At 72.4% G+C, this 49338-nt stretch carries 39 protein-coding genes; 21 read left to right on the plus strand and 18 right to left on the minus strand.

The annotated features are described in order from the left end of the window. From E1300_RS19315 to E1300_RS19325, 3 genes are all read right to left on the minus strand, one after another. On the minus strand, positions 1–969 hold a 969-nt coding region (locus E1300_RS19315; RefSeq protein ID WP_131758421.1), incomplete at its 3' end, for a glycosyltransferase. A 528-nt stretch (positions 970–1497) separates the two neighbouring features. Next, positions 1498–1761: a WhiB family transcriptional regulator gene (locus E1300_RS19320; RefSeq protein WP_021594342.1), complete on the minus strand. Its 264-nt coding sequence runs from the start codon at positions 1759–1761 to the stop codon at positions 1498–1500. A 202-nt stretch (positions 1762–1963) separates the two neighbouring features. After that, a complete protein-coding gene (locus E1300_RS19325) occupies positions 1964–2869 on the minus strand; it encodes a hypothetical protein (RefSeq protein ID WP_131758422.1) in 906 nt (301 codons plus the stop codon). A gap of 189 nt (positions 2870–3058) precedes the next feature. Between E1300_RS19325 and cofD the strand changes: the two genes are divergently transcribed. Next, positions 3059–4015: a 2-phospho-L-lactate transferase gene (gene cofD / locus E1300_RS19330; RefSeq protein ID WP_131758423.1), complete on the plus strand. Its 957-nt coding sequence runs from the start codon at positions 3059–3061 to the stop codon at positions 4013–4015. Then, a complete protein-coding gene (locus E1300_RS19335) occupies positions 4012–5316 on the plus strand; it encodes a coenzyme F420-0:L-glutamate ligase (RefSeq protein ID WP_131758424.1) in 1305 nt (434 codons plus the stop codon). The genes cofD and E1300_RS19335 overlap by 4 nt, the downstream gene beginning before the upstream one ends. A gap of 6 nt (positions 5317–5322) precedes the next feature. Here E1300_RS19335 and E1300_RS19340 read toward each other — a convergent pair whose 3' ends face one another. Continuing rightward, positions 5323–6357 (minus strand): substrate-binding domain-containing protein, encoded by a 1035-nt coding sequence (locus E1300_RS19340; RefSeq protein ID WP_165502907.1) that lies wholly within the window; start codon positions 6355–6357, stop codon positions 5323–5325. A 151-nt stretch (positions 6358–6508) separates the two neighbouring features. On the opposite strand from E1300_RS19340, the gene E1300_RS19345 reads away from it, so the two are divergent. Continuing rightward, on the plus strand, positions 6509–9067 hold the full coding sequence (locus E1300_RS19345) for a bifunctional FO biosynthesis protein CofGH (protein ID WP_131758426.1): 2559 nt from the start codon (positions 6509–6511) through the stop codon (positions 9065–9067). Between the two features lie 30 nt (positions 9068–9097). Here the strand turns inward: E1300_RS19345 and E1300_RS19350 are convergent, their stop codons facing one another. From E1300_RS19350 to E1300_RS19370, 5 genes are all read right to left on the minus strand, one after another. Beyond that, positions 9098–10087: a LysR family transcriptional regulator gene (locus E1300_RS19350; RefSeq protein ID WP_131758427.1), complete on the minus strand. Its 990-nt coding sequence runs from the start codon at positions 10085–10087 to the stop codon at positions 9098–9100. A 339-nt stretch (positions 10088–10426) separates the two neighbouring features. Continuing rightward, complete coding sequence (locus E1300_RS19355) at positions 10427–11392, minus strand: DNA-3-methyladenine glycosylase family protein (protein WP_242619241.1); 966 nt, start codon at positions 11390–11392, stop codon at positions 10427–10429. 43 nt (positions 11393–11435) lie between these two features. After that, positions 11436–12503, minus strand: a complete 1068-nt coding sequence (manB, locus tag E1300_RS19360; RefSeq protein WP_131758428.1) for a mannose-1-phosphate guanylyltransferase — start codon at positions 12501–12503, stop codon at positions 11436–11438. Positions 12504–12551: 48 nt separating this feature from the next. Next, positions 12552–13709 carry a glycosyltransferase family 4 protein gene (locus E1300_RS19365; protein ID WP_131758429.1) on the minus strand — a complete coding sequence of 386 codons (1158 nt, stop codon included), beginning with the start codon at positions 13707–13709 and terminating at the stop codon, positions 12552–12554. A gap of 151 nt (positions 13710–13860) precedes the next feature. Beyond that, a complete protein-coding gene (locus E1300_RS19370) occupies positions 13861–14565 on the minus strand; it encodes a class I SAM-dependent methyltransferase (protein ID WP_131758430.1) in 705 nt (234 codons plus the stop codon). An 85-nt stretch (positions 14566–14650) separates the two neighbouring features. Between E1300_RS19370 and E1300_RS19375 the strand changes: the two genes are divergently transcribed. Both E1300_RS19375 and trxA read left to right on the plus strand, forming a co-directional pair. Further along, a complete protein-coding gene (locus E1300_RS19375) occupies positions 14651–15685 on the plus strand; it encodes a lysylphosphatidylglycerol synthase transmembrane domain-containing protein (protein WP_242619246.1) in 1035 nt (344 codons plus the stop codon). Further along, complete coding sequence (trxA, locus tag E1300_RS19380) at positions 15682–16005, plus strand: thioredoxin (RefSeq protein WP_131758431.1); 324 nt, start codon at positions 15682–15684, stop codon at positions 16003–16005. The genes E1300_RS19375 and trxA overlap by 4 nt, the downstream gene beginning before the upstream one ends. On the opposite strand, the gene E1300_RS19385 is transcribed toward trxA, so the two are convergent. From E1300_RS19385 to E1300_RS19395, 3 genes are all read right to left on the minus strand, one after another. Beyond that, positions 15986–17098 carry a glycosyltransferase family 4 protein gene (locus E1300_RS19385; RefSeq protein ID WP_131758432.1) on the minus strand — a complete coding sequence of 371 codons (1113 nt, stop codon included), beginning with the start codon at positions 17096–17098 and terminating at the stop codon, positions 15986–15988. The genes trxA and E1300_RS19385 overlap by 20 nt on opposite strands. Positions 17099–17111: 13 nt before the next feature. Continuing rightward, positions 17112–18044 carry a glycosyltransferase family 2 protein gene (locus tag E1300_RS19390; RefSeq protein WP_131758453.1) on the minus strand — a complete coding sequence of 311 codons (933 nt, stop codon included), beginning with the start codon at positions 18042–18044 and terminating at the stop codon, positions 17112–17114. A 266-nt stretch (positions 18045–18310) separates the two neighbouring features. Next, a complete protein-coding gene (locus tag E1300_RS19395; RefSeq protein WP_131758433.1) occupies positions 18311–20368 on the minus strand; it encodes a hypothetical protein in 2058 nt (685 codons plus the stop codon). Between the two features lie 70 nt (positions 20369–20438). Here E1300_RS19395 and E1300_RS19400 point away from each other — a divergent pair, with 70 nt between their 5' ends. From E1300_RS19400 to E1300_RS50135, 10 genes are all read left to right on the plus strand, one after another. Beyond that, positions 20439–21290 (plus strand): TIGR03089 family protein, encoded by an 852-nt coding sequence (locus E1300_RS19400; protein ID WP_131758434.1) that lies wholly within the window; start codon positions 20439–20441, stop codon positions 21288–21290. 83 nt (positions 21291–21373) lie between these two features. Further along, positions 21374–22795, plus strand: a complete 1422-nt coding sequence (locus tag E1300_RS19405; protein WP_131758435.1) for an LCP family protein — start codon at positions 21374–21376, stop codon at positions 22793–22795. 11 nt (positions 22796–22806) lie between these two features. Then, positions 22807–23997, plus strand: coding sequence for an acyltransferase family protein (locus tag E1300_RS19410; protein ID WP_131758436.1), 1191 nt, complete (start codon positions 22807–22809; stop codon positions 23995–23997). A 162-nt stretch (positions 23998–24159) separates the two neighbouring features. Beyond that, positions 24160–25263, plus strand: coding sequence for an acyltransferase family protein (locus tag E1300_RS19415; RefSeq protein ID WP_131758437.1), 1104 nt, complete (start codon positions 24160–24162; stop codon positions 25261–25263). A 96-nt stretch (positions 25264–25359) separates the two neighbouring features. Next, positions 25360–27537, plus strand: coding sequence for a bifunctional glycosyltransferase/CDP-glycerol:glycerophosphate glycerophosphotransferase (locus tag E1300_RS19420; RefSeq protein WP_278045368.1), 2178 nt, complete (start codon positions 25360–25362; stop codon positions 27535–27537). A 163-nt stretch (positions 27538–27700) separates the two neighbouring features. Further along, on the plus strand, positions 27701–31096 hold the full coding sequence (locus tag E1300_RS19425; protein WP_165502908.1) for a bifunctional glycosyltransferase family 2 protein/CDP-glycerol:glycerophosphate glycerophosphotransferase: 3396 nt from the start codon (positions 27701–27703) through the stop codon (positions 31094–31096). A 12-nt stretch (positions 31097–31108) separates the two neighbouring features. Then, positions 31109–33079 carry a glycosyltransferase gene (locus E1300_RS19430; RefSeq protein ID WP_131758439.1) on the plus strand — a complete coding sequence of 657 codons (1971 nt, stop codon included), beginning with the start codon at positions 31109–31111 and terminating at the stop codon, positions 33077–33079. Positions 33080–33161: 82 nt separating this feature from the next. Next, on the plus strand, positions 33162–33917 hold the full coding sequence (locus E1300_RS19435; RefSeq protein ID WP_131758440.1) for a hypothetical protein: 756 nt from the start codon (positions 33162–33164) through the stop codon (positions 33915–33917). Then, positions 33914–35062 (plus strand): glycosyltransferase family 4 protein, encoded by a 1149-nt coding sequence (locus tag E1300_RS19440; protein ID WP_131758441.1) that lies wholly within the window; start codon positions 33914–33916, stop codon positions 35060–35062. Before E1300_RS19435 ends, E1300_RS19440 begins: the two co-directional genes overlap by 4 nt. Before the next feature lie 253 nt (positions 35063–35315). Beyond that, positions 35316–35477, plus strand: coding sequence for a hypothetical protein (locus tag E1300_RS50135; RefSeq protein ID WP_165502909.1), 162 nt, complete (start codon positions 35316–35318; stop codon positions 35475–35477). A 59-nt stretch (positions 35478–35536) separates the two neighbouring features. Here the strand turns inward: E1300_RS50135 and E1300_RS19445 are convergent, their stop codons facing one another. Further along, a complete protein-coding gene (locus tag E1300_RS19445; RefSeq protein WP_131758442.1) occupies positions 35537–36355 on the minus strand; it encodes a phosphotransferase family protein in 819 nt (272 codons plus the stop codon). Positions 36356–36375: 20 nt separating this feature from the next. Then, positions 36376–36849 (minus strand): UCP032817 domain-containing protein, encoded by a 474-nt coding sequence (locus E1300_RS19450; RefSeq protein WP_131758443.1) that lies wholly within the window; start codon positions 36847–36849, stop codon positions 36376–36378. A gap of 197 nt (positions 36850–37046) precedes the next feature. Between E1300_RS19450 and E1300_RS19455 the strand changes: the two genes are divergently transcribed. The 3 genes from E1300_RS19455 to E1300_RS19465 are packed head-to-tail and all read left to right on the plus strand — an operon-like array spanning position 37047 to position 40092. Then, a complete protein-coding gene (locus tag E1300_RS19455) occupies positions 37047–38375 on the plus strand; it encodes an NsdA family TPR-like regulatory protein (RefSeq protein ID WP_242619242.1) in 1329 nt (442 codons plus the stop codon). A gap of 41 nt (positions 38376–38416) precedes the next feature. Next, the gene (locus E1300_RS19460; protein ID WP_131758444.1) at positions 38417–38944 is read left to right on the plus strand and encodes an NUDIX hydrolase; all 528 of its coding nucleotides are present in this window, start codon (positions 38417–38419) and stop codon (positions 38942–38944) included. Positions 38945–38958: 14 nt separating this feature from the next. Beyond that, positions 38959–40092 (plus strand): methyltransferase domain-containing protein, encoded by a 1134-nt coding sequence (locus tag E1300_RS19465; protein ID WP_242619243.1) that lies wholly within the window; start codon positions 38959–38961, stop codon positions 40090–40092. Here E1300_RS19465 and E1300_RS19470 read toward each other — a convergent pair. Further along, complete coding sequence (locus E1300_RS19470) at positions 40089–41756, minus strand: hypothetical protein (RefSeq protein ID WP_131758445.1); 1668 nt, start codon at positions 41754–41756, stop codon at positions 40089–40091. The two genes, E1300_RS19465 and E1300_RS19470, sit on opposite strands and share 4 nt — an antisense overlap. Before the next feature lie 195 nt (positions 41757–41951). Here E1300_RS19470 and E1300_RS19475 point away from each other — a divergent pair, with 195 nt between their 5' ends. After that, positions 41952–42977: a CDP-alcohol phosphatidyltransferase family protein gene (locus E1300_RS19475; RefSeq protein WP_131758446.1), complete on the plus strand. Its 1026-nt coding sequence runs from the start codon at positions 41952–41954 to the stop codon at positions 42975–42977. Positions 42978–43032: 55 nt separating this feature from the next. Here the strand turns inward: E1300_RS19475 and E1300_RS19480 are convergent, their stop codons facing one another. The 3 genes from E1300_RS19480 to wecB form a co-directional block, all read right to left on the minus strand. Next, positions 43033–45288, minus strand: a complete 2256-nt coding sequence (locus E1300_RS19480; RefSeq protein ID WP_370785028.1) for a glycosyltransferase — start codon at positions 45286–45288, stop codon at positions 43033–43035. 86 nt (positions 45289–45374) lie between these two features. Further along, positions 45375–46049, minus strand: coding sequence for a hypothetical protein (locus E1300_RS19485; RefSeq protein WP_131758448.1), 675 nt, complete (start codon positions 46047–46049; stop codon positions 45375–45377). Beyond that, positions 46042–47142 (minus strand): non-hydrolyzing UDP-N-acetylglucosamine 2-epimerase, encoded by a 1101-nt coding sequence (gene wecB / locus E1300_RS19490; protein WP_131758449.1) that lies wholly within the window; start codon positions 47140–47142, stop codon positions 46042–46044. The genes E1300_RS19485 and wecB overlap by 8 nt, the downstream gene beginning before the upstream one ends. A gap of 24 nt (positions 47143–47166) precedes the next feature. On the opposite strand from wecB, the gene E1300_RS19495 reads away from it, so the two are divergent. Further along, on the plus strand, positions 47167–48648 hold the full coding sequence (locus E1300_RS19495) for a glycosyltransferase family 4 protein (protein WP_242619245.1): 1482 nt from the start codon (positions 47167–47169) through the stop codon (positions 48646–48648). 24 nt (positions 48649–48672) lie between these two features. Continuing rightward, positions 48673–49338, plus strand: a 666-nt coding sequence (locus tag E1300_RS19500; protein ID WP_131758450.1) for a nucleotide sugar dehydrogenase, incomplete at its 3' end; no start/stop codon positions are given.

Genomic DNA, 49338 nt, shown 5'->3' on the forward strand with positions numbered 1-49338 from the left:
CGCGGCGCGGGCCCGCCGCAGCCGCCCGGGCGCGCGCAGCACGTCGCCGAGCGCGCCCAGCTCGTGGCGGGCCGCGTCGGGCCGCTTGACGATCAGCAGGTAGAGCGCGTGGACCAGCGACGCCCACACGTTCCGGACGAGCGAGCGCAGCATCGGGCCGAGCGGCTGGTTCGCGAGCAGCGTGAGGATCGCGTTGCGGCGGTCGACGCGGCTCGGGTGCTCGGCGGTCATCCCGACCTCCCGGGCGCCGCGGCGGGCCGCCTCCGCGTGGTAGACGACGGCGTCGGTCGCGACGACGACGCGGTGCCCCGCGGCGTGCGCCCGCCAGCAGAAGTCGAGGTCGTCGCGGAACATCCCGAACTCGACGTCGAAGCCGCCGAGCCTGTTCCACACGTCGCGGCGCACCAGCATCCCGGCGCTGCCGACCGCGAGGACGTCCCGGACCCCGTCGTGCTGGCCCTGGTCGAACTCGCGCCGGTCGATGCCGGTCTCGCGGCGTCCGGCGCCGTCGATCGCGACGCCCGCCTCGCGGAGGACGCGCCGGTCGCCCCAGTCGCGGACCTTCGGGCCGAGCACCGCCACGTTCGGGTCGGCGTCGGCGGTCCGCAGCAGGTGGGCAAGCGCGTCGTGCGCGGGGACGGAGTCGTCGTGCAGCAGCCAGACCCACTCGGTGCGGGGGTTGCCCGGATCGTCGTCGGGGACGGGCGCGGACGCGGCGTCCTGGCGGAGCGCCTCGGCGACGGCCTCCCCGTACCCGGTGGTCCGGGGCAGTGTCAGGACGCCGTCGGCGCCCATCACCTCGGCGAGCACGGCGGGCCCGCGGTCGCGGCTCCCGGTGTCGACGGCCACGAGGCGTTGCACCGGCCGCGCCTGTGTCAGCAGCGCCTTGAGCGTCTCGGGCAGCCAGCGCGCGCCGTCATGGGCGACGAGGACGGCCGTGACGACATGGCGATCGAGAGTGGGCGACAAGGGTCCGCTCGATCTGTGGGACGACAATCAGCAGCCGTGCCGGCCCGGGGGCCGACACGGCTGACAACTGTACGCGTGGCCGCGCGGGCACGCTGCGGATCCCCCGAGATCCGGCACGCACCCGCAAACCGGACGACCCCCCAGCCATCCGCCACGGCCCTGCACCGCAGTCCACACCGCGGCCCTCCACCACGGCTCATCACCGCGATCCTTCGCCGCGGTTGATCACCGCGATCCTTCACTGCGGCTCATCGCCGCGTTGCTTCGCACGGCTCGTCGCCGCGGTCCCTCACCACGGCTCAACACCGCGGTCCTGACCGCAGCTCGTCGCCGCGATCCTTCGCCGCGGCTCGTCACCCCGGCTGGTCGCCGTGATCCCGTGCCGCGGCCCTTCGCCGCGGCTTGTCGGCCGCGGCCCTTTCCTGGTTCTCTCCCGCGGCGCCGCTCCCCTTCGGCGCCGGCGGGTCCGGCGGTCTTTCCGTGCGCGCTGCCGCCCCCGGCCGCGCGTCCGGTACCGCCCGGACCGCGCTAGACGGCCTGGCGCTTCAGCTTGCGGCGCTCCCGCTCGGAGAGCCCGCCCCAGATGCCGAAGCGCTCATCGTGCTGGAGCGCGTACTCCAGGCACTCCGTCCGTACCTCGCATGCCCGGCACACCTTCTTGGCCTCGCGAGTCGAGCCGCCCTTCTCCGGAAAGAACGCCTCCGGGTCCGTCTGCGCGCACAGGGCGCGCTCCTGCCAGCCCAACTCTTCACCGTCTGTGCCGTGCGCCAGCGGGATGACTACCTCGCTCACAGCGCACCTCCCTGCCCGTGGAGCCCCCTGGTCAATGCCTTCCCTCGAGCTCCTTCCCCCGAGAAGGCATAGAAATCACACCCACGAAATTACACGCGTGTAGCGCCCGCTCCGTCAAGCGGAACGGGTTTCCGGGGTGGACATACGGGGTTATGTGACGATGCGCTCGATCGCCTTTGACTGAAGATCAGTTAAACGGATCTCACTGCGGGGGTCGGTTGTCCCGGTACCAGTCGCCGGACTCGTCGGGGCGCCGCTCGCCCTGCTGGGCCTGTCCCGGCTGGGCGCCGTGCTCGCCGCCGCCGGTCCCGCCGTACTGGCGGGTCCACTCGCCCATCTCCTCCTCGGAGGAGGGCTGGCCCTGCGCCTGGCCCTGCTGCTCGTACCCCGGCTGGGACGCCTGCTGGCCTTCGGCGCCCTGCTGGTACTGCTGGTACGCCTGCTGCCCGTAGCCCGGCTGGCCGTACTGCTGCCCGTACGGCTGCTGGCCCTGCTGCTCGTACCCAGGCTGCGGGACCTGCTGGCCCTCGGCGCCCTGCTGGTACTGCTGGTAGGCCTGCTGCCCATAACCGGGCTGCTGGCCGAACTGCTGCTGACCGAACTGCTGCTGGCCCTGCTGGTATCCGTAGTCGGGGTAACCCTGCGGCGTCTGCTGGCCCTGCGGGCGCGGCGGCTGCATTCCCTGGAAAACGGTGAACACGAACCATCCGCCGACACCGATGACGGCGAGCTTGCCGGCGCCGATGAGGAAGTAGGCGAGCTTGGTGACGGCGGCCGCCGCCTCCGACGCGGTGAGCATCCCGGCGAGCCACGAGATGACGCCGAACAACGCGATTCCGCCGAGGACGCCGAGCGCTCCCATCGTGATGGTGCGGGCCTGCGGAGTCGGGGCATCGCCCCAGGTCACGAGCAGTACGGCGAGGACGAGCATGGCCACGACGGCGAACGAGGTGAACACGCCGTCGCCGGTCTCGCTCAGCGCGCGGAAGGTGAAACTCCCGGACCCGCCGAGGAGCAGGATGATGCCTGCCAGCAAATGCACACCCGCCGCGGCGAGCAATACCCAGGCGGCCGGTTCGCGCAGGCGCTGGACGGCTTCCTTGTTCACGGGGACATCTCCAGACCGAGGCAATCGGATGACACGCAAAGCTTTGCACATCCGGCCCGCCGACGTCTCCGTACCCCGCGCGCGTCCAAACGGCCATAAGGAGAAGGCACCGCCTTCCCAATGCGCGCGGCCCCGCGGCGGCCCGCATCGGATCGCGGGCAGGGGCCCGGCACGCTCTAGGCTGATCGCATGAAGATCGTGGCGCTGGCGGGCGGCATCGGCGGGGCCCGCTTCCTGCGGGGGCTGCTGGCCGCGGCCCCCGAGGCGGAGATCACCGTCATCGGCAACACCGGGGACGACATCTCCCTGTTCGGGCTACGGATCTGTCCCGACCTGGACACCGTGATGTACACGCTCGGCGGGGGGATCAACGAGGAGCAGGGCTGGGGCCGCGCGGCCGAGACCTTCACCGTCAAGGAGGAGCTCGCCGCCTACGGCGTCGGGCCGGGCTGGTTCGGACTGGGCGACCGCGACTTCGCGACCCATATCGTCCGGACGCAGATGCTGGAGGCCGGGTACAAGTTGTCGACGGTGACGGAGGCGCTGTGCGACCGGTGGAAGCCGGGCGTGCGGCTGATCCCGATGACCGACGACCAGGTCGAGACGCACGTGGTGATCGACGATCCGGAGCACGGGCGGCGGGCCGTCCACTTCCAGGAGTGGTGGGTGCGGATGCGGGCGTCCGTCCCGGCGCTGTCGATCGCGGCGGTCGGCGCGGACGACGCCAAGCCCGCGCCGGGGGTGCTCGCGGCGATCGAGGCCGCCGACGCGGTGCTGTTCCCGCCGTCCAACCCGGTGGTGAGCGTCGGGACGATCCTGGCGGTGCCCGGGATCCGCGAGGCGGTCGCGCGCAAGACCGTGGTCGGCGTCTCGCCGATCATCGGCGGCGCGCCGGTGCGGGGCATGGCGGACGCGTGCCTGACCGCGATCGGCGTCGAGACGTCGGCGCGGGCGGTGGCCGAGCACTACGGTCCCGGGCTGCTGGACGGGTGGCTCGTGGACGGCGAGGACGGCGACGTGCGGGTGGAGGGCATCGAGGTGCGGTCCCGGCCGCTGCTGATGAGCGACCCGGAGGCAACGAAGGCGATCGCCCGCGCGGCCCTCGACCTCGCGCTGGAGCTGAAGCGGGCGGAGGGCACGGCGTGAGCGGCGCGGACGGCTCGGGCCTGCGGGTCTTCGGCGTCCCGGGCCTGCCCGAGGTCGCGGAGGGCGACGACATCGCCGCGCTCATCCCGCCCGGGACGGTGGAGGACGGCGACATCCTCGTGGTGACGTCGAAGATCGTGAGCAAGGCGGAGGGGCGGGTCCTGGTCGCCGACGACCGGGAGAAGGCCATCGACGCCGAGACGGTGCGGGTGGTGGCGCGCCGGACGCACGCGCGCGGCGAGACGCGGATCGTGGAGACGCGGCACGGGCTCGTCCTCGCCGCGGCCGGGGTGGACGCGTCCAACACCGCGCCGGGCACGGTGCTGCTGCTGCCCGAGGACCCCGACGCCTCGGCCCGCCGGATCCGCGCGGGGGTGCGCGAGCGCGCCGGGGCGGACGTCGCCGTGGTCGTGTCCGACACGCTGGGGCGGCCGTGGCGCAACGGGATGACCGACGCGGCGATCGGCGTCGCCGGGCTCGCGCCGCTGAACGACCTGCGCGGCCGCGACGACGCCTACGGCAACCGGCTCGACGCCACGATCACCGCGGTCGCCGACGAGGTCGCCGCCGCGGCGGAGCTGGTCAAGGGCAAGCTCGACGGGGTGCCGATCGCCGTCGTCCGGGGCCTGGCCGGGCTGGTCACGCCGGAGGACGGGCCGGGTGCGCGGGAGCTCGTCCGGCCGCCCGACGAGGACATGTTCCGGTACGGGTCGGCCGAGGTGCTGCACGCGCGGCGGACGATCCGCGAGTTCACCGCCGAGCCGGTCGACCCGGCGGCGGTGCGGCGGGCGGTCGCCGCGGCGATCACCGCGCCCGCGCCGCACCACACGACGCCGTGGCGGTTCGTGCTGCTGGAGTCGGCGGAGTCCCGCACGCGGCTGCTGGACGCGATGCGCGACGCCTGGGAGGCCGACCTCCGCCGCGACGGCTTCCCGGAGGAGTCGGTCGCGAAGCGGCTGCGGCGCGGCGACGTGCTGCGCCGCGCGCCGTACCTGGTCGTCCCGTGCCTGGTCATGGACGGGTCGCACGCCTACCCGGACGAGCGCCGGGCCGCCGCGGAGCGGGAGATGTTCGTGGTCGCCGCGGGGGCGGGCGTGGAGAACCTGCTGGTGGCGCTCGCGGTGGAGGGGCTCGGTTCCTGCTGGGTGTCGAGCACGATGTTCTGCCGCGACGTCGTCCGCGACGTCCTCGGCCTGCCGGACGAGTGGGACCCGATGGGCGCGGTCGGTGTCGGCCACGCGGCCGCCCCGCCGCGCGAGCGCCCGCCGCGCTCGCCGGACGCCTTCATCGAGGTCCGGTAGCGCCCGTCACGCCTTCCACGAGGACAGCGCCTCGGCGATCTCCTTTCGCGTCGGGAAGCGCAGGGAGCGCGGCGCCGTCTCGGCCAGGCCGTGCTGCCGGGCGTAGGCGGCGTCCAGCGTGCCGTCGGTCGCGCGGAAGCCCGCTCGTCCCAGGGCGTCGCGGGACGAGCGCGTGCCGAGCGCGTCGCGGAACGCCTCCGCCGCCTCCCGCTTGTGCTGGTCGCGGCTGGTCACGACGTAGGGGTAGTCGAGCGAGAGCGTGCCCTCGTCGGGCATGAGCACCGCGAGGGGGTTGGGCCGGTGCGCGCCGTTGTAGGCGACGACGGCCTGCTCGGTCGTCACGGCCAGCGGCCGGTCGAAGCGCTCGGCCCCGACGATGCCGGCCAGGACGCCCGACGCGCCGCCCGCACCGCCCTGCGCGGGCGAGGCGTCGCGGCGGAGCGCCCCGGCGACGTCGTCCGCCTTCTTCGCGTCGACCTGCCCGACGGCGATCATCGCGATCGTCCCGGTCATGCCGGCGGCGGGGTCGGCGGCGCGGCGGGCGAGGCCGATCCCGCCCGCCTTGCGGTCGAGGAGCAGTTTCCAGCTCGGCTTGACGTCCGCGTCGCGGAACTCGTCCTCCACGGGACGGGTCGTCGCGAGCACGACGGGCGAGGACGCCAGCGACGCTCCCGCGGCCGGGACGGACGTGTCGCCGGCGTCGCGGGCGACACCGAGCCAGAGCGACGACTCCGGCGCCCAGGCGTCCGCTCGCGCGCGCGTCGCCGGGTCGCGCACGTAGGCGGCGGGCGCGACGGCGGTCACCCGGGCGCGGACGCAGCGTCCGGCCACCCGGTGCTTCTCCACGTTGAAGCGGGACGCGGCGTCGCGCAGGGCGGGCGCGATCTCCGGCTGGGCCGCGACGGACAGCTCCAGCGTCGATCCGGCGCACGCCGACGGGCCCGAGAACAGGCCGAGCGCCCACGCGCCGCCGCCGAGCCCGGTCACCAGCAGCGCCCCGGCCGCCGCCCAGACGGCGGACCGCCGCACACCCACGTCCACGGGGGCAAGTAAAGCGGACCGGGACGGAACGGGCGACACGCCGCGGCCCGCCGTCCGGGAATAGATCTCCGGACGGTTCCGCTGCCCCTGGGGAGCGGATTTGGGCACCCCGGCGCGGCAGAAATTATGACGATTGGCATAGAGTGCCCGCATGGAGGCCACCGAGAACGCTCTCCGCAGGGCCCTGGCCCGCGCGCGCGACGGCAAGACACTGGACCGGTCCGAGGCCACGACACTGCTGCGGGCCCGCGGTGCGCAGCTCGACGATCTGCTCACCTACGCCGCCCGTACCCGGGACGCCGGCCTGGAGGCCGCGGGCCGTCCCGGCGTCATCACCTACAGCCGCAAGGTCTTCATCCCGCTGACCCGCCTGTGCCGCGACCGCTGCGGCTATTGCACGTTCGCGACCGTCCCGCACAAACTCGACGCGCCTTACCTGAGCCCCGACGAGGTACTCGACATCGCGCGGCAGGGCGCCGCGCTGGGCTGCAAGGAGGCGCTGTTCACGCTCGGGGACCGTCCCGAGGACCGCTGGAAGCCGGCCCGCGAGTGGCTCGACGCGCACGGCTACGACGACACGCTCTCGTACGTGCGCGCGATGGCGATCCGGGTGCTGGAGGAGACCGGGCTGCTGCCGCACCTCAACCCCGGCGTGCTGACCTGGCGCGACTTCCAGCGGCTCAAGCCGGTCGCGCCGTCGATGGGGATGATGCTGGAGACGACCGCGACGCGGCTGTTCAGCGAGCGGGGCGGCCCGCACTTCGGCTCCCCCGACAAGGACCCGGCCGTCCGGCTGCGGGTGCTGGAGGACGCGGGGCGCACGAACGTGCCGTTCACCACCGGGATCCTCATCGGCATCGGCGAGACCGTCGAGGAGCGCGCCGACGCGATCTTCGAGATCCGGCGGACGATGCGCGAGTACGGGGCGATCCAGGAGGTGATCGTCCAGAACTTCCGCGCCAAGCCGGACACGAAGATGCGCGACACCCCGGACGCCGAGCTGGCGGAGCTGGCCGCGACGATCGCGGTGGCGCGGCTCGTCCTCGGGCCGAAGGCGCGGATCCAGGCGCCGCCGAACCTCGTCGCGGACCAGTACGCGCTGATGCTGCGCGCGGGGATCGACGACTGGGGCGGCGTGTCCCCGCTGACGCCCGATCACGTCAACCCCGAGCGGCCGTGGCCGCAGATCGACGAGCTGGCGGAGCGGACGGCGGAGTCCGGGTTCGCGCTGCGCGAGCGGCTCACGATCTACCCCGAGTACGTCCGGCGCGGCGAGCCGTGGCTCGACCCGCGGCTGACCGGGCACGTCGCCGCCCTCGCCGACCCCGCGACGGGGCTGGCGCGCGAGGACGCCGTCCCCGAGGGGCGCCCGTGGCAGGAGCCGGACGGCGGCTTCGGCGCGTCGGGGCGCACCGACCTGCACACCGAGATCGACACGACGGGCCGCACGTCGGACCGGCGCGAGGACTTCGACGAGGTCTACGGCGACTGGGACGCGCTCAAGGCGCGGATGGCGACCGGCCCGGCGCGCATGGACCACGACGTCAAGGCGGCGCTGGCGAGCGCCGAGCGGAACCCCGCCGGGCTCTCGGACGCCGAGGCGCTGGCCCTGCTGCACGCCGACGGCCCGGAGCTGGACGCCCTCGCCGGGCTGGCCGACGGGCTGCGCCGCGACGCGGTCGGCGACGACGTGACCTACGTCGTCACGCGGAACATCAACTTCACGAACGTCTGCTACACCGGCTGCCGGTTCTGCGCGTTCGCGCAGCGCCGCACCGACGCGGACGCGTACACGCTGTCGCTCCGGCAGGTCGGCGACCGGGTGGACGAGGCGTGGGCGGCGGGCGCCACCGAGATCTGCATGCAGGGCGGCATCCATCCCGACCTGCCCGGCACCGCCTACTTCGACCTCGCCCGCGAGGTGAAGCGCCGCGCGCCGGACATCCACCTGCACTCCTACAGCCCGATGGAGGTCGTGAACGGCGCGTCCCGGACCGACCTGTCGATCCGGGAGTGGCTGGAGGCCGCGAAGGAGGCCGGGGTCGACTCGCTGCCGGGGACGGCCGCCGAGATCCTCGACGACGACGTCCGGTGGGTGCTGACCAAGGGCAAGCTGCCGACCGAGCAGTGGGTCGAGGTCGTCACCACCGCGCACGAGCTCGGCATCCCGACGACCTCGACGATGATGTACGGGCACGTGGACACCCCGGCGCACTGGGTGGCGCACATCCGGCTGCTGCGGTCCCTCCAGGAGCGGACGGGCGGCTTCAGCGAGTTCGTGCTGCTCCCGTTCGTCCACCACAACTCGCCGATCTACCTGGCGGGGCTGGCGCGGCCCGGGCCGACCGTCCGGGAGAACATCGCCGTGCACGCGCTCGCCCGGATCATGCTGCACGGGGCGATCCCGAACATCCAGACGTCCTGGGTGAAGCTGGGCGACGAGCTGTGCACGCGGGTCCTGCGCGGCGGCGTCAACGACCTCGGCGGGACGCTGATGGAGGAGACCATCAGCCGGATGGCGGGCTCGGAGAACGGCTCGTTCAAGCCGATCAGCGAGCTGGAGGCGATCGCGGCCCGCGCGGGCCGTCCGGCGCGGCAGCGCACGACCCTGTACGGCGAGGTGCCCGCGGAGCGCCTGGAGGCCGGGCGGCGCACCGACGGGATCGGCGACTTCGGCGCCCGCCGGGCGCTGCCCCTCACCCCGGCCTGATCGTCGGCCGCGCGCGGGCCGCGCGCCCCGTCACGGCGGGGCGGGCGGCTCGCCGAGGCCGTCCGGCACCGGCCGGGACGGGGCGCCGCGAATCAGGCTCGGGCGGCGGTCCACGAGGTCGTCGGCGGAGCACCGCACGGCGTCGAGGACGGCGCGGACCGATGGGCGCACATCCGCGCCGACGCGCGTCCACAGGACCATCCGGCGGTCCACCCGCGCGTCGGCGACGTCGCGGACGACGATGCCCTCCTCCAGCTCGGCCAGGGCCAGGTCCGGGATGAGGCACGCCGCGCCGCCCCGCGCGACCATCGCGAGGATGACCAGCAGGTCGTTCGAGCGGTACCGGACGTCGGGACGGTAGCCGCCCAGCCCGACGCAGGTGCGTTCCAGCAGGTCGGCGTGGTTCGTGCCGACGTGGCCGGTCACCCAGGGGGCGCCGGCGAGGTCGGCCATCCGGACCGGGCCGCCGCTCCGCGCGAGCGGGTGCGCCTCCGGCAGCGCGATCCGCATCGGCTCGGTGATCAGCACCTCGGACGTGAGCTCGGGCCGGCGCGGGCGCGGCAGGTGCGAGTACTCGTCGGTGATCACGACGTCGATCTCCCGCAGCACGAGCGCCTGGAGGACGCGGACGAACTCCTCGTCCAGCACGTCCACGACGAGGTCCGGGTAGTCGGCGGCGAGCCGCGGCAGCGCGGGCGCGAGGACGTGCAGGAGCGCGGTCTGGAACCCGACGACGCGGACCGTGCCCGCGACGCGGCCGCTCGCGGCGAGCGCGGCCTCCTCCGCGCGCTGCGCCCCGGCGAGCAGGGTCTCGGCGTGCCCGGCGAGCACCTCGCCCGCCTCCGTGAGCCGCAGCCGCCGCCCGGCGCGCTCGACGAGCGGGACGCCCACCTCCCGCTGCAACTGGGCGAGCTGCTGCGAGACGGCGGAGGGGCTGTAGCCGAGCGCCTCGGCGACCGCCCCGACGGTGCCGCGCAGCTTGAGCTCGCGGAGCACCCGCAGCCTGCCGAGATCCAACATAGTGAAGAGATCCTTACACATTCCCTGCAGAAACAGTCGCTGGACCTGAAGGATGCGCGGAGTCAGACTGGAGGTGCGACGGAGAGCGGTACCACGGCGGAGACCCCGCCGGACCGCCTCCACCGCCCCGCGCGGGAACGTCCCGGGTCCGTTCGGACCCACCGCATCCGCACCGGCGCGCCCGGTGCCACGCAAAGGACCGACCCATGTTGATCATGCTTGCCCTGCTCGTCGCCCTCGCCGTCCTCGCCCCCGTCCTCGGCTCCGACAGCCGCGACGGCCTCGACTGGGCCCCGGACAACTTCTGGATGCGCCGCCGGCGCTCCGGCACACCCCGGTCTAGAAGGAGCGATAGTCCCGGACGGCCAGGCGGGGGCCGCGGCGCGGCGGACGGGCACCGGACGATTCCAGCAGCCGGATGACGCGGTGCCGGTGCCCGGCGTACGGCTCCAGCAGCTCCAGCATCCCGTCGTCGTCGACCTTCCGGCCGATGAGCGCCCAGCCCACGATCCCGGGCAGGTGGTAGTCGCCGACGGAGACGGCGTCGGCGTCGCCGGCCGCGCGCTGCCGGACCTCGGCGGCCGTCCAGACCCCGATGCCCGGCAGCGACCGCAGCCGCCGCTCGGACGGGTCCTCCTCCAGCCGCCCGGCCGCCCGGGCCGCGCCGATGATGGTGCGGGCCCGGACGGCCTCCAGGCCCGACCGGTGCCACTCCCACGACGGGATCCGGATCCACACCGCCGGCGGGGGCGGCACCCGCATCTCCGGGGCGCCCGGGGCGGGCTCGCCGAACCGGCGCAGCAGGTAGCCCCAGGCGCGCCACGCCTCCTCGCTGAGGACCTTCTGCTCCATCACCGCGGGCACCAGCGCCTCGAAGACGCGGTTCGTCCGCCCGATCCGCAGGCCCGGCCGGCGCCGCACCTGCTCCCGGACGATGTCGTGCCGCGCCTCGAACCCCTCCGGGGCGTCTCCCGCCCCCAGCAGGTCGGGGACCCCGTCGAGGAGCCACTCGGCGCCCGGCCCCCAGGCATGGGCGTCGACGGCGCCCGCGGCGGCCCGTAGCCGGATCGTCCCGGGGCCGCAGGGGGTGTGGGACGTCCGCCAGATCGCGCCGTCCCGGTCGATCCGGAAGGCGGGGTCGTGCGGCCCGCGCCGGTGCGGGACGAGGACGTCCCGCAGGCTCAGCGGCCACGGCGGACGCCATTCGCGGCGCAGCACCGGAGCGTGCCCGGGGAGCCGCCCAGCGGTCGGCTCCCCGGGTCGTATTTCAGGACTCCGGCCCACGGCACTCGCCTGGCGGCTCATGCCGTGACCGTATCGGGGCGAACGCGGCATCGGCGGAGAGAACTTAGGCATCGGTGGAGAAGCGGACGGCCGTCGCGGGTAGTTCGATGCCCGGCCATACGCGCAGGCCGTCGCGGAGTTCGTTGCCCGGGCCGACCACGGCGGCGTCGCCCAGGATGACCCCGTCCAGGATCGCTCCGGGGCCGACGCGCGCGCCCCGGCTCAGCACCGAGTCGCGGACCGTGGCGCCCTCGGCGACGAACGCCTCGTCCAGCAGGACGCTGCCGAGGACGGTGGCGCCCGCCTCCACGACCGCGTTGCGGCCCACCGTCGTGCCGCCGCGCACCACCGCGCCGGGCGACACGTTCGCGCCGGGGAGGGTCAGCCGCTCGCCCGGGTCGCCGGGCATCGCCGGGGACGCCAGCTTCCCGAGCACCAGGTCGCAGGAGCCCCGGACGAACGCCTCCGGCGTCCCGACGTCCAGCCAGTAGCCCGCCTCGACGTACCCCATGACGACCGCGCCGGACGCGATCAGCGAGGGGAACGTCTCGCGCTCGACGGAGACGACCTCGTCCTCGGGGATCGTGTCGATCGCCGACCGGCGGAACACGTAGCAGCCCGCGTTGATCTGGTTCGTCACCGGATGCGACGTCTTCTCCAGGAACGCGGTGACCCGCCCGTCCTCGCCGGTCGGGACGCAGCCGAAGCGCGACGGGTCGTCGGCGACGGTCAGGTGCAGCGTCACCTCCGCGGCGGCCTTCTCGTGCAGCTCCACCTGCGCCTGGACGTCGTGGCCCGACAGGATGTCGCCGTTGAGGATCAGGACCGGGTCGTCAGCCCCGCAGGTCAGCGCACGGGAGGCGTTGCGGATCGCGCCGCCGGTGCCGAGCGGCTCGTCCTCGCTGACGTAGACGAGGTCCACCCCGTACGCGCGGTCGCCGAACGCGGCCTCGAACATCTCCGCCCGGTAGGACGTGGCGAAGACGATGCGGTCGACGCCCGCCGCGCGGGCGCGGGCGAGCTGGTGGGCGAGGAACGCGACGCCCGCCGTGGGGAGCAGCGGCTTCGGCGTGGAGATCGTCAACGGGCGGAGGCGGGTGCCCTGCCCTCCGACCAGCAGAATCGCTTCCACGGGGTTCCTTCCGTCGCCGGGTCTCCTCCGGACCGTCCGCGACAGACCTTAGTGGGTGCGCGATCCCCGGGAGCCCTCGCGCTGCTCGACCGCGCGCTGGTAGGACGCCATGTGCGCCTCGGCCGACGCCGTCCAGCTGAACTCCTGGGAGCGGGCGTGCGCGGCCTCGGCGAGCTTCGCGCGGCCCTCCGGGTCGAGGATGAGCGAGGTCAGCGCGGCGCCGATCGCGGCGGGGTGAGGCTCGGTGTAGGCGACGGCCTCGCCGCCGACCTCCGGCAGCGACCCGCGCCGCGTGGTGAGCACCGGGGCGCCGCACGCCATCGCCTCCAGGACGGGCAGCCCGAACCCCTCGCCGCGGCTCGGCAGCGCCACCACCAGCGCGCCGCCGAAGAAGCCGGGCAGCGACGGCCACGGCAGGTAACCGGGGCGCAGCACCCGCAGGTGCATCGGCACCGTCGCGAGCGCGGCGTCGACCTCGTCGTCCCAGCCGCCGCCCCCCGCGAGGACGAGCGCCGGAGGGTCGGGCAGGTCGGCGCAGGCGCGGACCCAGCCGCGGATCAGGTTCGGGACGTTCTTGCGGGGCTCCAGGGCCCCGAGGTAGGCGACGTAGGGGTGGCCGTGCAGGCCCAGCCGGTCCGACACCCGCCGGATCTCGATCTCGTCCGGGCGGTGGAACACGGTGTGGTCGACGCCGTGGTAGGCGACGTCGATGTGCGTGGGGTCGGCGCCGAGCATCCGGACGAGGTCGTCCCGCGTCGCCCGGGACGGCACGATCACGCGGCTCGCCCGCCGCACCGCCGTCCGCGTCGCCGACTTGACGTAGCTGGTCCGGACGGGGTCGTGCACCTCGGGCTCGGCGAACAGCGCCACGTCGTGGATCGTGACGACCGCCGGGAGGCTGCAACTGACCGGCATCGCGTACGTCGGCAGGTGGATGACGTCGGCCTCGACGCTCTCGGCGACGTACGGCAGGCTGGACTGCTCCCAGGCCAGCCGGGTCGCGCGGTGCGCCAGCGCGGCCGGGCCCGCGACGATCCGCGCGCCGGGCGCGAGCGCGCCGTACCGCTGCTCGTCGACGCGCTGGCAGGCGACGGCGAGGTCGGCGCCGAGCGCGTGCAGGGCCGTCAGCAGGCCGTCGACGTACCGCCCGAGCCCGCCGCGGTCGGCGGGCACGGCGGTGGCGTCGAGCAGGATCCGAGGCGCCACGGTCCACTCCCCCATCCCGGCCCGGCCTGGCGACGCGCGGCCGTAGTGGCGTAGATCACTCTTTACGCTTCGAGCCTACGCCCGTCGGCCGCCGATCCGTGCGACCTCCGCGCGTCTTCTCGGTTCCGCACCGGAGACACCCCGGTGGCCGTCAGCGCTTGCGGGCGCGCACCAGGACGATGCTGCCGCGCTCGTTCGGCGCGGAGCGGTCGGCGAGCGCGACCAGCGGCGTCAGCGGGGCGGCCGCGTTGAAGCCGACCTTGCCGCCGTAGGTCGAGAGCGACAGGTAGAGGCGCTCGGTGGCCGCCGTCCGGAACTGGTAGGAGTGCTCGACCAGGTCGAGGCCGCGCTCGTCCATCAGCTTGGCGAGGCTGTCGTGGGTGTAGGTGTGCTGCACGTGGTACTTGGCCTTGTGCGCGTCGCGCAGCTTCGGCCAGGCGTCGGCGCGGCTGAGCACGTCGGCGGACATGAAGATCTCGCCGCCGGGCTTCAGCACGCGCGCCATCTCGTCCAGCGACCTGCCGCCGTCGTCGAAGTGCTCGATCGCGCACACCGACAGGATCGCGTCGAACGACCCGTCGCCGAACGGCAGCCGGAGCGCGTCGCACTCGATCAGGGCGGGCGCGTGGGCGAGCGTCCGGCCGTACACCATCTTGCCGCGGGCGAGGTCGATCGACACCGCCTCGGCGCCGCGCCGGCGCGCCCGCCCGGCCCAGTACCCGTCGCCGCCCGCGACGTCCAGGACCCGCTTGCCGCGGAGGTCCCGGCCCATCCAGTCCAGCAGGGTCCCCGCCTCGCGGTACCTGCACACGTGCACCTGGTGCCCGACGAAGGCGACCACATCCGAGAGTCTCATCGCCCCCAACTGTATTGCGCCCGGCGGGACCGCGAGCGCGAAGCCGCGCGGCGATCGCCGGTCGCCTACCCTTGGGCGCGTGAAGATGAAGGCCGTCGCCGTGCGGATCCTGCGCGTCCTGCTGGTGCTGCTCGCGCTGGCGTTCTGCGCCTACAGCGTGGCCTCCCAGTGGGACGAGACGACCCGGGCGTTCCGGGAGATGTCCTGGCCCACGCTGGCCGGGTCCCTCGCCGCGGGCCTCGCCGGGCTGTTCGTGTGGATGCTCGGCTGGCGGACCTTCCTCTCCGGGCTCGGCTCGCCGCTGCCGCTGCGGGCCGCGTTCCGCATCTCGTCGATCTCCCAGCTCGGCAAGTACGTGCCGGGCAAGGTGTGGGCGCTCGTCACCCAGATCGAGATGGCCCGCGAGCACAAGGTGCCGGCCGAGCGCAGCTTCGGCTCGACGCTGCTGGCCGTCGCGACGTCCACCGCCTGCGGGCTCGCGGTCGCCTCGGTGACGCTGCCGCTGACGTCCGCCGCGGCCCGCGAGAAGTACTGGTGGCTGTTCCTGCTCGCGCCCGTGATGCTCGCCGCGCTGCACCCGAGGATCGTCACCTGGTGCCTGGACACGCTGCTGCGGCTCGTCCGGCGGCCGCCGCTGGAGCATCCGGCCGGGCTCGGCGTGACGCTCCGCGCGATCGGCTGGACGGTCCTCGGCTGGGCACTGTTCGGCGTCCACACCTGGCTGCTGTGCCTGGCCGTGGACGGCGACGGCGCGGGCCTGCCCTTCCTCGCCACTGGCGCCTACGCGCTCGCGTTCGTCGCGGGCTTCCTCGTCTTCATCGCGCCGGGCGGCATCGGGGCGCGCGAAGCCGCGCTGACCGTGGTCCTCACGCCGGTGCTGCCCGCGGGCGCGCCGGTCGTCGTCGCGATCGCCTCCCGGGTGCTGCTGACCGCCGCCGACTTGCTCAACGCGGGCGCCGCGCTGCTGCTCGGACGGGGCGCGCGGCCCGCTGAAGCCGGGGCGGGCACGACCGGAGACGGAGCGGGCCTGAACGGCGCGGACGTGGACGGGGCGGCCGGGAATGAACCGGCCGCCGCCGAGCTTGTGAGGGGTACGCAGCCGACGAAGGAGCGACCGTGACGTCTCCCATCACCGTGACCGACGCGACGTTCAACGAGGAGGTCCTCAAGAGCGACACTCCGGTTCTCGTCGACTTCTGGGCCGACTGGTGCGGTCCGTGCCGGATGATCGCGCCCGTCCTGGAGCAGATCGCCGCCGAGCAGGACGGCAAGATCAAGATCGCGAAGCTGGACTACGACGCGAATCCGAAGACGCCGCAGGAGTACGGCGTGATGGGGCTGCCGACGCTGCTGCTCTACAAGGGCGGCGAGGTCGTCGAGCAGATCGTCGGCGCCAAGCCGAAGCGCGCCCTGCTCAAGGTCATCGAGCCGCACCTCTGACCGCCGCGCCCTTTACTGGCAGGGTCGTGAGCGCCTCCAGGTAGGCGTCCCAGACCGGCCCGTGGTCGACCGGGCGGACGCCGGAGCGCAACCGCTCCGGCTCCCCCGGCGCGTAGAACCGCTTCAGCGCGTCCGTGAGCGCCCCGACGTCGTCCGGGGCGCAGACGATGCCGTCCTCGCCGTCCCGGACTTGGTCGCCGAACCCGCCCACGTCGGTGGCGATCACCGGGACGCCGTGCTCGTAGGCCATCCACACGTTCTGCGACGCGGTGGCCGACCGGTACGGCAGGACGAGCGCGTCGGCGGCGGCGAACAGGCCGGGCACGTCCGACGCGGGCACGTAGCCGGGACGGAGTGCGACCCGCCCGTCCAGGCCCAGCTTCTCGATCAGCGCCCGGGTCTCGTCCAGGCCGCCCCAGAACTCGCCCGCCACCGTCAGCGACACGTCGCCGGGGCCCGCGGCGAGCGCGCGGAGCAGCACGTCCAGCCCCTTGTACGGGCGGACGATCCCGAAGAACAGCAGGTTGCGGCGCACTTTCCCGTCGTCCTGCGCGGCCGCGGCGGGTGTCGGCAGGTGCGCGGGCATCTCCGCCACGCGGACGGGCCGCCCGGTGAGCTCCCGCGCCAGATCGGCCTGCGCCTCCGAATGGACCAGGACACCGTTCACACGCCGGAGCAGCCGCCTCATCAGCGGGGCGTCATAGGGCTTCCGCTCGTGCGGCAGGACGTTGTGGCACAGCGCCACGACCGGCGTCCCGCGTCCCAGGCCCGCGAGGATCCCCAGGTAGGACGGGACCTGCACCGGGGTCAGCACCGCCAGGACGACCAGGTCGTACCCGCGCAGGGAGCGGCCGGTGCGCCACCAGCCGTCCGGCCGCCGCCAGTCGAGCCGGCGCCGCGTCCCGGGGAACGGCTCGCCCTCCGGCTCGGAGATCGTCTGCTGCCCGGGGTAGAGGAAACCCGGGTACTGGGCGCGCCACGACTCGATGACGGGCTCGTGGCCCGCGGCGGCGAGCCGGTGCGCCAGCTCGGTGGTGTGGTGCGCGCCGCCCCCCTTGTAGGGGAACGCGGGCCCGACGATCGCGATCCGCATCCCGCGCCTCGCGCTAGACGTCGCCGCGCGAGCGGACGATGAGGTCGGCCAGCAGCGCCAGCGACGCGATGATCAACCCCGTCACGAAGATCATGATGGTGTTGTTGGCGAAGTAGCCGAAGTGGACGACCATGTCGAACACGCCCTTGAGCAGCCCGATCACGATCAGCCACAGCGCCGGCGGCATGAGCACCTTGAGCGGGTTGAAGTACATCACCATCCGCAGCACCTGGAGGATGTACCGGTAGGCGTCCTTGGTGAAGTGGAACTTCGACTTCCCGGCCCGCTTCGCGTAGTCGATCGGCACGTAGCGCACCGGGTGCTGGTTCGACAGGAACGCGATCGTGATCGTCGTCACGCAGGAGAAGCCGGGGGGCAGCAGCCGCAGGTAGGGCAGCGACACCTCGCGGCGGAACGCCCGCAGCCCCGAGTTCAGGTCCGGGATCTTCGTGTTGGTGAGCCGCTCGGCGACCTTGCGGATGAACCACTTGGCGGGGACGCGCAGCGCCTTGTGCGTGCCCTCCTCCGTGGTGCGCGCCCCGACGACCTGGTCAATGGACGGGTCGGTGTCGAGGGCGTCCACCAGCTCGGGGATCCGCTCGTTCGGGTAGGACATGTCGGCGTCGGTCCACACGACGATGTCGCCCCGGGCCTGCTGGGACCCGATGCGCCGGACCGTGCCCGACCCGCTGTTGTGCTGGAACGCCATGATCCGCATGTTCGGGAAGCGGGGCGCCGCCTCCTCCAGCCGCGCGAGGGTCTCGTCGGTCGAGCGGTCGTCCACGGCGAGGAGCTCGTAGGTCTTGCCGCTGGCGTCCATCGCCGCGCAGATCCGCTCGACCTCGGCGATGACGTGGTCCTGCTCGTTGTAGCAGGGCAGCACGATCGTGACGTGGACGGGCCCGGGGACCTGCTGGGCGACGGGTTCGGCCGCCGGCTCGGGCACCCGGCCCGCGGGCGACTCGACGACGGGTTCGGGGGCCGGCGGCTCGGCCGTCCGTACCGCCGCCTGCACGGCGGGCTCGGACGCGGGCGCGGCGGGCTGGGGTGCTGACGTGGCAGGCTGGGTACTCACGCAGGGCGAGAATACTCGCACCCGCGCGCCCGGGCGGCCTTACGGCCGCGACGCGGGCGCCCGTACGGGCTGGTCACCACGGCTTCACGACCAGGCCATCCGGGCTTCACCGCAGGAACACCCTCACCCCCGGCGGTTCAGGGGCGGGGCGGCTCGGCGATCCACACGTCGACGCTGAGCCCCCAGGTGCCGCCGGGCGGCTCGTCCAGCGTGCGCCCGTCCTGCCGGGTCCGCAGCCGCACGACCTGCGACGCCGGTCCGTACGGCGCGACCTGGGCGCGCTCCGCACCCATGATCACCGGACGGCGGCCCGCCGCGTAGATCTCGCCGGCCAGCCGCCGCACGTCCGCGGGCCGCGCGGTCGCCGTCGTCCGCGCCGCGGGCAGCCCGCACATGCCGCGGACGACCTGGAGGAACCGGTCCGCGGTGGCGCGCTCGATCACCACGACCGAGCGACCCGGCCCGAGCTCGTCGCACAGGCCCCGCACGGCGGCCACCTCGTGCTGGTCCGTCCGCGCCACCATGTACGGGCCCGACGACAGGACGATCGGCACGCCCAGGACCGCGACGCCGGCGACCGCGACCGTCCGGACGACCCGCGGCCCGTATCCGAGCCGCCGGATCCGCCGCGTCGCCCAGGCCGCCGCGAACATCGTGAACAGCAGCAGTCCCGGGATGATGAGCCCGATCAGGCGGCGGGACGCCCAGGGGTGGTCGGGCGTGATGCCGGGCCGCAGCAGCACCTGGACGGTCGTCCAGACGATCACCGCGTAGGGCAGGAGCCACTCCGGCGACCGGCCGCGCAGCAGCCGCCGGACGAGCAGCGCCGCGCCGAACGTCGCGAGCAGCAGCGCGGGCACCCCGATGTACCAGCCGACCCAGTGCAGCGACAGCTCCGAGTACTGCCGGGTGCCGTCCAGCGGCATGTGGTCGATCCGCTGGACCTGCTCGATGAAGTGCGCGTTCAGCGCGTCGTCGGGATTGTCCGGGACGCGGCGGACGGTCTGGAACAGCGGGCGCAGCGCGAACGCCGCCATCACGAGGACGGTGAGGACGGCGGCGGCCCCGGGCAGGCGTCCCCGCGCGACGGCCGCCGCGGCGCCGCGCAGCCGGGAGCCCGTCGGCCCGAACCGCAGCAGCACGACCAGGACCGCGGTCGCCGCCACGATCGCGACACTGAGCAGCAGCAGCGGGCGGAGCGAATCGCGCAGGTAGTCCAGGTAGGGGCGGGACAGCATGAAGCCCTCGACCAGCCCGGCGCCCGCCCCGAGCGCGAGCCCGGCGGCCAGCGGCCACCCCGCCCGGCGGCGGCGCGCGATCAGCAGCCCCGCGAACGCCACCACGGGCAGGACGTCGCGGAGCCCGTCGATGCGGCAGAGCACGATCAGCCCGAGCGCCGCCCCGGCCAGGAACGCCTTCCCCCGCACCGGCCCTGATCCTTCCGCGGCCTTCGCGCGGACGTCGTGCAGCAGGCTCAGCCCGCCGAGCAGCAGGACGAGCGCGGGCAGCTCGCTGAAGGTCGAGCGCGACACCCACAGCATGGGCAGCGTCAACGCCAGCAGCAGCGCGCCCGCGGGCGCCCACCGCGGCCCGACCAGCCGGGCCACCAGCCCGGCGAACGCGAGGACGGCGCAGGCGCCGAGGAGGGGCGCCATGAGCAGCATCCCGTGCGTCCCGCCGAGCCAGCCGCCGAGGGCGAGGACCAGCGGGAGCCCCGCCATGAACTGCGGGACGATCGACCCGCCGTCCTCGTAGAAGGCGGGGCTCGCGTACGCGAGGGCCTTGTCGTCCCCGCCGAACGCCCACCGCGACTCCGGGATCGGCAGCGAGCCGTGGTCGGTCAGCCACGTCGCGAACTGCACGTACGAGGCCGGGTCGCGGCGCACGATGATCTGCTCCGAGACCATGACCGCCTGGAGCGCGAGGAACGCGGCGGCCACGGCGAGGACCGCGCCGGTCGTCCACCAGGGCACCGCGCCCGGGCCCCCGGCGCCGCGGAGGCCCCGCCACAGCGCGAGCCCGGCGACCGGGAGGAAGAGCACGATCGCGGGGCCCGGCCGGAACACCCCGGCGAGCAGCAGCGGGAGCGCGACCGCCAGCCACGCCACGAGGAGCAGCGCCGGGGCCACGGTGATCCGGGCGAGCAGCCGGCCGGCGGTCGTGCTCGGGGCGTGGGCGTTCAACGGAGCGGACATCGGAGCGGAGCGTAGCGGTCCCGGCCTGCCGGTGACTCACGGCAGGCCGCCGGGGATCTACGCTCGCTCCATGACCACACGCGCCCACGACGAGACCGGTCCGGCCGGGCTGCTCCGGCGGCGGCTGGCGGACGACCCGTCCCGCCCCCTCGTCACCTACTACGACGACGCGGCCGGCGAGCGGGTGGAGCTGTCGGCGCGGACGTTCGACAACTGGGTGGCCAAGACGGCGAACTTCCTGGTGGACGGCCTGGGCGCCGAGCCGGGCACCCGGGTGGTGCTGGCGGCGCCGCCGCACTGGCAGAGCGCGGTGTGGCTGATGGCCTGCTGGTCGGCCGGGCTGGTCGCCGAGCCGGTCGACCCGGACGCGGTCCGCGCCCGCGGCGGCCTGGAGGCGGGCGAACCGTCCGGCCCGTCCGCGCCGTACATCCTGGCGGCGGCCGAGGAGGTGCTGGACCTGGTGGCGGCGGACGCGGGCGCGGAGGAGATCGTCGGGCTGTCGCTGCACGCGCTGGGCGGCCCCCTGGCGCACTGCCCGCCCGGCGTGATCGACTACGCGGTGGAGGTCCGCGGTCACGGGGACCGCTTCGTCGCGGGCCCGGAGGCGGCTCCGGACGCCCCCGCGCTCACTGTGACAAAGACCACATTGACCGGAGCGTCCCTGGTGGAGGAGGCGCGCGCCACCGCCGCGAAATGGGGTCTGGACGCGCGCGACCGCGTGCTGGTTGACATGTCCTTCGCCACACTCGACGGCCTTCTGGCGAGCCTCCTTGCACCACTAGCCTCAGGAGCTTCCGTCATAATTCAACGAAACTTCGACAAAGCCGCCCTAGACCGACGAGTCACCGTGGAACATGTGACAGCGGTGGCGGGCCTGCCCGGCTGGATCGACGAATCCGGGTCCCTCCACCGTCTCGTCTGACCTACGCTTCCCTTGCCTCGCCCTGACCCGCGACCGTCACCCGACCCCCTGAAAGCGGGCCGCACCCCCGGACCTCGGAGCCGATGAACAGCAACCCGATGTACATGGAGTACGTCGACGACGCCGACCCGCACCCGGCGCCGCCTCGACGTGGATGGCGCATCCTCGGCTGGGTGTGCATCGGCCTGTCCGCTGTCATGGTGGTGGGATCGCTCACCGCCTACGGCCTCTACCGCAAGGCGTTCGGGAACATCGCCCACGAGGACGTCAACGCCCAGCTCGGCCCCAACCGGCCCAAGAAGCTGAACAGCGCGATGAACATCCTCCTCCTCGGGTCCGACACCCGCGCGGGCTCCAACGCCAAGTACGGCCGCAGCATGAAGAACGAGCCGCCGCGCTCGGACACGATGATCCTGCTGCACCTGTCCCCCGGCGGCGGGCAGGCGATGGGCATCAGCTTCCCCCGCGACCTGATGGTCGCGATGCCGTCCTGCAAGACCAAGACCGGCGGCAGCACCCCGGCCTCCTCCCGGGCGCAGATCAACTCGGCGTTCACCAACGGCGGCGCCGCCTGCGTGATGAAGACGATCGAGAGCATCTCCAGCATCCGCATCGACCACTTCATGCAGGTCGACTTCAACGGCTTCAAGGCCATCACCAACGCCGTCGGCGGCGTCCCGGTGTGCCTGCCGAAGGACGTGGACGACAAGCAGTCCAAGCTCAAGCTCAGCCGCGGCAAGCACGTGATCAAGGGCGAGACCGCGCTCGCCTACGTGCGCAACCGGCACGGCCTCGGCGACGGCTCCGACACCGACCGCATCAAGCGGCAGCAGAAGTTCATGGGCGCCCTCGCCAACAAGGCGATGAGCGCGGGCGTGCTCAGCAACCCGGCGAAGCTGCTCCAGCTGATGAACGCCACGACCAAGTCGCTGACCACCGACAAGGAACTGACGCCGCAGGTCATGATGAAGATCGCCCAGGGCATGCAGGGCATGACCTCGGGCAAGCTCCGCTTCGTCACCGTGCCGTCCGGCCCCGACCCGATCGACCCGAACCGCGTGGCGCTCACCTCCGCCGCGCAGCCGTTCTTCGCCTCGATCCGCAACGACAAGACGGTCCCGTCCGAGCCCAAGGCGGGCGGCCCCAAGATCCCGCCGAGCCAGATCCGCGTGCGGGTCTACAACGGCAGCGGCATCTCCGGCAAGGCGCAGCGCGTCGCCGAGGACCTGGAGTCCCAGGGCTTCCAGGTCTCGGTCGGCGGCAACGCCTCCGCCACCCGGGTCAGCCGGGTCATGTACGGCTCCGGCGCCGTCCAGCAGGCCCAGTCGCTGAGCGCGCTGATCCCGACCAAGCCGCAGCCCGCCGCCCGCACCAGCGGCGGCTCGCCCGGCGTCGTCGACCTCGTCGTCGGCAACGACTGGACGACCCTGAAGAGCGCCAAGGGGGGAATCCCCAAGCAGGCCGGCGAGATCAAGGCCAACGACGACATCTGCAAGGGGGTCTGAGCCGCGCGGCCATGACGTACACCACCAGCGCGCCCGCCGAGGGCCAGGCCCCCGCCGACCCTCCTGCCGGGACGCCCGCCGGAACCCCTGCCGAGACCTCCGCCGAGGCGCCCGCCGGGACCTCCGCCGAGGCGTCCGCGGGGACCTCCGCCGAGGCGCCGGCGGAGGCGCCGGCTGAGGCGCCCGCGCCGCGCAAACAGCGCGACCCGTTCTTCGACAACGCCAAGTACTTCGCGATCCTGCTGGTCGTCGCCGGGCACTCGCTCGCCAACCTGCAGAACGTCCCGCTGGCCAAGGGCCTGTACATCTTCATCTACATGTTCCACATGCCGCTGTTCATCGTGATCACCGGCTACCTCTCGCGGAACTGGACGTTCTCCGGCGGCAAGGCCCGCAAGCTCATCACCAACGTCGGCGTCCCGTACGTCGTGTTCGAGTTCGCCTACTCCGTCTACGACTGGCTGGCCGGGCGCCACGAGCTGGAGATCAGCCTCTTCAACCCGTACTACCTCACCTGGTTCCTCTGCGCGCTGTTCTTCTGGCGGCTGTCCACCCCGGTCTGGCAGCAGATCCGGTGGCCGCTGGCCGTGGCGCTGCTGCTGTCGCTGCTGTCGTACATGAGCAACCTCGGCAGCACCTTCGACATCCACCGGGTGATCGGGCTGCTGCCGTTCTACGTCCTCGGGCTGAACCTGAAGCCCGAGCACTTCGCGCTGCTCAAGCGCCCGATCGCGCGGCCGATCGGCTGGTGCGTGCTCGCCGCCGGGCTCGGCTGCTCCTTCCTCGTCATGAACCACATGTCGCGGAGCTGGATCTTCTGGAAGCACGCGCACTACCAGCTGCACGTCGGCAACTTCAACGGCACCGTGATGCGGCTCGGCATGTTCGTCTGCTCGACGATCCTCGTCGCCGCGTTCCTGAGCGTCATCCCGCGCGGCCGGTACTGGTTCACCGGGCTCGGCGCGTACACCCTGTACGCCTACCTGCTGCACGGCTTCGTCACCCGGCTGCTGAACTTCACCGGCTGGTGGGGCGCGGACTGGATGCACACCCCCTGGGGCGTGTGCGCCGTCGTCAGCGGCGCTCTGGTGGCCGGCACCTTCCTGTGCTCGAAGCCGGTCGTCAAGACGATGAGCTGGGCGCTTGAGCCGAAGATGACGTGGGTCTTCACGCCGCTGCGCCGTCCGGCGGCCCGCCGCTAGGGGCCCCGCAGGGCGCCCGCCGCGCGCCCGCCGCACACCCGTCCGTGATCATCCGGATCGCGGAAGTCTCGTCCATCTGGCCACGGCGCTCGCGTCCGGCGACTAGAGTCGCGTTGCCTCCACGTGAACGATCGTCACGTACCAAGTGAATCCCTCGGAGACATGACGGAAACCCTCCCCCAGTCGCGTCCCCCCTCGCCCGGTCCGCAGACCGGCGAGGCGGCAGCGGGAACGGCCCCGCCGGCCCCGCGGCAGCGGGACGCCTACTTCGACAACGTCAAGTTCTTCACGGCGGTGCTCGTCGTCGTGGGGCACGTCTGGGCCGAGTTCGGCGACAGCCACGCCGTGCACGCGGCGTACATGGTGCTGTACGGCTTCCACATGCCGGTCTTCGTGTTCGTCTCCGGGTACTTCTCGCGCGGCTTCCTCCGCTCGACCGACAAGTTCCGGAGCATCTTCCCCACGCTGATCGTGCCGTACGTCATTTTCATCGTGCTGTACCGGATGCAGCTCGTGCTCATCAATGACGTCGATTTCCGGCTTGAGGAGCTTTTCCGGCCGCATTTCCTGATGTGGTTCCTGGTCGCGATGGTCTTCTGGCGGCTGAGCGTCCCGCTGTGGGGGCACCTCCGGCACCCGTTCGCGGTGTCGCTGGCCCTCGCTCTCGTCGGCGGGACGTGGGCCTTCACCGCCGACTCGACCCTCAGCCGGACGGCGGGGCTGCTGCCGTTCTTCGTCCTCGGGCTGACGATCGAGCCGCGGCACGTCCAGGTGCTGCGCCGCTCCTGGGCGCGCTGGGCGGGGATCGCCCTGCTGCTCGCCGCGCTGCCGGTCGCCTACGTCTGGGAGCGCGGCACGGTCGTCCCGAAGATCAACAAAGGTTTCGTCTGGTGGACGATGGGCTACGAGGAGATGGGCTACTCCGCGCTGACGGGCATGGCCGGGCGGGTCCTCGCCGTCGGGTTCGCGCTCGTCCTCGGCGCGGCCTTCCTCGCCGCGGTCCCGCGCGGGCAGGCGTGGTACACCCGGATGGGAACGCGGACGATGTACGTGTACCTGCTGCACGGCCTGATCGTGAAGACGCTCGACTACACCGGCGTGCTGGGCGAGCCGGCCCTGCACAACCCGGCCGGGATCGTCGCGGTGACCCTCGCCGCGGTCGCGCTGGGCGTGCTGCTGGCGACCGCGCCCGTGCAGCGCGCCACGCACTGGGCGGTCGAGCCGAAGGCGCGGTGGCTGCTCAAGCCGGCGCACGGCAGAACCTGAGCTCAACCTACGATGTGCGGGTATCATCCAGTTTTCACCGAGTAGTTGATTGGCCTTCGTGTGAGCAGTGGTAACGACGTCTCGCTGAGCATCATCGTGCCCGTGCACAAAGTGCAGGGCTACATCAGGCAGTGCCTCGACTCCCTCCTCGATCCCGACCTCCCGAACCTGGAGGTCATCGCGGTGGACGACGCCTCGCCGGACGGATGCGGAGAGATCCTCGACGAGTTCGCCGAGCGCGACTCGCGGGTCAAGGTGCGCCACCTCACCGAGAACGTCGGCCTCGGCCACGCGCGCAACGTCGGCCTCGACATGGCGACCGGCGACTACGTCTGGTTCTTCGACAGCGACGACTACGCGACCGAGGGCGCCGTCAAGGCCATCTGCGAGCGGCTCGCCGAGACCCGTCCCGACGTGCTGATGTTCGACTACGCGCGGGCCTACTGGAACGGCAAGGTCAAGCGCAGCATCATCAACTACCTCTTCCGCGAGCCGCCCGCGCCGGACGTCTTCACGCTGGAGGAGCGTCCGAGCGTCCTAGAGATGATGATGACGGCGTGGAACCGGGCGATCCGCCGCGAGTTCCTCCTCGACCTCGGGCTGCGCTTCAGCGGCGGCTACTACGAGGACGTCAACGTCACCTACCCGATCCTCATGGCCGCCGAGCGGCTGAGCCTGCTCGACCGGGTCTGCTACATCTACCGGCAGCGGCGCCGCGGCGCGATCACGAGGACGACCGGGGCCAAGCACTTCGACGCCTTCGCCCAGTACGACCGCATCTTCGCGTTCATGGACCAGATGGGGCCGAAGGCCGACCAGTTCCGGGAACTGATGTTCAACCGGACGATCTGGCACCTGCTGGTGATCATCGAGCGCGGGGACCGGGTGCACCCGTCGGAGAACGAGCGGTTCTTCGCGGAGATGTCCAAGACCTACAACCGGTACCGGCCGGAGGGGCACGTCCCGCCCGACGACAAGCCGCTGCTGGCCGAGAAGCACCGGCTGATCCAGAAAAACGACTACCGGGGCTTCCAGCGGCTCGGGCCCGGCTCGGTGAAGGCCAAGGCCAAGAAGCCCGCCCGCAAGGCCAACAACCTGCGCAAGCGCGGCCTGCTGTACTCCAAGTCGGTGGCCAAGGACCGCTACTACCAGATGCAGCGGCGGCTGCCGATCGACGAGAACCTCGCCGTGTTCGCCGCCTACTGGTACCGGGGCTACGCCTGCAACCCGGCCGCCATCTACGAGAAGACCAGGGAGCTCGCGCCGCACATCCGCTGCGTCTGGATCGTGAAGCCGGGGGCGCGCAAGTCCATGCCGGAGGGCGTGGACTACGTCGTGGCCGGAGGCGCCGAGTACTACCGCACGCTCGCGCGGGCGAAGTACTTCGTGAACAACGTCAACTTCCCCGACCACCTCGTCAAGCGGCCCGGCCAGGTCCACCTGATGACCCAGCACGGGACGCCGCTGAAGAAGATGGGCCTCGACCAGATGGAGTACCCGGTCGGCGCCAACGACATGGACTTCAAGGCCCTCATCACCCGGTCGGACCGGTGGGACTACCTCGTCTCGTCCAACCCGCTGTCCACCGAGGCGTGGGAGCGCGGGTTCCCGTGCAAGTACGAGATGCTGGAGATCGGGTACCCGCGCAACGACCGCCTCGTGACCGCGACGGACGAGGAGCGGGCCCGGCTGCGCGCCGAGATCGGGATCCCGGAGGGCGCCACGGCGATCCTCTACGCCCCGACGCACCGCGACTACCAGCGCCGCTACAGCCCGATGTTCGACATCGGCAAGGTGGTGGAGCAGCTCGGCCAGGACCACGTCCTGCTGCTGCGCGCGCACTACTACTACAAGATCAAGAACATGGCGGCGGACCTCGGCTGGCCCGAGGGCCGGGTGATCGACGTGTCCGGGCACCGGTCGGTGGAGGAGCTGAGCATCGCCTCGGACGCGCTGCTCACGGACTACTCGTCGATCATGTTCGACTACGCCAACCTCGACCGGCCCATCGTGATCTACGCCAACGACTGGGAGACCTACAAGCTGACCCGGGGGGTCAACTTCGACCTGACCGCCACCCCGCCGGGGGTCGTCGCGACGACGGAGACCGAGCTCGTGGACGCGTTCGTGTCCCGCGCGGCCTGGAGCGACACCGCGCAGAAGGCCCGCGAGGCCTTCCGGGCGCGGTTCTGCCCCTGGGACGACGGGCACGCCGCCGAACGCGCCGTCCGCCGGCTGTTCCTCGGCGAGCAGGTCCCGAACCCGCCCGCGTGACCGCTTGGCGGCCGCCCCGGTAACCGCCTCGGTGACCGTCCGCCCGGGTGACCGCCCGTCCCCCCGCTCCCCTGCTCCCGGCGCGCCGTCGCCGGCCCAACCTGTCGTCTCCCGCCCCGGCCGCGCCGCCGGGTCCCTGTAGTGGTTCAAAGGAGTGGGTCGCTTGTCCTCCAGCCGGATCAGCGTCATCGTCCTCTCGCACGGAGCCGGGGAGTCCCTGCCCGACACCCTGAGGTCGCTTTCCGTCCAGTCGCACGGCGATCTGGAAGTGCTCGTCATGGACGACGGCACCGGCGCGGCGGCCGGGACCGAGCTCCCGGACGACCGCTTCCGGTTGATCCGCGAGGGCGCCCTGAGCCGCGGTGCCGCCCGTGGCCGCGGTGTCGCGGCGTCGTCCGGCGCGTACCTGCTGTTCGTGGACGGCGCCGACGAGCTGCCCGAGGACGCGCTTGAGCGGCTGCTGGCGTCCCTGGACGCGTCCGGGTCGGACTTCGCGACGGGCGGGGAGGCCGGCCGCAAGCGGACCGGGCAGGTGTGGTCGTGGCAGCCGTGGAAGGCGGCCGTGCCCCCGGCGACCGGCACGGACCTGCGGCGGCAGCCCGACCTGCTCAAGGGCCGGCAGATCACCGGGAAGCTGTTCCGCCGCTCCTTCTGGGAGGCGGCCGGGCTGGAGTTCCCCGACATCTCCCGGTACGAGGACCTCGCCGTCACCGTCCAGGCCCTGCACAAGGCCAAGGCGGTGGACGTCCTGGACGGCGTGGTGCTGAACCGGCGCCGGCAGCGGTACGGGAGCACGACGGAGGCGCAGGAGATCGCCGACGGGTTCGGCGCGGTCACGCTCGCGACCTCCTGGCTCACCGAGCACGGCGACGCCCGGGACGCGCGGCGGCTCCAGCTCGCCGCCGTCACCACCGAACTGCGGGTGTTCCTCGACGTGCTGCCCGACCTGCCCGGCGAGGAGCGGGAGCAGGTCGTCGCGCAGGCCGCGGCGTACGCGGCGGGCGTCCCGGCGAAGGTGTTCGCCGAGGCCCCGGCGCTGGTCCGGCTGAAGTGGCACCTCGCGACGGCGGGCCGCACGACCGAGCTCGTGAAGGTCGTCCGGTACGAGCGGGGCAAGTCGTCGCCGTCGATCGTCCGCGACCCGCTGCGCCGGTACGTGGTGTACCCGTACTGGAAGGACGGCGCGCTCGACATCCCGCGGGAGGTCTACCGCGCCCGCGACGAGGTGAAGCTGCGCGGCCGCGTCCACGCGGTCGCCTGGGACGGCGACCGGCTCACCGTGACCGGCGAGGCGTACATCAACTCGGTCAGCTCCCGCCGCCGCTGGACGGCGCTGAAGACCGTGACGCTGCGCTCCGGCCGCCGCAAGATCCTGGTGCGGGCCCGGCAGACGCACAAGCCCGGCAAGTCCTCGGGCGGCTGGTCCGGGTTCGAGTTCACGCTGGACGCGGCCAAGCTGCGCGACTCCGGCAGGTTCGTCGAGGGCTCCTGGAACGTCCAGGCGTCCGTGCTGAACGCGGGCGTTTTCCGGCAGGGCCCGCTGCGCGGCGGCGGCTCCGGCACCGGCGCGCACCCCCCGTACCACTACGTCTCCGACGACATGCGGATCGTCCCGCGCATCGCGGACGGCAGGCTGCGGATCGACGTCGAGAAGGTCCGGGTCAAGGCGACCGCGCTGCGCTTCGACGGGGACGCGCTGGTCGTCGCGCTGGCGGGCGAGGTGCCCGCCGAGCTGGAGCTGCGGCTCGGCGACACCGTGATCAAGGTCCCCGTCACCACCGGGGACGGCGGACACACCGCCCGCATCGACCCGGCCGGGCTGGCGGACGTCCCGATCGACCCCGACGCCATCGACGACACCCGCGACTGGACGGTCTCCGCCGGCGGCCGCCCGCTCGTCCTCGCCGAGGGCGTCGCGGAGGTCGACCGGCCGTTCGGGGCGCTGGAGGTCGGCGCGGGCCACGGCCCGAGCGGCTACCTGCGCGTCCGGCTCACCACGACCCGGCTGGTCGTCGCGGACTGCGCGTGGCGCCCGGACGGCACCCTCGCGCTCACCGCGACGCACGCCGCCGGCCAGGGCGGGCGGATCGTCCTGCGCGGCCGCGCCCGCCGCAAGGACTTCGCGTTCGACCTCGTCCCCGACGCGTCGGGGACGCTGCGCGCCGAGGTGCCCGTCGCGGCGGTGCCGAGCGTCGCGGGCGTGCTGCCGCTGCGCCCCGGCCGCTGGGACGTGCTGTTCCAACCGCACGGCGGCCGCGCGCTGACCGTCCGGCTCACCGCCGCGGCGCAGAAGAGCCTGCCCGAGCCGCTGGAGGTCGCCCGCCGCGGCTACGACCTGGAGACGACCGACGGGCGGCTCGTCGTCGCGGTGACCGGGGACGTCTCCCAGGAGGAGCGCTCCGAGGGCCCGAAGATCCGCGAGGAGGCCCGCCGCCGCGTCGACCGGGACGGGCTGCGCGACGCCGTGCTGTTCTCGTGCTTCAACGGCCGGCAGTACTCCGACAGCCCGAAGGCGATCCACCAGGAGCTCGTCCGCCGCGGCTCGGGCCTCGCGCAGCTCTGGGTCGTCAACGACGCGCAGGTGGAGCTGCCGGGCACGCTGGAGGCCGTCCGGCTGAACGGCCGGGAGTGGCAGGAGGCGGTCGCGACGTCCCGCTACATCGTCACGAACCACCGGCTCGGCGACTGGTTCCAGCGCCACCCCGACCAGATCGTCCTCCAGACCTGGCACGGCACCCCGCTGAAGAAGATCGGCAAGGACATCAAGGAGGTGCACTTCGCCTACGCGCCCGGCATGAAGAAGGCGCTCCAGGCGAAGTCCACCGGCCCCGCGATCCCCGAGTGGAGCCACCTGCTGTCGCCGAACCCGTTCAGCACGGAGATCTTCAAGCGGGCGTTCGCGTTCAAGGGCGAGATCATCGAGGCCGGGTACCCGCGCAACGACCTGCTGCACAGCCCCGACGCCGACCTGGTCGCGAAGGACGTCCGGTCGCGGCTCGGGATCCCCGAGGGCAAGAAGGTCGTGCTGTACGCGCCGACCTGGCGCGACGACCAGTACTACAGCAAGGGCCGCTACCGGTTCGACATGCGGATCGACCTGGAGCGCGCGCGGGCGGCGCTCGGCGACGACCACGTCCTGCTGGTCCGGCTGCACACCAACGTCGTGGACGGCGTGACCGAGGACCCCGACGGCTTCGTCCGGGACGTGTCGCTGTATCCCGACATCACCGAGCTGTACCTGATCTCCGACATGATGATCAGCGACTACTCGTCGGTGATGTTCGACTACGCCAACACCGGCCGCCCTATGCTGTTCTTCACCTACGACCTCGCCGACTACCGGGACCGGCTCCGCGGCTTCTACTTCGACTTCGAGGCCGAGGCGCCGGGCCCGCTGGTGGAGACCTCCGACGACCTGATCGCGGCGATCCGGGACGTCGAGGCCGCCACCGCCGGGCACCGGTCCCGGTACGACGACTTCGTCAACCGCTTCTGCCCCCTGGACGACGGGAACGCCGCCGCGCGGACCGTCGACCGCGTCTTCCGGCCATCCCACTAACGCTGGACAGCCATGACTCCCCCCAAGGTCACCGTCATCATCCCCGTCTACAACTGCCGGGCGTCGGTCGAGGAGACGCTGCGCTCGGTCTTCGAGCAGACGCTCGACCCCGCTCTCGTCGAGGTGGTCGCGGTGGACGACGGGTCCACCGACGGGAGCGGTGACGAGCTGGAGCGGCTGGCGGGCGCCCATCCCGGGCTCACCGTCGTCCGGCAGGAGAACTCCGGCGGCCCCGGCGGGCCGCGCAACACCGCGATCGGGCACGCCCGCGGCGAGTACCTGTTCTTCCTGGACGCCGACGACCGGCTCGGCCCGGAGGCCCTGGAGCGCATGTGCGCCATGGCCGACGAGCAGGGCACCGACATCGTCATCGGCAACTACGTCGGTGTCGGACGGGGCGTCGCGCGCTTCGACGAGACCGTGCCGCGCGTCACCGTGGACGACCCGGACTTCGACGTCTACGGCCGCTCGCTGACGGCGCACAAGCTGTTCCGCCGCGACCTCGTCCAGGACAACGGCATCCGCTTCCCCGAGGGGATCCTGTCGGGTGAGGACAAGGTGTTCACCGCCCACGCCCTCCTCCACTCCACCGGCGTGTCGATCATCGCCGACTACGACTGCTACTACCTGGTGGAGCGGGAGGACGGCACCAGCATCATGCAGACGGGCGGCGCGGCCCCGGCGGAGTACTTCGCCAAGGCCGCCCGGCCGCTGCTGGAGCAGGTGATGGCGCACACCAAGCCCGGCCCCGTCCGCGACCGGATGCTCGTCCGCCACTTCCAGCGCGACGTCCTGCACCGCTTCAACGGCACGTTCCTCGCCGGGGACGCCGACTACCGCCGGACGACACGCGACGCGATCCGCAACCTCTGCGAGGACTTCCTGACCCCGGCGGTCGTCATGCGGATGCAGCCCCGCCACCGGCTCCTCGCGCACTGCGCGCGCAGCGGGCACCAGGAGCTGCTCAGCAAGATCATCGAGGCGGACCGGGCGCCGGAACCGGTCCCGGCCGCCGTCGACAAGGACCGCGCCTACCTTCTCTACCCCGGCTTCCGGGAGCCCGGCGCGGCCATCCCCGACGCCTACTTCGACATCACCGACCGCCTCCGCGTCCGGCGGACCCTCACCGCCCTCGACTGGCAGGACGGCGTCCTCCACGTCGCCGGAACCGCCCGGCTCGACCGCGTCGACCCCGACGGCCAGTCGGTGTCGCTGCTCCTGCGCGACAAGAAGTCGGGCTCCGAGCACCGCGTCCCCGCCCACGCCGGCGCCGACGGCGCCTTCACCGCCGACCTCGACCCGCTCACGGCGGCGTCCGGGGCACCGCTGCCCGCGGGCGCCTGGGACCTGCACGTCGAACTGGTCAGCGACCGGCTCGCCAAGGAGGGACGGCTCGGCGCCGACCGTTCCCCCGAGATCGCCGCACCCCCGACCCGGTTCGTCGCGTCCGAAAACGGTGCCGCGGCCGTCACACCCTTCTTCACCCGCAACTACGACAACCTGACGCTGACGGTCGTCCCCGGCGCCACAGCCGTGGAGAAGCACCTGCGCATCACGGGAATCGGCTGGGACGGCGGGGCGCGCCTCCGGGTCCGCGGGCGGCTGCCCGTCGCGTCCGCATCGCACGTCCGCCTCGCCGTCCGGCTGGAACCGCGCGGCGGCGGCGAAGGCCGCGACGGCGAGGTCCAACTGACGCCCGAGGGCGACGGCACCGCGTTCGACGCGGTCACCGACCTCCGCGGGCTCGCCGCCGGGCGCTGGGACGTGTGGCTGCTGTTCACCGCGGCCGGCGAGACCGTCCGCATGCGGATCCCCCTCGCGAAAGCCCCGAAGGCAGACCCGGTGCCCTGCGCGCCCCTCGGGCTCCGCCGGGCCGTCTACTACCGGACGGGCGGCGGCAACCTCGCCGTCCACGTCGTCCCCGGGAAGGTGCCCGCGCTGGCCCGCTCGGCGGGCCGCCGCCTCGGCCGCGCCCGCCGCTGACCGCTCCCGCCGCGGGCACCCGTTCATGGACCCTTGATACGTTGGGCGACCGGAAGATCGAGCATCGGGGGACGTCGGCTTCGTGAACGCGGTGGCGAACCATGTCCGGGTCTCCGCCGACGACGGCCTGCTGGTCCGCTGGCCGGCGCCGCTGCCGGACGGCGAGCGGCTCGTCCTGCGGCACACCGCGTCCGGCCACGGCCGCGCCGTCAACCTCGCCGCCGACCGCACGTCCTGCGCGCTCCACGTCGGCGACCTCGGACCGGGCACCTGGGCGCTCCACCTGGAGGCGGGCAGCCTCACCCGGCCGCTGCTGACCGACGACCCGGGCTTCTCCCACGACGGCCTCCGCGCCTACGCCGCGCTCCCCCGCCGCCGCTCCGTCCGGGTTACCCGCTCCTCGGACGGCCACGCCGCCCTCGACGTCCAGGAGGTCGAACCGCACGCCGAGGTGGAGCTGGTCCATCCCCGCGACGGCGAGATCCGGATCGGCGGCATGCTCGCCTACACCGGCCCCCGCCCCGGCGGCGCGCGCTTACTCGCGGTCGCCCGGAAGGGCTCCGCGACCGTGACGGGCACGGCCCGCGTCCACGGCACCGAGTTCCACGCCCGCCTGTCCGCCCGCGGCTTCGCCACGGAACGCCCCGGCCTCTGGGACCTCTGGCTCGCCGTCGCGGACCTCCGCGCCCGCCTGGCGACCCTGCTCGACGACGCGCCCGGCAAGCGCGGCAAGGTGTCGTTCCCGCGGCAGACCGTCCGCGACATGAGCGTGCGCCCCTACTACACGGCCCGGGATGAACTGGCGGTCGCGTGCCACCGGACCGAGGAGCAGCCATGAAGATCACATTCATGCTGCTGGACGCCTTCACGATCGACGGCACCGTCCGCGGCACGTTCACCCTCGCCGGCGAGCTCGCCCGCCGCCACGAAGTGGAGATCGTCAGCGTCCTCCGCGAGGCGGACGCGCCCGCCCTGCCGCTGTCCCCCCGCGTCCGGCTGCGCTCCCTCGTCGACCTCCGCACCGGCCCCCGCTGGCCGTTCGGCGACCGCGCCGCGCGCCTGATGAAGGAGCCGAGCAGGCTCGTCCACCCCCAAGAACGCTGCTACGAGTACTTCTCCGCCCTCACCGACGAACGGCTTCTGCGCGCCCTCCGCCGCCTCCGGACCGACGTCCTCATCACCACACGTGCGGGCCTCAACCTGGCCGCCGCCCAGCACGCCCCCCGCCGGACCATCCGGATCGCCCAGGAACACCTGCAACTGCGCGTCCACGAATCCGGCATCCTCGCGGAGATCGAACGCTGGTACCCGACCCTCGACGCCGTCACCACCCTCACGGTCGCCGACCGCGCCGAGTACATGCGCCTGCTCCCGGACGGCTCCTGCCCCGTCCTCACGATCGGCAACGGCCTGCCCGACCGCCTCTATCCGCACTCCCGCCAGGAGAACCGGATCGTGATGGCCGCCGGCCGGCTCGTCTGGACCAAGGGCTACGACCTCCTGATCGACGCGTTCGCCGAGGTCGCGGGCAAGCACCCCGACTGGCGCCTGCGGATCTACGGCCAGGGCCCCCGCCGCGACGCCCTCCTGGCCCGCGTGACCCGCCTCGGCCTCTACAACAACGTCCTCATCATGGACTCCACGGACGACGTCGAGGGCGAGATGGCCAAGGCGTCGATCCTCGCCGTCCCGTCCCGCGGCGAGGGCTTCGGCATGACGATCATCGAGGCGTTCGCCTGCGGCCTCCCCGTCGTCGCCTTCGACTGCCCGCACGGCCCCCGCGAGATCATCACCGACGGCCACGACGGCCTCCTCGTCCCACCCGAGAACCCCGCCGCCCTCGCCGAGACCCTGATCCGCCTCATCGACGACGAAGAACTCCGCCACCGCATGGCGACCAACGCCCGCACCACCGCAAAGAACCACCGAATCCCTGAAATAGCCGACCACTGGGAAAACCTACTAACCACCCTCCACCCCTAACCCGCAAGCACGCCCCAGCCACCACATCCAGCCACCCAACCACCACCCCACCGCAAAGCACACCCTCCCCAGCCGCCTCCACCAACACAGCGCCCGGACGGGAACCCACCCGCGTCCACGTCGCGAACGGCGAGGTCGGGATCGGAGTCCTCAAGGACGAGGGACTCGTCGAGACGGCACCCGGCCGCGGGCTCTGCCCCGCACGCCCGGCCGCAGCGGCCCGGATGTCGGAGGTGGAGGCTACCGTTCAGGCATGATCGTCCGTCCGACGGAGAACTGGCGTCAGCACGGCCATCTGCCCGACTCGTTCCTGCGGCGGGTCGACCAGGCGCTTCACGCCTTCGAGTCCGAGCTGGGCACCCTGGACGCCGGGTCCGACCAGGCCGCCCCGTCGAGCACATGGTCGTCGCACTGAATCAAGTCTCTACGCGCGGCGCATGAACGAGGAATCGTGATCAGGTTCTGGGCTCTGTTTCAGCTCGGCGGAGCGGAGGCGCGTCGGTGTGCCGCCCAGCTCTGTGCTGACGCCGCGTGTTCCTGGGCCCAGACCTCGTTGTTGGTGGCGAGGTTGGCTCGCCATTTGTCGGCGAAGGCGCGGGCGAACAGGTCGATGGTGACGGAGGCGGTGGACGTCCAGGCGGGGAACCGCGAGACCCAGTGTTCCGCTGCGGCCGGGGTGTGACCGGCTTGCAGAAGCCATGGGATGAGCAGCGCCATCTCAAGGAACGCGGCGCCGCGTCCGGCGAACGTCCAGTCCACCACGTAGGCGGTGCCGTCGTCACCGAGCAGGACGTTGGCGGGGTTGAGGTCGGCGTGCAGCAGTGTGCTGCCGGCCAGTGGGGTCATGTCGCCCATCGATTCCCAGCGGCGTTCGACCCGCTTGCGTTCCAGCACCCCGGGAAGCGGGTGTGCCTGCAAGCCCTCGATGATCTTCGCGACGATGTCCAGGTCAGGTGAGCCTGGAGCGTAGTCGGCGTGCCGGGCCTGGACGTGTTCGAAGGCGAGGAGGAGCCACCCGCCCGCCTCCACGGTCCAATGGAGGCGAGGGGCGTACTCGGTGACGTGGGGGTTGATCGCGGCTTCCCAGCGCAGCGACCGGACTTCCGGACCATCGGTGTCCGGCACGGTCCTGCGGGCGGCCTTGACGAACAATCGACCGTCCGTGGTGTGGATGGTCGCGGCGATGTCGGCGTGGTTGCCGGCGGGCGCGGGCTCGACCCGGTGGACGGGGCCGGTGCGCGCCGTGACCGCGTCGAGCACTTCGGCCGGCAGGTCGGGCCAGTGACTGCGCATGAATCAATCCCGTGGTGGTGTCAGACGTTCATCGGCGGCTGCGCGCAGTTCTCCGGACAGCAGGACTCGCCGTCCATCCACCATTCCAGATCGACGCGGTACCCGGTGGCGCGCATCGCCGCCAGGCCGCGTTCGGACGCCCGCCCGGACCGGATGTCCTCGTCCATGATCGGCAGATGGTGCATGAACCGGCCCGCGACCATGTCGCAGACGGCCGCGAAGGTACGGGTGCGCATCATGGAGCGGTGCCAGATCTTGTCGACGGCGGGCGAGGGCGCGAACTTCACCCAGGCGCGGGCGTCGCCGCCGACTTCGGCCATGGTGTCGCCCCACGCCTTCATGAAGATCAGGAACTGTTCGACGCCGCGCTCGGCGTAGGGGCGGGTGACCTTGTCGAAGGTCACCACGTCGTCCACCATCTGGTCGAACAGTTCGGGTGTGACGAGGCCGTGTGGATCTCTGGTCGCGACGGCCAGGTCGGGAACGAGGGGCATGTGCACCTCCAGCGCACGTTGTGGTTGGTTCGCTGAGTGCCTCCAGCCAAACTCGGCCAAGCGGACGTGGGGAGGTGTGAACGAGTGCGCTGTGTTGTATCGGCTTCACACAGGGTGTGAGGGAAGTGGTGAAGAAGCCCGCTCAGGACGCTGACGCACTCCTACACTGCGACTGACTCCCAGCAAGGAGGTTTGTCGTGGCTGCGGCGAACATGCTGCTCGACGCCTTGCTCGACGAAGTCGGCATGTCGTATGCGGGCCTGGCCAGCCGGTTGAACCTCGGTCGCGACACCCGCTACGACCATGCGTCGGTCCGGCGGTGGATCCGCGACGGCGCGATCCCCCGCGGCGAGGGACCCCAACTGATCTGCCGTGTGCTCGGAACCGCGCTCGGTCGTCCCGTCACGCTCGCCGACATCGGCATGGACCGGGCTCGATCCGGCGACCTGACCGACGTGCCCTTGCGCACCGCGATCGAGCAGGTCGCCGCGCTCTGGCGGGGCGACCACAAGAAGACCGAGGCCGTCGAACGGACCCGGATGCCGACGGGATACGCCGCGGTCGCGCCGATCTTCGCCTGGGAGAACCCGCCCGATGACATCGACGTATCCCACCGTGGACCGCTCGCGGTCGGCGCCGGCGACGTCGCGCGGGTGCGCGCCGCTCGCGACCGATATGAGCAGATGTACCGACGCGTCGGCGGCGTTCCCGTACGGCCCCGCATCGTCGCCTACCTCAACACCCATATCGGCCCGCTCGTTCGCGGCGGGTACGACGACCGCACCGGCCGCGAACTTCTCCGAGCCACCGGCGGCTTGGTCGCCCTCGCAGGGGTCTCTGCCTACGACACAGATCAGCAGGCGCTGGCCCAGCGGTACCTTCTGTACGCGCTACGAATGGCGAAAGCCTCCGGCCACCGCGGATTCGGCGGCTACTGTCTCGCCTTGCTGGCCAACCAGGCGATGTACCGAGGGGACTTCCGACGCGTCCTGCAGTACGCACAGACCGGTCTGCGCGGCGCTCATGGGCGTCTCTCACCGGCTCTGACGGTGGACCTGCATACGTTGCAGGCCAAGGCATACGTCCGCATCGGAGATACGCGCAGCAGTCACAGGCACATGACGGCAGCCGAACGGATCGAGATCCTGCCGGAGAATGAGCCACCCGAAACCGGATATGTGCAGCCGGGCCTTCTAGAGACGCAGCATGCGGACGTGCTGCGGCGGCTCGGCGATCTGACCGCCGCGCAGACCTACGCCGAGGAAGCCGTCCGCACCTCCGCGAAAACGCATCTGCGCGGTCAGGCTCACCGGTTGGCGACGCTCGCTCAAGTGCTGGGGGAACGCGGCGATGCCGAGGCGGCTGTGGCGAAGGGGCACCAGATGCTGGACTGCGCCGAGGGAATGGAGTCGGGTCGCATTCACGACCGCGTCGCGGGGCTGTCTCGTGCGCTTGCGGCTTTCGACTGCCCGGGGGTGCGCGACTTCCGTGAACGCGCCGCTCTCGTAGCGCAGCGCGACCAGTAGCGTGACGGCTGAGCCGCGCCACCGACCAAGGGAGTTCGTCCGTGCGCTGGACCGTCCATTCGGAGAAGCCGCTCTTCACCGACCCCTGGCTCGACATCCGCATCGCCGACGTGGAGATCACCGGTGGGCGGCATCTGGAGCATCGCATCATCCGGTCCCGAACCGGGGGCGCCGGCGCGATCGTGGTGGACGAACGGCGTCGTGTGCTCTTGGAGTGGAGACACCGCTTCATCACCGATGCGTGGGCCTGGGAGATCCCCATAGGAGGTATCCGCGACGGGGAGGAACCTGCCGCCGCTGCCGCCCGCGAGGTTGAGGAGGAGACCGGATGGCGGCCAGGGCCGATGCGTCCTCTCACCGTCGTCCACCCGACCCCGGGGATATCCGACACTCAGCACCACATCTTCTGGGCGGACGGCGCCACTCACATCGGACCGCCTACCGAGGACTGGGAAGCCGAGCGGATCGAATGGGTGCCCCTGACCGATATCCGAGGCCTGGTCGAAGCCGGAAAGATCGTTAGCGGAACCAGCATGGCCGCCCTCCTCCTCGCAGCTTGCGATGGCTGACAGCACCTCCTCTCTTGGACGAAAAGGGCGACGGCGTCGTGGGGCGGGTTGAGGGGTTGGTTGAGCGGCTTGCGGGTGGCGGGTGGTTGACGCAGGAGTCCGTCAAGGCTGCGTTGCGCGACGTTCCCCGGCATCTGTTCGCGCCGGTGGTGGCTTGGACCGGGGACGGGGATCAGGTGAGCTTGCAGGACGATCCCGAGGGGTGGCTCGACCTGGTCTATGGCGATGACGCGATCATCACTCAGCTTGATGATGGCGCGACTGATCTCGCGAGCGGTGAGGGGCGGTTCACCTCGTCGCTGTCCGCGCCGAGCACCGTCGTGTCCTTGCTGGAGTTGCTGGACGTCGAGCCGGGGCATCGCGTGTTGGACGTGGGCACCGGTACCGGCTGGACGGCCGCGCTGCTGTCGCATTTGGTCGGCTCAGCGAACGTCACCAGCGTGGAGGTCGATCATGCGGTGTCGGAGTGGGCTGCCGCGAACCTCAAGCGGACGGGGCACGCGCCGCGGCTGGTCGTGGCGGACGGTGCTCATGGTTGGGCGTCCGGAGTGCCCTTCGACCGTGTGCACGCCACATGTGCGGTCGCCCGCGTCCCGTACGCGTGGGTGGAGCAGACCCGTCCTGGCGGCGTGATCGTGACGCCGTATGCGCCGGGGTTCGGGTCGACCCATGATCTGCGGCTCGTCGTGCTGCCGGACGGTACCGCCGTTGGCCGGTTCACCGGTTATGCCTCGTACATGATGATGCGGGCGCAGCGTCACCCCGAGTGGGACGCCTCCGACCGGCATGGGGAGTGTTCTGTCACCGACGTCGACCCTCGGACTATTGGTTACGCGCCTGCGGGTGCTGACCTCGCTATGGGGGCCATGCTGCCGGGGGTGTGCGCCGGGGGTACGCGGGAGGGAGACGGCTACACGCTGCATCTGTGGGACGCGGATGCGTGGGCCACCGCTCATTATGAGCCGGGCCGCGACTTGTTCGAGGTCGAGCAGGGTGGAGGGCGGCGCCTGTGGGATCTGGTGGTGTCGGCCTACTTCGACTGGGTCAGGCGTCGGAGTCCTGGGCGGGAGCGGTTCGGGCTGACTGTGTCGGCTGGTGGTGATCGGGTTTGGCTCGATCGCCCTGGTGATCGCTGCGGCGGTTACTAGTCGCCGTCTCGTCCGGCGCCTTTTCCGGCCTTGCTCTTCTCTTCGCCGACGGGCTCGTCGACGCGTTCGTCGTCAGCAGGTTCGTCGGCGGTGGGTTGGTCGGCGGCGTCGGTAGCGGACTCGGCCGGGGATTCCACGGTGGCGGGCTCTTCGGGGGCGGGTGCTGGAGGGGCGGCGGGCTCGGACGTCGTCGTCGCCTCGGTGGGCGTCTTGCGGGGTGGGGGGAGTAGGGCCAGGCCCAGGGCTACGCAGGCGAACGGGACTGCCGGGAGGACGTAGCGGTAGTCGAAGTCGGCCGTCGCGGCGGGGATCACGAGGAGGGCCAGGCTCATTCCCCAGGGCAGGAGGGCGCCGGTGCCCCAGTGGCGGACGGGGCCCAGCGCGCGCCAGCGGCCCTGGGAGCGGACGTGCGGGAGCGCGGCGACGAGGCCGGCGAGCAGCAGGATGCCGAGGAACGTGCCCGGCATGACCATGTTGTGCTGGTAGGTGAGCACCGTCCCGGCCCAGGGGCGGACGACTCGCGTCTCTCCGCCGCCGGGGGCGTACTGGTTCGCGAGGAGGGCCTGGTCGTCGTCCCAGGCTTCGCCGCGGGGGAACTCGTATTGCAGCCAGGTCCAGGGGGTGGGGTAGGGCTTGCGTTCCCACTCGAACGAGCGGAGGGTGTCGCGGACGACGACGCGCGCGTAGTCGCCGGGCTGCGCGAGGATCGCCTCCTTGGCGAAGTCGCCGGCCATCTTGTCCGCCTTGGGGCCGGTGATCCAGCCGGGGATGTCGCGGAACGGGGAGTCCTTCGTCCACATGACGCCGAACGCGGGCGACATCCGCGGGTCGGTGTTGTGGGGGCACATGACCCGCAGTTCGGGTTCCGGCTTGATGACGGAGCAGTCGGCGAAGTCGGCGGTGCGTCCGTAGAGCCAGATGCTGTTGGCCTTGGCGAGCTTGTACTCGCCGTACTCGGCGTGGAACCAGCTCATGTAGCCGACGATCGGCAGGACGAAGGTGGCGGTCGCGACGGCGCAGGCGCGCCAGCCGGCGCGGCGCAGCAGCATCGCGACGAGGATCACCGCGATCAGCGGGAGGCCCGCGGAGCGGGTCAGGGCGGCGCACGCGGCGAGGAGTCCGGCGAGGCCGCCGAGCCACCAGGTGAGGCGCCGCCGCCACAGCGCCGCCGTCACCGAGGCGAGCAGGAGGAACTCGAAGAACGAGTCGGACATGAGCATGTGCTCAAGGGCGACCTGGTGGACGGGCAGCAGCACCGGGAGGGTCAGCGGTGTCGCGACGAGGGCGGGGGCCCAGGCGCGCCAGGCCCAGCGTCCGGCCTCGCCGCCGGGGCCGAGGGGCCAGGCCGCGCGGGCCGCGCGGTACACGAGGACGTAGACGAGCACGCCGGTCAGGACGCCGAGCGCGTGCTGGACGCTCACCATGACGGTGAAGCTGTGGAACGGTTTGATCAGCCAGAGCAGGAAGGGGTAGCCGCTCGGCCGTGTCTCCCCCGGCTTCAGCTCGATCGCGGCCCGCAGGTAGCCCGGCGAGTCGCCGAACCACAGCGGGGCCGGGTAGCCCCGGACGGCCGCGTACCGTATCCAGATCGCCACTGCGAGTACACAGGCGAAGGGTGTCTGGGCCAGGGCGGAGCGGCCCGCCCGGCCGACTGTCTCGCGCACCCGCAAAGCCTACCCAGCGGGGCGTGTCGCTGCGATCAGCGCAAGTGTTCGTAAAGGGCGCGGCGAGCTCCGTCCTGTTCGCATGACCACCGGGTTACGACTCAGAGACAATGCGGAAGACCGCAAGCGGACAGCCGATACGATCGGGTTTCGGCCGAGAGCGGCCCGCGCTGGACGATGAAAGGACACCTCTCCATGGCGAACTTCACGCTCGAGGACGTTCGGCAACGGACGTACAAGGCGCGTGACGCCTGGTGGACGGTGCTGCTGGTCGATCCGCTCGCGTCCCGGCTGGTGAAGTTCACCGCGAACCGGACCCGGATCACGCCCAACCAGCTCACCGTGGCCGCGCTGGTCCTCGGCCTGGGCGCGGGCGCCTGCTTCGCCGCGGCCTCCTGGCCGTGGCTGCTGGTGGGCGCGCTGCTGTACCACCTGTCGTTCACGCTCGACTGCATGGACGGCAAGATCGCGCGGCTGAAGGGCACCGGGTCGGTGTTCGGCGCCTGGCTCGACTACATCTTCGACCGGGTGCGGGTGCTGGCCTGCGCGATCGCGCTGATGGCGGGGCAGTACGCCGTCACGGACAACGTCGCCTACGTCTGGACGGCCGTCGCGGTGGTCTTCCTGGACATGCTCCGCTACATGGACGCGCTGGAGATTTACAAGGTCCGCTCGCAGATGCGGTCGACGCTGCACTCGGCCCGCGTGGAGGCGGAGACGCTGGAGGAGGCGGCCCGGCGGGCGAACGGTGAGGCGCCGGCCGCCGCCGAGGTCGGCGCGGACCTGCGGTCCGCGGAGGGCGCGCTCGGCGCGGATCCCGAGGCCGACATGGAGGACCGCGTCGTCGGCGACGACCCGGCGCAGGCGGTCCTCCAGGCGGGCTTCGAGAAGAAGTTCCCCTGGTACGCGCGGATCCGCAACGTGCTCATGGCGGGCCGCATCCGCCCGCACCTGATCAGCGGCATCGAGTTCCAGATGGGCGTGTTCATCGTCGCGCCGGTCGCCGCGGCGATCGTTCCGGGCGCGGTGATCCCGGTGGTGGTGCTCAGCGCGGTCGGGATGCTCGCGTTCGAGCTCGTGATCATCTACAAGTTCTGGCTGGCGAGCCGGGACTACAGCCGGAGCCTCGCGAAGCTGGACGCCCGGATCGAGGAGTACCGGCGGCAGATCCCCGCCGAGGAGCTCCAGGCGGCCGAGGCGACGGTCGGCAGCGCCGGCTGATCTTTCGAAACGGAGAAAGTCCCCTGCGGAGCCCGGTTCCGCAGGGGACTTTTCGCTAGGCGGTCTTGGCCGCCTCCATCGGCGTGACGGACAGCAGGTCCGTCCACTGGCGGCAGACCTCGTCGAGCCCGTAGGCGGCGCGGACCTGGTCGCGGGCGAGGGCCCGGTCCTGCTCCCAGCGGTCGAGCGCGACGGTCGTGGCGATGGACGCGGCCATCGCCGCCGGGTCGGCGTGGATCCAGCGGGAGTCGTAGATCGTGTCGGCGCCCGGCCAGCCGAGCAGCACCGGGACCGCGCCGGACGCCATGCCCTCGGCGGGGGCCAGGTGGAAGCTCTCGTCGTCGCTCGTGGACAGCACGAACCCGATGCGGCGCAGCCAGGACGCGACGTCCCGGCCGTAGGAGTCGAACACGACGCCGCCCGCGAGCAGCGGCGAGCGGCGGATCCGGCGGAAGACCTGCTCGTAGTGGGCGCGCTCCTCCTCCTTCTGCCAGATCCACCAGTACTCCCAGGGGAGCTTGGACTTGATGAAGAGGGTGAAGCGCGGGTCGTCGCGGCGCAGGTCCTCCAGGACGTCCAGGGCCAGGTCGAGCCGCTTGCGGGACGGCGCGATGCCGATCATGCCGAGGTGGTGCTGGGCGCCGTCGAGCTTCGGCCGGTCGAGCTGGGCGTCGTCCACCCAGTTCGGGACGGTCGTGACCTTTCCGGCGGGCCAGCCGGTGATCTCCCGGGTCAGGTCGGCGTAGTGGGGGCTGACGCAGACGACCTCGTCCACGGCCTCGATGTCGAGGTGCCGGGGCCAGCGCGCGTACAGCTCGAAGCGGTGCAGCCGGACGACGAGGCGCTGCCCCGGGCGCTTGCGCTGGGCGAACCAGATCGCGTTGGGCCCGCACCACTCGCAGACGATCACGTCGGCCCAGTCGACGAGCTCCTGGCTGCGCTCCTCGTCGTGGACCTTCAGCGCCGCCCAGTGGTCGACGCGGACCTCCATGTCGGGCCGCGACTTGAGGTAGTCGAGCAGCCGCGTGAAGAACTTCAGGTCGTGCCCGGCGACGCCGACGCGCAGCTTCCGCGGTCCGTCCGCGGCGGGACGGGCCTCTTCGACGGCTCCGGCCAGCGCGTCGTCGAGGACGGCCAGCCCGCCGGCGGGCCCGCCGCCGGTGGCCGCGGACGTGCGGGCGTGCTCGGCCGCGGCAGCGAGGACGGTCTCGGACGGCTCCGGGAATGTCTGCGCGAGGTAGGTGCGGAGCCGTCCGGCCGCCGCGTCCAGCGTGAAGTCCGCCGCGGCGGCGCGGCACCGCTCGACGGCGAGCGTGAACACGTCGGGGTTCTTGCCGATGAGGGTGAGCGCGTCGAGGACGTCGGTCTCCGTGGCGGCGAACAGCGGGTAGTCGGCGCCGAACAGCCGCTCGTGCATCGGCGTCCGGTTCAGGACGACGGGGACGCCGAGCGTGCCGCACTCCAGCACCTTCGTGGACAGCTCCAGGCTCGCGTCCATCTCGGGGTGCCGCCAGGACAGGCCGACGTCGCCCGCCGCGGTCAGCCGCATCGCCTCGGCGCGGGGGTGGCCGCCGTGCCAGATCACGCCCTGGTCGCTCTCCAGCGCGGTGCGCATCCGCGTCGCGAAGCCGGGATCGTTCGGATCGTCGTGGATCTTGTCGCCGACCATGTGGAGCTCGGCGTCCACGCCGCGCATGGCGAGCAGGCGCGGCAGCGACGTCATCTCGTAGGTGTTCCAGCGCGGCGCGAACTTGCCCGTGTAGACGAGCTTCAGCGCGCGGCCGTCCGGGGTGCCCTCGCGGCGCGTCTCCAGGCCGTCCGGGAGCACCACGACGGGCGGGAACAGCACGCTCTTGCCCGCCGTGGCGGGGACGGCGCTCTCCAGGAAGCCGCGCAGCTCCTCGGTCTGGCAGAGCAGCACCCGCGAGGCGTCCGCGATCCGGCGGAGCTCGCCCTTGGACGCGCCGTCGAACTCGGCGGCCGACTGGGGGACGTCGGTGAGGTAGGTCCACAGCCGTCCGGCCATCGGCCCCGCCGACAGCTTGCCCGCGAGGCGCCGGCCCCGGACGACCACGAGGTCGAATCCGGGCTCGCCGGACGGCCCCCGCTCCTCGGCGTCGACGCGCGCGAGGATCTGGGCGGCGAGCCGCGCGGGCATCCCGCCCTCGTGGTCGATCATGCCCTCGGCGTGCGGGCTGCGCACGGTGACCCCGGGCAGGGCGCGCAGCGGGTCGACGAGCCGGCCGGTCCGCACGGGGGCCTTGAGGACCAGGGTCACCTCGCAGCCGGCGCGGGCCAGGGCCTGCACCATGCCCTGGGCCCAGATCGCCGAGCCGTCGATCAGGTTGAGATCGACGTCGCCGTAGACGAGGGCGCGTGGTCGCACAGGAGTTCCTTTCAACGGACGGCCGGGGTGAGCAGCTCGGCGAGCCGGCCGGGAGCGGTGACGGCGGCGTCCCAGGAGAGGTTCGCCAGGGTGGCCGGGGGCGCCTCCCCCCACAGGACGATCGGGAGCGAGCGGGCGGCGGCGATCTCGCGGGCGTCGGCGAGGGCCTTGTCCCGGTCGTACATGCCGGGGACGCCGAGGTAGGCCCACGGCCCGCCCGGCTCGCCCGCTGCGGCGTCCACGACGAGCATGTCCACGTCGGCGGTGTCGAGCACGATCGCGGCGTCGTGCGGGTACAGCGGGATGACCTTGGCGTGCTCGGCGAGGGTCTGCGCCGCGCGCGCGCCGAGGATCCCCGCGATGACGATCCCGTCGTAGGGGGCGGAGACGAGGAGACGGTCCTCGGGACGGTCGATCCGGTCGAGCTGGATCCGCTCGCCGTCGGACGAGCTGGACGCCGACACGGGCACGTTCCGCTTGCGCCAGAGCCGGTACAGCTCCTTCGGCAGGCGCACGCCGCGCCGCCGGGGGTTGCGGGCGGCGCCCGCGACGAGCCGGCCGAACTGGAGCGTCGTGGAGGTCTCCAGCGCGTCCAGCCGGCGTTCGAGCTCCTGCACGCGCGACTCGCGCTCGCGCAGCACGGCCCGCAGCCGCGCCACCTGCCGGTTGGCCTTCGCGTCACTCACCGAGGAACTCCATGATCACTTCTGCGATGCGGGGGCCGGCCTGGCCGTCCCACAGCGGCGGCTTCCGGTCGCTCCCGCCCGCTCCGCCTTCCAACGCCTTGCGCGCCGCGGGGACCAGTTCCTCGAAGGTGACGAGGCGGTTGGTGCCGTGGGTGATGGTGATGGGGCGTTCGGTGTTGGGGCGGACGGTGAGGCAGGGGACGCCGAGGATGGTGGTTTCTTCCTGGAGGCCGCCGGAGTCGGTGACGACGGTGGCGGCGCCGCGGACGGCGGCGATGAAGTCGATGTAGCCCAGGGGTTCCAGGATGTGCACGCCGGGGTGGGTGTCCAGGCCCGCGGCGAGCAGGTTGGCGCGGCCGCGCGGATGCACGGGGATGACCAGGTCGGTCAGGTCGGCGACGCCGTGCAGGTGGGTGACCAGGGCGGCGGCGGTGGCGGGGTCGTCGACGTTGGCGGGGCGGTGCATGGTGGCCAGCACGTAGCGGTCGGGCAGCGCGTGGTCGGTACGGACGCGGTCGGTGTCGAAGGCGTCCAGGTTGGCCAGCAGGGTGTCGATCATGGGGTTGCCGACGAAGTGGGCGCGTTCGACCGCGACGCCTTCGTTGGCCAGGTGGCCGACGGCTTCGGGGCTGGTGACGAAGCACAGGTCCGAGAGCTGGTCGGTGAGGCGGCGGTTGACCTCTTCGGGCATGGTCATGTCGAAGCTGCGCAGCCCGGCCTCCACATGGGCGACCGGGATGTGCAGTTTGGCCGCGACCAGCGCGGCGGCGATCGTCGAGTTCACGTCGCCGTACACGATGACGAGCGCCGGTGAACGGCTCGTGAACTCCTGCTCCAGCCCGGTCATCAGCGCGGCGGTCTGCGCGGCGTGGCTGCCCGACCCGACGCCCAGGTTGACGTCCGGCTCCGGCAGCCCCAGCTCCTCGAAGAAGATCTCCGACATCCGGGCGTCGTAGTGCTGCCCGGTGTGGACCACCGCCTGCTCGGCGCCCGCGGCGTCCAGGGCGCCGATCACCGGCGCGGCCTTCACGAAGTTCGGCCGCGCCCCGAGGACGTGCACGATGGGTGCCAACACAATTTCCCTTCTGTTCATCGGGGTTGCCTACGCTCGCCCGTCGTGCTCAGAAAACCCGTCTACCTGCTGGGACTCGTCTGGCGCCAGCTCCGCGACGACCCGGGGCGCGCGCCCCGGCTGGCCGTCCGGCTGCTGGGCAGGGTCCCCGGCCCCCTCGGCGCGAGGATGCGCCGCTCCCGCCTCGCCGTGCCCCGCCCCCGCGCCGTCCAGCGCGAGACGGCCGAGCTGCGCGCGCTCCTGGCGCACGCCTCCGCGCGGCCCGCCGGGCAGGCGCGCACGCCGGACCCGTCCGGGTCTCGCGGCACGGGCGCCGCTCCCCCCTCCGGGACGCCCGTCCTCCAGTTCGTGACGAACGCGCTGCCCCGCACGAACGCCGGGTACACCGTCCGGACGCACCGGATCGCGCTGGCGCAGCGGGAGGTGCTCGGCCTCGACACCCACGTGGCGACGCGGCTCGGCTACCCCCTCAGCCAGGGCACCGGCGACGCCCGTCCCCGCGTCGAGGTGGACGGCGTCCCCTACCACCGGCTGATCCCCTGGCTGCCGCCCTCGAACCCCGTCCGGGCCGTGGACAAGGGCGCCGACCTGGCCGGACGCCTCGTGCGGGAGCTGCGGCCCGCCGTGCTGCACGCCGTCAGCAACCACCTGAACGCGGCGGTCGCGCTGGAGCTCGGCCGCCGGCACGGCCTGCCCGTCGTGTACGAGGTGCGCGGGTTCCTGGAGGACTCCTGGCTGTCGCGCGACCCCGCCCACACCGAGGCGGACGACTTCTACCGCCTCACCCGCGAGCTGGAGACGCGGCGCATGGCCGAGGCCGACGCGGTCGTCACGCTCGGCGAGGCGATGCGCGCGGAGATCGCGTCCCGCGGCGTCCCCGCGGAGAAGATCTTCACGGTGCCGAACGGCGTGGACGAGGCGTTCCTCCAGCCGCTCCCGGACGCCGCCGACCTGCGGGTCGAGCTCGGGATCCCGGCGGACGTCCCGGTCGTCGGCCTCACGTCCTCGTTCTACGGCTACGAGGGCATCGACACCCTGATCGACGCGGCGGCGCTGCTCCGCGACCGCGGCACGCCGATCACGCTGCTGCTCGTCGGCGACGGCCCGGAGCGCGGCGCGCTCGAACGGCGCGCCGCCGGGCACGGCGTCTCCGCCGTGTTCACCGGACGCGTGCCGATGGGCTCGGTTCGTCGCTACCACGCAATCCTCGATGTCTTCGCGGTCCCCCGCCGTGCGGACCGGGTCTGCCAATTGGTGACGCCCCTCAAGCCGATCGAGGCGATGGCCGGGGGAATCCCAGTAATAGCAAGTGATGTCAAGGCGCTCCGCGAAATCGTGGAACCCGGCGTGACCGGGACGTTAACAGTTCCCGAAGACCCGGAAGCTTGGGCGATTTCCCTGGACGAGCTGATTTACAGTCCGGAAAGACGCCGAAAAATCGGACAGTCGGCCCGGGAGTGGGTGAGGGCGGAACGCACGTGGCGGGCCGTCACGGCCGGCTACCGGGAGGCGTACGCCATCACGTGAGAACTCTCGAAGGGAGCCGCCGGCGTGGATCTGGTGGTCATCGGACTCGGCTACGTGGGGCTGCCGCTCGTGCGGGAGGCCTGCCGGGCCGGCCTGCGGGCCGGCGGCCTGGACCGTGACGCGCGCGTGGTCGCCGGGCTCAAGGCCGGGCTGTCGCACATCGACGACGTCGCGCCGGCCGAGGTCGAGGAGATGCTCGCGGCCGGGTTCGTCCCGAGCCTGGACGAGAACGTCCTCGACGGCGCCCGCACCGTGGTGATCTGCGTGCCGACGCCACTGTCGGAGGAGGGCGGCCCGGATCTCACGGCCGTCCGCGGGGCCGCCGAGACGGTCGCGCGGCACCTGGAGCCGGGGATGCTGGTGGTGCTGGAGTCGACCACCTATCCCGGCACCACCGACGAGGTCGTCCGACCGATTCTGGAGAAGTCCGGCCTGGTCGCGGGCGAGGAGTTCCACCTGGCGTTCTCGCCGGAGCGGATCGACCCGGGCAACCCGGTCTACGGGGTGCACAACACCCCCAAGATCGTCGGTGGGCTGACCCCGGCGTGCGCGTCGGCGGCCTCGGCGTTCTACGGCAAGTTCGTCGAACGCGTCGTGGAGGCCAAGGGCACCCGCGAGGCCGAGATGGCCAAGCTGCTGGAGAACACCTACCGGCACGTCAACATCGCCCTGGTCAACGAGATGGCCGTC

Origin of the sequence: Actinomadura fibrosa (genome assembly GCF_900659615.1) — a bacterium.
GTDB lineage: Bacteria > Actinomycetota > Actinomycetes > Streptosporangiales > Streptosporangiaceae > Spirillospora > Spirillospora fibrosa.

What these genes read in the sequence shown, in the direction of transcription:
- E1300_RS19405 (WP_131758435.1), top strand. Translation starts at nt 21,374, where the DNA reads ATGAACAGCAACCCGATGTACATGGAGTACGTCGACGACGCCGACCCG.
- E1300_RS19385 (WP_131758432.1), bottom strand. Translation starts at nt 17,098, where the DNA reads ATGCGGATCGCGATCGTCGGGCCCGCGTTCCCCTACAAGGGGGGCGGC.
- E1300_RS19410 (WP_131758436.1), top strand. Translation starts at nt 22,807, where the DNA reads ATGACGTACACCACCAGCGCGCCCGCCGAGGGCCAGGCCCCCGCCGAC.
- E1300_RS19375 (WP_242619246.1), top strand. Translation starts at nt 14,651, where the DNA reads ATGAAGGCCGTCGCCGTGCGGATCCTGCGCGTCCTGCTGGTGCTGCTC.
- E1300_RS19430 (WP_131758439.1), top strand. Translation starts at nt 31,109, where the DNA reads ATGACTCCCCCCAAGGTCACCGTCATCATCCCCGTCTACAACTGCCGG.
- cofD (WP_131758423.1), top strand. Translation starts at nt 3,059, where the DNA reads ATGAAGATCGTGGCGCTGGCGGGCGGCATCGGCGGGGCCCGCTTCCTG.
- wecB (WP_131758449.1), bottom strand. Translation starts at nt 47,142, where the DNA reads ATGAACAGAAGGGAAATTGTGTTGGCACCCATCGTGCACGTCCTCGGG.
- E1300_RS19480 (WP_370785028.1), bottom strand. Translation starts at nt 45,288, where the DNA reads ATGGTGCAGGCCCTGGCCCGCGCCGGCTGCGAGGTGACCCTGGTCCTC.
- E1300_RS19415 (WP_131758437.1), top strand. Translation starts at nt 24,160, where the DNA reads ATGACGGAAACCCTCCCCCAGTCGCGTCCCCCCTCGCCCGGTCCGCAG.
- E1300_RS50135 (WP_165502909.1), top strand. Translation starts at nt 35,316, where the DNA reads ATGATCGTCCGTCCGACGGAGAACTGGCGTCAGCACGGCCATCTGCCC.
- E1300_RS19345 (WP_131758426.1), top strand. Translation starts at nt 6,509, where the DNA reads ATGGAGGCCACCGAGAACGCTCTCCGCAGGGCCCTGGCCCGCGCGCGC.
- E1300_RS19395 (WP_131758433.1), bottom strand. Translation starts at nt 20,368, where the DNA reads ATGTCCGCTCCGTTGAACGCCCACGCCCCGAGCACGACCGCCGGCCGG.
- E1300_RS19450 (WP_131758443.1), bottom strand. Translation starts at nt 36,849, where the DNA reads ATGCCCCTCGTTCCCGACCTGGCCGTCGCGACCAGAGATCCACACGGC.
- E1300_RS19400 (WP_131758434.1), top strand. Translation starts at nt 20,439, where the DNA reads ATGACCACACGCGCCCACGACGAGACCGGTCCGGCCGGGCTGCTCCGG.
- E1300_RS19355 (WP_242619241.1), bottom strand. Translation starts at nt 11,392, where the DNA reads ATGAGCCGCCAGGCGAGTGCCGTGGGCCGGAGTCCTGAAATACGACCC.
- E1300_RS19370 (WP_131758430.1), bottom strand. Translation starts at nt 14,565, where the DNA reads ATGAGACTCTCGGATGTGGTCGCCTTCGTCGGGCACCAGGTGCACGTG.
- E1300_RS19475 (WP_131758446.1), top strand. Translation starts at nt 41,952, where the DNA reads ATGGCGAACTTCACGCTCGAGGACGTTCGGCAACGGACGTACAAGGCG.
- E1300_RS19350 (WP_131758427.1), bottom strand. Translation starts at nt 10,087, where the DNA reads ATGTTGGATCTCGGCAGGCTGCGGGTGCTCCGCGAGCTCAAGCTGCGC.
- E1300_RS19440 (WP_131758441.1), top strand. Translation starts at nt 33,914, where the DNA reads ATGAAGATCACATTCATGCTGCTGGACGCCTTCACGATCGACGGCACC.
- E1300_RS19445 (WP_131758442.1), bottom strand. Translation starts at nt 36,355, where the DNA reads ATGCGCAGTCACTGGCCCGACCTGCCGGCCGAAGTGCTCGACGCGGTC.